Below are 55,946 nucleotides of genomic sequence, written 5' to 3' on the forward strand. Positions count from 1 at the left end.
CAGGACACCCCCACCTACGCGGGGCTCACCGTCGCCGACCACCTGGAGCTGGGGGCCCGGCTCAACCCCGCGTGGGACGCCGCGCTGGCGCGCGAGCGCGTCGAGCGGCTCGGGCTCGACCCGCGGCGCAAGGCGAGCAAGCTGTCCGGAGGCCAGCGGGCGCAGCTCGCGCTGACCCTCGGCATCGCCAAGCGGCCCGAGCTGCTGATCCTGGACGAGCCCGTGGCCGCGCTCGACCCGCTCGCGCGGCGCGAGTTCCTGCAGAGCCTGATGGAGACCGTCGCCGAGCACGGGCTCAGCGTCCTGCTGTCCTCCCACCTGGTGTCCGACCTGGAACGGGCCTGCGACTACCTGATCGTGCTCGTGGACTCCCGGGTCCGGGTGGCGGGCGAGATCGAGACGCTGCTGGCCACCCACCACCGGCTCACCGGGCCGCGCAGGGACGCCGGCAGGCTGCCGTCCGACCAGCACGTCGTGTCCGCCAGCCACACCGACCGGCAGAGCACCTACGTCGTGCGCACCGACGGGCCGATCCACGACCCCGCCTGGACGGTCAGCCAGGTCGGCCTCGAAGACCTCGTGCTGGCGTACATGGACACCACCGCGAGCGACCGCGACCGCCCCGCCCTGGAGGTGCTGTGATGATCTGGCTGACCTGGCGCCAGTTCCGGGTGCAGGCCCTCGCGGGCGGCGGCGCGCTCGCGCTGCTGGCGATCGTCCTGGGCGTGACCGGGCCGGACCTCGCGGACGACTACGCATCCGGCCTGGCCACGTGTGGCGACGCGGAGGACTGCGAGAGGTTCGCCGAGTCCTTCTTCGCCGATCACCAGCCCGCGTTCCTCGGCCTCCTCGCCATCGTGCTGCTCACCCCGGCGCTCGTCGGGCTCTTCTGGGGCGCGCCGCTGATCGCCCGCGAGGTCGAGGCGGGCACGCACCGGCTGGTGTGGAACCAGAGCGTGACCCGGACCCGCTGGCTGGCGGTCAAGCTCGCCGTCACCGGCTCGGTGGCGATGCTCCTCACCGGGCTGGCCGCCTTCGCGGTCGACTGGTGGGCCGAACCGCTCGACGAGGCCGCCGGGCTGGAGGCCGCGCGGATGACCCCGCTGATGTTCGACGGGCGCGGCATCGCGCCGATGGGGTACGCGGCCTTCGCGTTCACCCTCGGCGTGGCCGTCGGGCTGCTGACCCGGCGCACGCTCGCGGCGATGGCCGTCACGCTCGCCGTCTTCGCCGTCGTGCAGATCGCGATGCCGCTGGTGGTGCGGGAGCGGCTGCTGCCGCCCACCAACGTCACCACGGAGATCACCCGCGCCAACCTCGGCGGGTTCATGTCCAGAGGGCCGGGCATGCCGATCAAGCTGACGGTCAAGCCCGACGACCCCGGAGCGTGGATGCTGACCAACGAGACCGTGGACAGGTCGGGCAAGGTCGTCGACACGGTGCCCATGAAGATGGGCGTGGGACCCTGCACGGAGCAAAGGGCGCCGGGGCCGCCCGGGCCCGCGGCGGAGTGCCTGGCCGAGATCAAGCGGCTCGGGTACCGGCAGAAGCTCGTCTACCACGGCTCGGACCGCTTCTGGCCTCTCCAGTGGGCCGAGACCGGCGTCTACGCGGTCCTGAGCCTCGGCCTGGCGGGATTCTGCTTCTACCGGATCCGCCGCAACCTGTCATGACGGCCTGGGGGCCGTCCACGTGAAGGAGGGCGGCCGGCGCTCGTGGAAGGCGGCTATGCCCTCGTGCATGTCGCCGGACGGGCCGCCGGCCTCCCTCATCCACTGGAGGGTGAGCGTGTCCGCGTCGCCGCCCGCGCCGAGCGCGGTGACGATCTCCTTCGTGGCCCGCTGGGTGAGCAGGGAACGGGACGCCAGCGTGGCCGCGAACGCCGCGACCCGCTCGCGCAGGGCCGTCCCGTCCTCCACGACCTCGTCCAGAAGGCCGATGCGCAGGGCGTGGGACGCGGAGACGAGCTCGGCGGAGTAGAGCAGGAACTATCCACCCCGGGTCTCTGACCAGGGGCCGGACGGCCGATAGTCGCTCTGACCTCGCTTCTCTCCTCCGATCAGTTCCGATCGTTTCCCGGCTTTCCCGGACCTCTGGCGGAACTGAGACGGAACTGAGAGCGCGCGGTCCGCCGCGCGGGCACGCCCCGCCGCGCCAGACATGAAGCGGCCCCGACCTAGTGACCTCACCACCGGCCGGGGCCTTGATCCGGACAACGGAGGTCCGAACCCATGAACGAGAAGCCTATCCGTCCCACCCCCGCCCAGTGGCCCGGCGGCGAGCTTGAGGCCGTCCGTGCCGCCGCGGCGGCGGCCGAGCGCGCCGACCGCCGCGCCCAGTTCGAGCGGCTCCAGCCGTGGACGCGCGAGCGCATCGAGTACCTCGCCGAAGCGCTGGAGGTCGAGGTGCCCGACGACAACGCCGAGTACGCCTCCGCGTACCGGCTGGGGTACCTCACCGGCGCCGTCAGGGCACTGCTGTGGGAGTTCGGCCTCATCGAGGACGACGAGCGATGAGCACCGGCATGGACGAGGACGTGGCCCGGTTCCTGCTTGAGACCGCCCGGCAGCTCGCGCTGATCGCCCAGCAGATGATCGTCACGGTCGAACTCGCCGAGGAGGGCGGGGTGCTGCCCAGCACGGGCGGCACGGCCGGTCAGCGCCGGGAGCGCCGTCACCTGCGCCCGGTGAAGGACGAGTAGCCCGGGGAAGGGCACCACGAGAGCCCCGCACGGCCTGCCGGTCGGCGGGGCTCCCGCACGTCACGCAGGGTCCGGCCCGCACGCGCGGGGGCGGTCAAATGCTCAAATTAAAGCAATTAAGCAAGACGAGGTCCGGCCCGCACGCGCGGGGGCGGTCATCAGCATGCGGAAATTTCCGCACCCTCCCAGAAGTCCGGCCCGCACGCGCGGGGGCGGTCAGCTGACCTTCGGAAAATTTTCCGAAGGTCCCAGGTCCGGCCCGCACGCGCGGGGGCGGTCATCAGCATGTCGGAATTTCGACACCCTCCCAGAAGTCCGGCCCGCACGCGCGGGGGCGGGAACTTACAACTAGTTGTAAGTTCGGGATCGCTCAGGTCCGGCCCGCACGCGCGGGGGCGGAAATACCGAACCGGTGTACGTCGCACTGTAGGAGGTTCCCACGTGGTCCAATTCCAGGCCGGGCAACGCCTGACCGCCGAAGCGCTCAACTCCCTGGCCGAGATCCTCGGCAACGTCCAGGGCATCACCGTGGGCATGGTGACGATCACCCCCGTGGCGGGCGTGGTCACCTCGCAGACGGTCACCGGGCTCACCACCCCCGGCACGAACTTCGCCGCGTTCGTCACGGCGAGCACCGGGGTCCCCGGGACCGTGGAAGAGGTGAGTGCGTCCGAGGTCACCGCCACCCAGCTCACCGTCAACCTCATGCGGTCCAACACCACCAACACGGGCGTGTGGTGGGTCCACATCGGATACAGCTAGGGCGGGCTGAGAGATATCAGCTGATATCTCTTCCGCGGCCGGTCCGCCTACTCGGCGCCGTCCTGGTCGTCTCCGGCCGGCGGCTTGACGAACGTCCCACGGCCCTTCACCGCCCGCAGAAGCCCCTCCGCCTTGAGCAGCGCGAGCGCCTTCTCCACCGTCGCGCGTGCCACGCCCAGATCCTCGCTGAGCTTGGGCACGGACGGGATGCGCCGATCCACCTCGTACGAGCCATCGGCGACACGCGACCTGATCAGGTTGGCCACCTGAACATAGATCGGGTCCGGCCCGTCGAAGTCGATCTCACCCACCATGAAACCGTATGTGACCTGCGGTAATGCTATGAAAGCGCAGGAAGCACTAGGAAGGTCTAGGAAGGTTGGCTACGCTGTGCGGCACGCACCCGACAGGAGACGGAGCGATGGACGGCGGACCCCCGGCACGACTCTTCGAGCTGCAGAACGCGCTGCACCGGCACGGCCTGGACGCGACCCTCACCGCCCGCGGACTGGTCGTCCGCAACTACCACGCCCCCGGCTGCTGCATCGACAACCCCTGCGCCGCCGACACCATCACCTGCCGCCCCCGCCACGACGACGGCGACCGGCTCTGGTTCTACACCTCGTGGAACCACCCGTTCGCCGAAGCCGACCCCGCCCGCATCCCCGACGCCGCCCTCGCCGTCCGGTCCTACCTGACCCGCGACTACGGCTGGATATCCGGCCCCATGTAGAGGCCGCGGACGGCGGAACCGGCCGACCTGCGGCGCGCACCCCGGCCCATCACGCTCTCATCTCCCCTACCCCCCTGGGCAGGGCCCCCTCACGAGGTGTGCCCGAACGTCGAGGAAAGCAAATCGCGGTGCGTACGGGTCTGGGACTCCCGGGCCGTGACGTTCCGTACCCGTAACGAACAGGTCACAACGACCTGAAGTTCCGTACCAGATCTCTCGCGCTAACCCCCGACGCTCGAGAACCCCCAGGTAGGGGCCCTGCCCCCACCCCTGGCGGGATCACTTCTCGCCTGGCCTGAGGATGCCTGGATGTGGTTCGGGCTCTCGACGTCGGCGCGGACGCGAGGCGTTGAGCCTTGCCGCGTTCTCCTTGCCGGTCTTGGTGGCGTGGCATGGGGTGCAGACGGCTTGGAGGTTGTTCGGGTCGTGGTTGTCGCCGGGCTGGATGTGGTCGACCTCGGTCGCCCGTCCTTGGCAGCGTGGCCCCTGGATGCGGCAGGTGTGGCCGTCGCGCTCTAGGACGGCCCGGCGTAGGCGGGGCCACTGTGGGGGTAGGGGGGTGCGTCTCCAAGGGCCTGAGGGCTTGCTGGCGTAGGGCATCGGGTCACCTCGGGTGTGGTCTGTCCGTCGTCGCCGCACACCGTGCAGGTCATGCCGCGCGGTGTCCGGGGAGCCGGTCGGGCGGCGTGGTGGAGCACCGTGCGAGCCGCGCCAGGGTGACCCCGGCCGGGGCGCCGTCGACGTCCTCGGCGGCCAGGACGAGCACCTGCCAGTAGTCGTACAGCTCGACCCCGGCCGGGGCCGCCGACCGCAGTTCCTCGTGTGAGGGCGTGCGGTCGGCGGTCTCGGTCCAGGTGTCCAGGACGGTCACGACGCCACCGTGACCTTGTATGCGCGGTCGGCGTCGACCAGGGCGGCGCCGGCGAACGTGCTGACGGCGCAGATCTCGGCGAGCTTGGAGGCGTCGAAGTCGCGGACGACCCGCAGCGTGAACCCGTCCTGAGTGCTGATCGCCGAGTCGACGCTGGCGACCTGGACGGGCGCCCGGTTGCCCATGACGAACGCCGACCGGTGGTAGGCGCACAGAGACCCGGCGGTCAGGGTGTTGGACTTCACCAGGTTGAACCCGGCGTAGCGGCCGATCGTGGCGTCCTGGATGGCGCTGGGGGTGCCCAGCGCTGAGGCGTCCTCGATGGCCGGGTAGTCCAGCAGGGCCCGCGCGGCGGCCGGGGACACCGCACACCACCGGTTCCCGGCCTCGACGTCGACCTCGTCGAGGGCCTGCCCGGCGTCCTTGATCGCGGCCGCGTAGTCGTCGGCGGTGGGGGTCGCCGGTACGGTCGCGTCGGCGACGAGGGCGTTGATCGCGTCGGCGATGTACTGCTCGCTCTTGCGAGCTACGGCCTGGACGGCGGGCTGCAGGACCTGGGCGCCGAAGTCCTCCAGGTTCAGGGCCAGGTCCTCGTCGGTGAGCGTGGCCGCGCTGTAGATGTGGTTGACGACCAGGGGCACGCCGGTCTCGCCGATGGTGTCGAGGGTGATGGTGGCGCCGGGGGTCGACTGGACGTTCGCGGTCCGGTTGGCGCGGACGCGGACGGTGATGGTGTCGCCGGACGAGCCGCCGAACTCGGTTCCGGCCACGCGCTCCACGGTGCGGGGCAGGACGACGGACCGGTGCAGCAGCGGAATCGCCAGGCGGGCAATGATTGAGCTGTTGAGCATGGCCACGACGGGCACTCCTGTTGGTGTTGGTGATGGTCGGTGGTCCCCGTCGCGGGGTGCCGGTGGCCCATCGCGGGCCTAGCGGCGGATGATGCGCTCGGCGAGCTTGTCGACGTCGAGTCCCTCGCCGCGTGAGGCGCCGGGAGTCAGCCGCTCCTTGGGGCGCCCGAACGGGCTGGCGGTGGTGCCGGTAGGCGCACCGAACGCGGCCAGCAGGTCGTCGGCGTCGGCCTCCAGCTCCTCCCGGGTCGTGCCGGTGAGGCGTTTGGCCTGCGCGTCGGTGAGTCCCTTGGCCCGTGCGACGTCGGCGCGCAGCTGCGCGGCTTCGATGTCGGCGAGTCGGCGGTTCGCGTCGGCGAGGGCCTTTTCCGCTTGGCGTCGCGCTTCGCGTTCGGCCTTGAGTGCCTTGATCCCGCTCTCGCCGAGTGTCTCGTCGGCGTCCTGTTCGGTGCCGGTGGTGTTCTGTTCGTCAGCCATCGCAGCTACTCCCGTCATCGCGACGTCACCGGCAATTCTACGCCTGTTGAATTGCCGGTGACGAGCGACTGGCCGCGCCTTATGCGGCGGTGGTGAACTCGTGTTCGCGGGTCATGTGGTCGGCGCACGTCCGGCAGGCTCGGCGCGGCTCGTTGGTGCACTCGGGCACGGCGCACGTGCCAACCCCACCGGGCGGGGGGTGACCGGAACCTCCGGAACCTCTGGAACTTTGCTGGTCAGAGTGGGTGTCACCGGTTCCGGTTCCGTTCGCGTGTCCGGAACCGGAACCGGGGACACCCTCGTTGACCTGCGAGGTTCCGGAGGTTCCGGAAGTTCCACTCCCCTCCTGCCGTGGGGGGAGGTAGCGGCTCCACGCGTCGTGTAGATGCTCTCGGCGGTACCCCTGCAACGCCACGCCGTTGATCTTCACCTTCGTCGACGAGACGCCGTAGGGCTTGAGCATCTTGGCCAGATCACGGGCGTTGAACGCGCGGCCGTACCAGTCCGCCCATGGCGCTTCGTCGAGCTTGTGGAGCGCTTCCAGGATGTCGGTGCCGTGCATCGCTTCGGCGTCTCCGAACACCTCGCGGAGGTCGGCCAGGAGCCGCACACCGGCCGAGGTGTCTTCCTCAGCCTGCCCGGTCAGTGTCTTGCACGCCTTGCGTGCCCGGTCGGGCCAGTCACCGCCGGCCTCGTCGGCGACGGCGATGAGCGGCTCCCAGTTGTCAGCCGCCCGGTCCTCCACGGGCATGGCGGGCTCGGCGTCGGTGAGGGCGTCCAGGCGGCCCCGTATCCACGCGGTGATGCGGTCGCGCAGCTCGTGCAGTGCGGGGGCGTCGCGGCGCGTACGGAACGGCTGGACGCGCTCACGGGGCGCGCGCCGCCGCATGCGGATGATGACGGCCCGGTCCTCGATCGTGTCGGGCAGCGACCCGATACCGGCCAGGGCCGCCATGGCGAACGTGGGGCAGTGCTCGGGCTGCCGCAGCGCGGCGTCCCACCGGACGTACGGGCGGCCGCGCTGATGCCCGGCGTTGATCAGCCCGCGCAAGTCCTCGTGGTTGTCGGCCGCCTTCTTGCCGAACACGGTGTCGGCCTCGTCGAGCAGCAACGTCGGCGGGTCGTCGTCGATCGACCGGACGAGGGCGGCCGGGGAGATGTTCACCGTGATGAGCGGGTTGTGGCACGTCTCGGTGATGACGTCCATCAGCCGGGACTTGCCGCACCGCTTCTCCGGCGCGGTGATGGCGAGGCGGGTGGCGTGCTGCCACGCGGGTTGTGCGTGCGTCGCGGCGGTCCACAGGGTGACCGCGTCGTATGCCTCATCGGATGGGAGGATGACGTACCGGACGAACGCGGCGCGCAGCTCGTCGAGCAGTGCCGCGCCGTGGAGGGGGACGTCGAAGTCGTTCAGGTTCACGTGGCACCACCGATCTTGCGGCGCGCGGACTCCACCGTCCGCCACGCTTGACGCTCGTCGTGTCCCGGTCCCACGGCGGCGGCCACCAGGTCCGCGAGGTCATCGTCGTGACCCTCCCGGATGGCCGTGCACGCGGCCCAGTACAGGCCGCGATTCCGGTTGCCCTCCGGCTGCTGGGCCATCCAGGCGACTAGTCCCTTGATGCCGCTGCCTCGACGGCGCGGCGGCCGGGGCGCGGCCGGGCGCGGCGGGTCGAGTAGCCGTGCGGCGCTCGGCCAGTCGAGGACGCCGGACGCGCGGCGCTGGTCGAGCAGCTCATACGCCCGTCCGTGCACGGTCGAGGGCGGGGCGAGGACGTATCCGCCGGTGGCCTTGAAGTCCAAGAAGTGGCGCTTGAGCGCGCCGCACCTCTGCCCGGTCCCCGCGAAGTAGGTGTGTAGTCCGCCGGAAGGCGTCCGCACGAGTGCCAGCGCGCCGGCGAGCAGCCCGGCGCGCTTGAGCCGGTTGAACGCTGCGTACCCGTTCCCGGCTTCCTTCACGTCGACGTCGAGGACGTCGACGGCCGGGGCACCGGTGGCTATGGCCACGTTCGCCGCGGGCATCCGGCGCCACCACTCGCCGATCACGTCCGGGTCGGTGGTGGCGTCCTTGAAGCCGTGCACGGTCGCCGGTTCCTTGCTCTGCGGCTTGCAGGGGAACACCGGCCATCCTCGTGCGGCGTAGTCGAAGGCGGCGCGCAGTCGTAGACTGGGCGTGACGTAGCCGCCGCCCAGCTGCTCGTCTTCGACCGCCCCGGGATCGCCGTCCTCGGGGCGGTTCTCGTTCGTGGTCATCGGGTGGCGCTCCCGCCCGTCTCGGCGTAGCGCTCGTTCTCCCACGCGATGACGTCGGCCAGCTTGTACCGGGCGTGTCGGCCGATCTTCATGTACCGGGGGCCGGTGCCCTCGCTGTTCCAGGAGTAGACCGTTCTCACCGGCACGCCGAACCGTTCGGCCAGGTCCTCGATGGTCAGGTGCTTCTCTGTCACCACGTCTCCAGATTCGTCGGATCGACAACTAGATTCGTCGATCTTCCAAGCGTCACAGGTAGCTTGCGGTAGTCGCTGGACGCTTGTCAACTCGCCGTGTACGTTCGTTGATATGACGAAACCAGAGCGACCCACACCTAGCGATGTGGTCGGCGCGCGCGTCCGGGAGGTGCGTAAGCGGCGCGGCTGGACGGCGGCCCAGCTCGCCGCGCGCTGCACCGAGGCCGGCGCCCCCGAGATCACGGCATCGGTCGTCACCGACCTGGAGACCGGACGCCGAGACAAGACCACCGGCCGCCGCCGCCGCAACATCACCGTCGACGAACTGCTCGCGCTCGCCCTCGCGCTCGACGTCGCCCCGGTCCACCTGCTCGCACCACTGAAGGAGGGCGCCTACTGGGTGACCCCCGGCCGTGCGGTCAAGGTCGGGCTACTCCGGCACTGGATCCGGGGGCACGAACCGTTGTCCGACAAGACCGACCGGCGGACGTTCTTCGGTGAGGTCCCCGAGCAGGAATGGCAGCCACCGCCCCCACCCGACGCCGAGGCCATGCGGCAGTTCATGGAGTTCGTGCGCTCCCAGCAGGACGGGGCCTGACCGTGGCGCGCGTCAAAGACCTGTGGTGGACGTCCAGCTCGCCGCGGCGCAAGACGGCGCGGCACCCGGACAACGGCGGGAAGAAGGACGCCAAGCGGTATCTCGCATGCTGGATCGGGCCGGACGGTCGGGAGCGGACGAGGGCGTTCCCGGACAATGCGAGGGGGAAGGCGAAGCGGTACGCCGAGGACATGGAGGCGGACGCGCGGCGCGGTACGTACGTCGAGCCGAGAGCGGCCCGGACGACCGTGCGGGAGTGGTGCGCGACGTGGCTTGCGGGCTACCGGACGCGGCGGCCGAAGACCGTGCGATCGGCGCAGGTGCACATCGCCAAGATCCTCGACGAGTTCGGCGATCTGCCGCTGTCGGCCGTCCGGCCGTCCCACGTGCGGGCATGGTGCGCGCGACTCAAGGACGAGGGCGCGGCCCCGTCCTACGTGCACGCCCTGCACGGGCGTCTCTCCCAGATCATGGGCGACGCCGTGCATGACGGCCTACTTGTCCGATCCCCATGCTCCCGGCGGACGTCCCCGGGCGCCGGGAAGCAACGGCCGTACGTCGCGACCACGGCGCAGGTGTGGGCGCTCTATGACGCGATGGGGGAGCGGTACCGGGCGGCCGTCCTGCTGGCCGCGTTCGCCGGCCTGCGCGTCGCCGAGGCGTGCGGCCTGCGCGTCGCCGATGTCGACTTCCTGCGGGGCGTGATCTCCCCGGCCGTCCAGTACCCGGCCGACGAACTCAAGACCGAGGTGTCCCGGACGCCCATCCCCATACCGCGCCTGCTCGCCGAGCATCTGTCGGCGCAGGTGGCCGCGTACCCGGCCGAGACGATCCTGACGAGCACACGCGGCGGTCAGCTCGCGCCCCGGACGCTCGATGACGCGTTCGCTGCGGCGCGCGACAAGGTAGCGGGGCTCCCGGACGGGTTCCGGTACCACGACCTACGGCACTACTTCGCGTCGCTGCTGATCGCGTCCGGCGCGGACGTGAAGACCGTTCAGGCTCGGCTACGGCACGCGTCGGCCAAGACGACGCTCGACACCTACGCGCACTTGTGGCCCGACCGGGACGAGTCGACCCGGGCGGCCGTCGAGGCGGTTCTGGCCGCTCGCGCGGAACAGAGCCGGAACCAGGGTGAGGCGCGGTGATGAAGCGCGAGGTCAGGCGGCCTGCGGGACATGCCGCGCCGAGTAGAGCAGGTACTTGGCGGACGAGGCGCCGACCTGCCGGACGAGCCGCCGCGTCGCCGACAGCGGGTAGACGATGCCGAGCCGGGCCGGGGTGATGCCGAAGCGCGCCCCGGCGGTGGCGAACCGCAGGTCGCAGGCCAGGGCGAGCTGGCAGCCGCCGCCCACGCAGAAGCCCTCGATGGCCGCGATGGTCGGCTTGGGGAACGCGGCCAGGGCCTCCTCGGCGACGGTGGAGGGGTGCGGGTCGCCGCGCCGCCCGATCTCGGCGAGCTCGCCGATGTCGGCGCCGGCCGAGAAGTCGCCGCCCGCGCCGGTCAGCACCACCACCCGGACGGACGGGTCGGCCGCGAAGCCGTCCAGCAGGACGGGCAGCCGCAGCCACATGGCGGTGCTCATGGCGTTGCGCTTGCCCGGCCGGTCGATGGTCAGGGTCGCGACCCCGTCGGCGACCTCGCCCCGCAGCCACTGGTCGGCGGTCATCCGCCCCCTCCTCGTTCACGATGCGCCGCAATCGTAGGGTGCGGCGATCTCGGGGTCCGACTCCGCCCTGGGGACGACCCGTCTCCTCCCGCCGTCCACCCAAGGGTGAGCTGCGATACACCACCTGTGGGTGAGGAATTCGCGCGGGCCACGACGGATTCTTGATAGCGGGCGGCTTCGGATGATCGGAGTCTGTTGTGCCACAAAGCACGCGGGTCTTCTGGCTCGACGACGCCCCGGCCGCGTCCGCCGCGCGTGCGGGCGCCAAGGCCGCGAACCTCGCGACCGCCGCCCTGCACGACCTGCCGGTGCTGCCCGGTTTCGTGATCCCCGTACGGCCGGGTGACGGCGCGCACGATCTGCGCGCCGCCTGGGAACGGCTGTCGGCCGGCGGGCGCCGGACGCTGGTGGTCCGATCCTCCTCGACGCTGGAGGACGGCGCCGTGTCGTCGATGGCGGGCCGGTTCGTCTCGGTGCTGGACGTCGAGGGCTGGCCGGCCTTCCTCACGGCGGTGGACGAGGTGCGGGCGTCCGCGTCCGGGCCGGGCACGATGGCCGTCCTGGTCCAGCCGCAGCTCGACGCCGCCGCCGGCGGGGTGATGTTCGGCGCCGACCCGGTGGACGGCCGCACCGACCGGGTGATCGTGTCGGCCACGCCCGGCGGTCCCGCGGCGCTGGTCGGCGGCGAGGTGAACGGTACGCGGTACGCGCTGACCCGGCGCGGGCGCCTCGTCTCGGTGGAGCACGACAGCGGACCCGCCGAGGGGGAGGGCCCGCTCGGCCGGTCGCAACTGCGCGCCCTCGCCAGGCTGGCGGCGCGGGCGGCGTCGGTGTTCGGCGGGCCGCAGGACGTCGAGTTCGCCTTCGAGGGCGACGGGCGGCTGTGGCTGCTGCAAAGCCGTCCCGTGACGGCGCTGGCCCCGCCGCCGCCCCGCCGCGCGCCGCTGCTGGGCCCCGGCCCGGTGGCGGAGACGCTGCCCGACCCGCTGTCCCCCCTTGAAGAGGACCTGTGGCTGGTACCGCTGGACCGGGGCCTCGGTGAGGCGCTGGCCACCGCGGGCGCCGTGTCGCGCCGCGCGTTGCGCAAAAGCCCCACGGTCGTCTCGGTCGGCGGGCGGGCCGCCGCGGACCTGCGCCGGCTCGGCGCCGCGCCCGGACGGCGGCGCACCTGGGCGCGGCTGGTCAACCCGGTGCCCGCCGTCCGCAGGCTGGCGGTGGCCTGGCAGGTGGGACGGCTGCGCGCGCAGCTTCCCGACCTGGCCGCCGAGACCGCCGCCACCGTCGACGCCGACCTCGCCGCCGTCCCGCCGCTGAAGGACCTGACCGGCGCCGAGCTGACCACGGCCCTGCGCTGGACGCGCGCCACGCTCACGTCCCTGCACGGCCTGGAGGCGCTCGCCGGCTCCCTCCTCGGCGGCACGGGCGACACGACGACGGCGGCGGCCCAAGGACTGGCCGCGCTGAGCCGAGCGCGCGCCGCCGGTCAGGACGACGCGCGGATCCTCGTGGAGAACCCCGCCGTCCTGGCCCTCACACCGCCGTCCATCGGCGACCGGGAGCTGCCGCCCACCGACGGCAACGCGCCAACGTTCGGGGGCACGGGCCCGCTGGGCGCCCGCGAGTCGCTGCGCCTGCGGATCCGCTGGGTGCAGGAGCTGGCCGGGCGGCTCGCGTGGGAGGCCGCCGGGCGGCTCGTCGCGGACGGCGCGCTGGCGCGCCCGGAGGCCGTGCGCGTGCTGCGCTTCGCTGAACTGGTCGCGGCGTTCGAGGGCGGCGCGCTCCCCGCCGACCTCGAACGCCGTGCCGCTCCGCCGCGCACGGCGCCGCTGCCCGCGGCGTTCCGGCTGGCGGGGGAGCGGATCGTGGCCGAGTCCTCGCCGTCCGGGGACGGCGGGCAGCCCGCGGGCGGCGGGCGGGGGTCCGGGTGGGTGCACAGCGCACTCGGGGAGGGCGCGGACGCTCCGCCCGCGGGCTCGGTGCTGGTGGTGCGGACGCTGGCGCCGTCACTCGCCGCCTACCTGCCGTCCCTCGCGGGGATCGTCGCCGAGACCGGCAGCCCGCTGTCGCACCTGGCGATCCTGGCGCGCGAGATGGGCGTGCCGACGGTCGTGGGGATGCGGGGCGCGCTCGACCGGTTCCCGCCCGGCACCCGGGTCCTCGTGGACGGCGACACCGGCACGGTCGAGACCCTGCCGGCCCGCGAGAAGGAGGCGGCATGAGAAGGCTCGTCTATGCCGGGCTGGGGCTGATGGTGCTCGCCACCGGCGGGTACCTGGTCGTCTACCTCGCCCGATGGGAGTGGCAGCGCTCGCTGATGGCCGGTCAGCTGCTGCTGGTGTGCCTGATCGTGCTGGTGGCGGTGGCCGGCGCGCACCGGCTGCGGTCGCTGGAGCGGCGCATCGGCGAGCTGGCCGAGGGCCGTGCCGGCTCCGGCGCCCGTGCCGCCGACCCGTCCGGCCCGCGGCCCGTGGAGCCGGCCGGGGACGAGGCGCCCCGCTTCCGCTGGCTCGAAGCGGAGACGTACTCCTACAAGGTCTTCATCCCGGTCCTCCTCGGCGCCGGGATCATCGTGTCCGGGCTGGCGGCGCTCGTGGAACGCGCGGCCTCGGCCCTGGGACGGGGGCAGGCCACGTCCCGCGCCAGGGTCCCCGAGTCGCTGGCGCTGCCGCCGGGAGGCGTCCTGGCCGGGGCGCCGGAGACGGCGCCGGACGGGCGCGGGCTCAAGGTGCGCCTGCTGGGCGGGGGGATCATGCTCCTGCTGGCGGGTTTCGCCGTCGTCGAGCTGGCCGATCACACCCAGGACCGCCCCGACCCGCCCATGCGCGAGGCGGTCAGCACGCTGATCATCCAGGCTCAGACGCACGGGCGGACGGGCGCCGCCACGACCGACCCCCTCGCGACGAGGCTGTGGGAATACTGCCGGGGCTCCACCCGCCCCTACCTGCAAGGCGGCGGGCTCGTACCGCTCGGCGGGCAGCGGTACGCGCTCGTCGTGCAACCCGCCCTGGGTGAGCATGCGATGCGCCGTTTGCGGGGATGCCTTGAGGACGCGGTCGTCGATCATGGGCGGTTCTCGGTCGTGTCCGTCCGGCACGGCGGCTGATCAGAACCCCGGGCGCGGATTCGGAGTCATACGGGGTGTCCGAGGCACGAAATCCGAGGCTTCACGCGACCGCATGAGGGGGAACGTACTCATGGGCCACCCGGCGCGAAGGATCGCCGGACGGGGGAATGCGGAACGGGTGTTGTGTGCTGTACTGTCGTGATAGCGCCTTTAGGTCGCCGCCTCATATCGGTTGGGCGGTGAGGGCGCCCTTTCCCCGCCCGGGCCATCTGAGAGCCCGGTGAGTGTGTTCCCCCATTCGTCCGAGTCCGGGGGTACGTGCGAACCCGCATCCCGGACCACCGCATCAAGGGAGCCGTCGACAGCCCGGTGAACCGAGCTGCAGCTTTCGCATTCCCTCCGCGTACAGGCGGCGCACAGGCGAACCGTACGCGGAGGCAGACCCCGGGCACAGCGCGCTAGGGCGCGCCGCCCGAGAAGGGATCTTCATGCCCACCACCATCACGACCGGACGCGCGACGGCCGTGCCGAAGCAGGCCACCCGCAGGCGCGCGGCGCGTCCCGCGCGGCAGGCCGGAACGGCACCCGCCGCCCAGCGGCCCAGGCAGGCCCGTGAGGCCCGGCCGGCGGGCCAGGCGCAGGCCGCGCGCCCCGATCGCCAGACCGCCGAAGAGCGGGTCGTCCGATTCCAGGGCGTGCTGTCCGTCCAGGACAAGCACGCGTTCGTGCGGACGGAGGGCTACCTGCCCGGCCCGTCCGACGTCTTCCTCTCGCCGGCCCAGGTGAAGGCGAGCCACCTGCGCCCCGGTGACGTCGTCACCGGCACGGCACGCCCGCCGCGTTCCAACCGGGAGAAGCACCACTCCCTCGTCGAGGTCGAGTCCGTCAACGGGGGCACGCCCGAGGAGGCCGCGGAGCGCCCCGAGTTCGGGAAGCTGACCCCGCTGTTCCCGCAGGAGCGCCTGCGGCTGGACACCGGCGCGCTCGCGCCCCGCGTCATCGACCTGATCGCCCCCATCGGCAAGGGCCAGCGCGGCCTGATCGTCTCCCCGCCCAAGGTCGGCAAGACGATGGTGCTCGCGGCCCTGGCCAACGCCATCGCCACCGGCAACCCCGAGACCCACCTCATGGTCGTGCTCATCGACGAGCGTCCCGAGGAGGTCACCGACATGCAGCGGTCGGTGCGCGGCGAGGTGCTGCACTCCACCTTCGACCGTCCCGCCTCCGACCACACGGCGCTGGCCGAACTGGCCGTCGAGCGCGCCAAGCGGCTCGTCGAGCAGGGCCGCGACGTGGTCATCCTGCTCGACTCGATCACGCGGCTCGGCCGCGCCTACAACCTTGAGGCGCCGTCCAGCAGCCGCATCCTGGCCGGCGGCGTGGCCACCACCGCGCTGTACCCGCCCAAGAAGTTCTTCGGCGCCGCGCGCAACATCGAGAACGGCGGCTCGCTGACCATCCTGGCGACCGCGCTGGTCGACACCGGCTCCCGGATGGACGACGTGTTCTTCGAGGAGTTCAAGGGCACCGGCAACATGGAGCTCAAGCTCGACCGCGGCCTGGCCGAGCGGCGCATCTTCCCCGCCGTCGACATCGAGGCCAGCGGCACCCGGCGCGAGGAACTGCTGATCCCGCGCGAGGAACTGGAGCTGAACTGGCGGCTGCGCCGCGCCCTGCACGGCCTCGACCGTCAGCAGGCCATCGAGATGCTGCTGGAGAAGATGAAGGGGACGAGTTCCAACGCCGAGTTCCTGCTCAAGGTGCAGCAGACCACCTGAGGCCGCTCTCGCCCTTTCCGGCCTCTATTCGGAGCGGAAGCTTTCCAGGACCCGTTCGTAGTGACGGTGTGCCGGCGTCCAGCGGGAGTCGGGGGCGGAGAAGGTGAACTCGTATCCGGCCGCGCGGCTGCGCAGCACGTGCATGCGATCGCCCTTCGTTCCCCAGGTGAACTCCCACTCCGCGGCGGTCTCGTCCGTCCCGTCGGTACGCAGCGCCGCCGGGCGGTCGCCGGGCGGCAGCGCCTCCAGCCGCAGCAGGCGGTAGCCGGGGTAGCCTCCGGATTCCGCGGCCTCGAACTCGGTCGCGCGCAGGCCCGCCAGCGGGTCACCGCCGATCGGCATGATGCGCAGCAGCCTGTCGCCCTGCGGGTCCGTCCATTGGACGCCCGCGCCGTACTCCTCCCGCCGCCAGCCCCTCGGCACGTCCACCGAGTAGTCGGTGTACCCGAGAGACCCGGACGCCTCGCCGGCCTCGCGGTACGTGACCATCGCGGAGTCGCCGCTTTTGGCCACCGAGTCCCAGCGGGCGCTCCACGCCCCGAGGACGACGGCCGCGGCCGCGACGAGTCCCATGCAGGCGACCGCCCGCAGCCGCCCGCGTGTGAGGCGTCCTTTCGGCGCGGCCCTGGGCCTGGGCCGGGCCGTGCCCGCCGCCGTCTCCGGGCCGGTGCCCATCCTGATCTCGCCCAGCATGCGCGCCGCGTCCACGGCCCTGAGCCGGTGCCCCGGGTCCTGCCGCAGCAGGCCCTCGATGACCGGGGTCAGCGCGCCCGCCCTCGTCGGCGGGGCGTAGTCGCCCAGCAGCACCGCCAGCATGGACGCCAGCGCGTGGCCGCGCAGGAACGGCGACACCCCTTCCACGGCCGTGTAGAGGGTGGCGCCGAGCGACCACAGGTCCGAGGCGCGCACGCCGGGTTCGCCGCGGACCCGTTCCGGCGGCAGGTACGCGGGCGAGCCCTCGATCCCGGCGACCAGCGTCTCCTCCGGCTCCTGCGTCCTGTCCATGTGGACGGCGAGCCCGAAGTCGGTGAGCAGGATCCGGCCGTCGTCGCACAGCAGCACGTTGCTGGGCTTGACGTCGCGGTGCAGGATGCCCGCCTCGTGCGCCGCGTTCAGGACCGACAGGACGCTCTGCCCGATGCGGGCGGCGCGTTCGACGCGCAGCGGCCCGTTCTCGGCGATCTCCTGGTGCAGCGAGCGGGCGCGCAGGAACTCCATGACGATCCAGGGGCGCCCGTCCTCGATGACCACGTCGTGGACGTCCACCACGCCGGGGTGGCGCAGCGCGGCGGTCGCGCGGGCCTCCTCGATGAGCCGCCTGCACAGCAGCCTTCGCTCGCTTTGGGTGAACCGTTCGGGGAGGCGCACCTCCTTCACCGCCACGTCCCGGTCCAGCATTTCGTCGTGGGCCCGCCAGACGACGCCCATTCCGCCCCGGCCGGCCACCGAGAGCAGGTGATACCGCCGGGCCAGCGGTATCCACCGATCTCCCCCCATGGGGGTCGTTATGCGCGTGAATCGCCCAAGCAATGTCCTGGAACGTCACATCATTTCTTAACGGAAATCCTGGGCTCCGTGGTGGGGTGGCGGGCGGGCCGCCGTCCCTGTTCCGGCGGCGGGGCCGTGTCTGGCCACATGGCCAGCGGGTGGTCGAGGACGGTCCCGGGCGGCAGGTCCCGCCGTACGAACCATTCCGTGCCCATGACCTGGCGGAACAGGAGGCGGGGGAGGCGGGGCAGCGCCGCGGAGGCGCAGGCGGGGTCGCCGCCCGCCCGGTGGCCGGAGTGCGCGGCCATCGCCGCGCGCTTCATGGAGGAATACGCGCCGACCCGCACCCGATGTGTGATGTCGGCGCGCGAAGAATACGCGGTCCGGGGAGCCGCCCAGGACCGAAGAAAGGGGCCGAGGAATCGCAGGGCGCGCCGGAGGAAATCCCGGTCTAACGTCGCTTCCAAGACGACCGGTGTGCCCGCCAATTCCGCGGCCCTGACCCCGACACGGTGGACATGGACGTGGTCGGGGTGCCCGTACCCGCCGCCCGGGTCGTAGACGGTGAGCAGGTCGGCGTCCTCTTCGCGGAGGACCCCTGCCAGCACGCCGGCGGCGAGGTCGACGTTCGTGCGGGAGAAGCCGCCGAGCGCCTCCCCGTCCGGGCCGGAGTCCTCGTACCCGAGGACGACCACGCGTGCGCAGCCCAGCATGCCCGCCGGCGCGTCCGGCACGTCGGCGCGGACCGGCGCGCGCGGGCGCGGATCCAGGCAGGACGGCTCGCGTCCGGTCGCGGCGAGGACGAGGACCACCCGATGCCCCTCCGCCGCGAGCCGCGCCATGGTGCCCGCGGTCAGCAGCGCCTCGTCGCCTCGGTGGGCGTGGAAGAACACGCAGGTTCTGGGCACGGCACCGTGATGCCCGGCCGCGGTCGACGATCATTCCAGCGGATCGTCAAACCTGTTCCAGGCCCGCGCGGGCCTGGTGGGAAACGCCCCGCGGATGAGGCATGGGTCACATCGGGGCGCCGTTGAAGGCGGCGTGTCGCCGGTGCGCGGGCAGGTCTCCGCAGGCAGGAGGCCGGTTCCGGGGCGGCGGGAGCGCCTGCGGGAAGCCGCTTCCGGCCACGGACGGCCTTCTTACACGGCTCTTATCCGGGTACCGGCATGCTTGGCCGTAACGATTTCGCATCAGACGGGGGTAGTGGTGAGCGCAGGCGCGATGGCGTGGACGCCTCCGACGTGGGAGGAGATCGTCAGCGAGCACTCCACGAAGGTGTTCAGGCTGGCGTACCGCCTCACGGGCAACCGGCATGACGCGGAGGACCTGACACAGGACGTGTTCGTCCGGGTCTTCCGGTCCCTGTCCTCCTACACCCCCGGCACCTTCGAGGGCTGGCTGCACCGCATCACCACCAACCTGTTCCTCGACCGCGCCCGCCGCAAGCAGCGGATCCGGTTCGACGCGCTGGCCGACGACGCGGCCGAGCGGTTGCAGGGCCGGGAGCCGAGCCCCGCCCAGGCGTACGACGACCGTCACCTGGACGCCGACATCCAGCGCGCCCTGGACGCGCTGGCCCCCGAGTACCGGGCCGCCGTGGTGCTGTGCGACATCGAGGGCCTGACGTACGAGGAGATCGCCGCTTCGCTGGGCGTGAAGATGGGCACGGTGCGCAGCCGCATCCATCGCGGTCGCGCCCAGCTCCGCGCCGCCCTGGAGCACCGCCGCCCCGCCGACGTCTGCCTTTAGCCGACCTTCCCGACGTGTGAGAGCCATCACACGTGACCGGCCGGTAACTTCTGTCCTACCCTCGGGCCGTGGACCTCGTCTTCGACCGTCGCGGCGACGGCCCCCCGCTCGTCCTCCTGCACGGCATCGGGCATCGCCGGCAAGCCTGGGACCCCGTCATGGACGCGCTCGCCAAGGAGCGCGACGTCATCGCCGTCGATCTGCCGGGCTTCGGCGGCTCGCCGCCCCTCCCCGCCGGCACCCCGTACACCGTGGGCGCCACCATCGGCATCCTGACCGATCTCTTCGACCGCCTGGACCTGGGGCGTCCGCACATCGCGGGGAACTCGCTCGGTGGCCTGTTCGCCCTTGAGGCCGCCGACCGCGGCCTGGTCAGCTCGGCCACGGCGCTGTCCCCCGCGGGCTTCTACAACGCCAGGGAGCTGGCCTTCGCCGCCGCCGCGTTGCGCGCGTCCCGCCGCGCCGCCGCGCTTCCCGAGGCGCTGATGGCCCGGCTCGCCCGCTCCCCGCGCCGCCGCAGGGCCATGTTCGGGATGATCTACGGTCGCCCGGATCGCATGGACTTCGCCACCCTCGCCGCCGATGCCCGCGCGCTGCGATCGTGCCCCGGTTTCGAGCCCACCCTGCGCGCGGGGCGCCGTGTACGGTTCCGGGGGTCGTGTGCCGACGTCCCGGTGACCATCGCCTGGGGCGTCAACGACCGCTTGCTGCGGATGGGGCAGGCCGTCCGCGCCCAGCGCACGCTGCCGAACGCCCGGTTCATCTGGCTGGAGGGCTGCGGGCACGTCCCGATGTGGGACGACCCGGAGCTGGTGGCCAGGGTCCTTCTGGAGGGCAGCGACCACCCGCTGCGCGACGCCGATCGGGCCGGTCGCGCCCAGGTGTGAATATCTGGGCGAGGCGGGGTGTTCCAGTGACAGCCGAGACCGGTGATCGCTAGGGTTTGACAGGTATTTGAAACCTCAACTAACCTGTCGCGCGCTAGTTGTTGAAACTTCAAGCAAATAGGAGCCTTCCATGAGCATTGCCACCGTGGCCCCCGGACTGACCACCGGCACCTGGAACATCGACCCCGCCCACTCCGAGGTGGCCTTCGTGATCCGGCACCTGATGACCAAGGTGCGGGGCATCTTCACCGAGTTCGAGGGCGCCATCGAGATCGCCGACGACCTGGCCTCCTCCACGGCCAAGGCCGAGATCAAGGTGGAGTCGCTGACCACCCGGCACGCCGAGAGGGACGCGCACGTCCGCTCGTCCGACGTCCTGGACATCGCGAACCACCCGGTCATGACCTTCGAGTCCACCGGCGTACGCGAAGAGGGCGGCCAGTACTACCTGGACGGCGCCCTGACCATCAAGGACGTCACCCGTCCGGTCAGCCTGGCGGTCGAGTTCAACGGCGTCAGCGAGGACCCGTGGGGAGGCACCCGCGCCGGCTTCAGCGCCGAGACCACCATCAACCGCAAGGACTGGGGCATCGAGTTCAACGTCCCGCTGAAGGGCGAGGGCGCCCTGCTCAGCGACAAGGTCGTCCTCCAGCTCGAGATCCAGGCCGTCCGCGCCTGACCCGGCTCCGCGCCGCGTACCGGGAAAGGCCGCCCGCCTCATGGCGGACGGCCTTTCGGTTCGCCCGGTCTCCCGGCCCGTGCCGCCCTAGGATGATCAGGATCGTCCGAGTCTGGGGTGAAGGACGCTGAATGGACCCGCTGCGACCGCGGCCATACCGACGAGGTCACCGATGTGGCCTTCGGTCCCGGGGGCAGGTCCCTGGCCACCGCGAGCCGCGACCGCACCGCGCGCCTGTGGGACCTCACCTGAGCGTCCACGGGCGCGCGGCGCGTTCCCCATTTCCGTCCGCGAATGACCATCGAGAATCGGCCGTCGCAAAATGGTCGCGGCGAATAGGTCACATCGAGGTCAGCGCGGCGGCCATGAGCGCCGCCGCTCCCGACAGCCCGCCGAAGAGAACGACCGCGGAGGCGGCCAGGGCGAGACCCGGCCTGATCATGCGGCGCATCACCAGATAGCCCGCCGCGGTGGCGAGAAAGGCGAGCAGCGGAAGCCAGGGGACGAACAGCGACGTCAGGCCCACGAGGAGGGCGCTGAGCAGAGAGACCCCTACCCTGGCCGAGCCCTGGAGGTCACGGCCGATGAGCGCGAAGGTGAGGGTTCCGGCGAGCACGAGGCTGGCGGCGAGCATGCCGATCACGATCAGGTCGTCGGAATGCATTGAGGACTCTCCGATCCGGTGGATTCGATGGAAGGCGCCGGCTGCCTTATACGATCCGGACCCGGGCCGGAAAGTTCGATCAACGATTCCCCCGTATTCGCGCGCCCGCTCGTGAAAGGCCGCCGCCCTAGTTGGGACGCAGGACGCGGGTGACGCCGGCGATGAGCGCGGTGGCCAGGACCCAGCCCGCGGCCACCAGGGCGTAGGCGATCCACCGGGACCAGCCCTGGGGGTCGTAGGACTGCTGCTGGCCGAAGGTGTCGATCGGGATCAGCAGGTCGAGGGTGTAGACGAAGGCGTGGAAGTCGGGGCGTTCGTCGGCCGGTTTGATCGTGTGGGGGCGGTTGGAGGAGAAGACGGCCGTGCCGAGGCCGACCAGGACGGCGAACCAGGCGAAGGCCAGCCAGGGCCGGTAGCCGTAGCCGACCGTCCAGTCGAGCAGGCCGTTCCACGCCTTGCCGATCGGGTTGAGGTTGCGGCGGCGGGCGCGCAGCTTGGCGAGCTGGACCTTGCGGGCGTAGTCGTCGTGGCCGATGCCGCGGTAGTAGGTGGCGAGCTGCTCGTACGGCTGGGCGTGGAACTCCTTGTCGCGCGAGACCCAGCTCAGCCTGTGCTGGAAAGGCACGTTGCGCAGGGTCTCGTAGGTGAGGCCGTTGAGACGCACCTCGTCCGGCCAGATGGACTGGTCGTCCATGACCACGGCGATCCGGGAGAACGACAGCGAGACCGGCCCCTTGATCTTCTCCGCCGGCAACAGCAGCAGCTCGTCACAGGTCATATGGCTGGCGTGCAGGGCCAGCCGGTTCGGGTCGGCCGAGTCGAGCCTGGCCCGGGAGAACGCCAGGAGCCCGTTGACGCGGGCGTTGCGCAGCCGGACGGTGCCGATCGTGGTGGCGCGGGAGAACTCGGCGGCGTCCTCGACGACCATGTTCTGCGCGTCGATGGCCAGCCGCCCCGGGTTGCGCAGGGTGGCGCCCTCCAGCCAGATGCCCCCGTTCATACGGGCGCCGGTCAGCCGGACACCGCCCTCGATCTCGGCCTCCCGCGCGTACATGCCCGCCTCGACCAGCAGCGCGCCGCCGAACAGCGCCCACTCGGCGGGTTCGGAGGCGGTGATCCGCGTGCCGTTCAGGCGGAGACCGCCCATGATCTGCGCGCGGGGCAGCCGGACCGACCCCTCGATGTGCGAGCCGGACAGGCTGAGGTAGCCGTCGGCGCGCAGCCCGCCGCCGTCGAACCCCGGCATCCGGCAGTCGGACAGGCGCACCTGCCGGGTCTGCGCGTTGGACAGGTCAGGGGTCTCGGTGAGACGGCAGTGGGTGAGCCGCAGCTCGTACTCGACGGAGCCGCCGGACAGGTCGAGGGTGCCGATGATGTACGCGCCGCTCAGCCGGACGGCCGCCACGAAGCCGGTACGCGGCGGGCAGGCGCCGAGCAGCAACTGGGAGATCACCTCGGCGCGGACGATGCGGTCCGGGTCGGGGCCGGCCGGCACCACCTCGCCCAGGACGACCTGGCCGCCGGTGGGGAAGGACGACCACAGCCGCCGTTCCGCGTCGTTCAGTCCGGGGGGTTCCACCACGGGGTCTCTTTCTACGGGACGGGCCCAGAAATGATCAAGGCCCGGGTGCCTCCCCCGGGCCTTGTCAGGCGAGGCTCAGAACAGCCCCCTGCGGCGGCCGGCCTGCTGGAGGAAGCCGTCGAGCTGCTGCTCCCAGTTGGTGTGCTCGACGGTCGCGTAGTCGACGGTGAAGCGGCTGAACGCGTCGTGGCCCTCGGTGAACACGCCGCCCCGCTTGTCCAGCTCCAGGACGACCTCCATGGACTGCGGGTACGACACGAACGTGACCTCAAGCTGCTTGATGCCGCGGGAGTACCGCGCCGGCGGGTAGAACTCGATCTCCTGGTAGAACGGCAGCTCCTGGTGGACGCCCCAGATACGGCCCTTCTCGCAGTCGGCGTTGCGGAACTGGAAGCCGAGGTTGGCGAACGCGCTGAGGATGCGCTCCTGCGCGGGCAGCGGATGCACCGCGATCGGGTCCAGGTCGGTGGCGTCAATGGCGCGCGCCACTTCGAGCTCGGTGGCCAGGCCGACGGTGGTGCCGCGCAGCGGATGGCCGTAGAAGTGGGTGAGCGGCGCCTCCCACGGGATCTGGAACTGGAACGGGACGCTGTAGCGCGCGCCGTCGTCCAGCTTGAACGCCCCGGCGATCGGCAGCTTGGCGTACTCCAGGTTGGACGTGTACTCGCTGTCGCCGGACTCGACCTCCACCCGGGTCTTCAGGGCCAGGTTGACGCCCAGAATGTCCGAGTCGTGCTTGCCACCCAGGATCGTCACCTCACCGGTGACGGTGCCGCCCGGTGTGGTGTTCGGGTTGTGCAGGATCGTCTCGACCTCCGGACCGCCGATCCCCGCCGCCTGCATGAGCTTCTTGAAGACCAAGGCTTCCTCCCGTGTCGTGGGGCGTCTCCCCCGCCGGCGTCAGTCGAATAGACGTCCCTACTGGAGGCTACGTTCCAGCAGGCCGTCGTGCGGGGTGATCGCGTGTCCGGAGTCGGACCCCGGTGGTGAGAGGGTTCGCCGGTCTCACCACCGGGGCGTCCGTTGTCAGCTCCGGCCGAGCGCCCGGTATTCCCATCCGGCGGCGCGCCATTTGGCGGCGTCCAGCGCGTGCCGTCCGTCCACGATGCGCTTGCTCCGGACGACCTCGGCCAGCGCGTCCGGTTCGATCTCGCGGAAGTCGGCCCATTCGGTGAGGAGCACCACCACGTCGGCGTCCCGCGCCACGTCCAGCGCGCTCTCGCCGTACCGCAGCTCGGGGAACGCGCGGCGGGCGTTGTCCAGCGCGGCCGGGTCGAACACGCGGACGTGACCGCCGAGGCCGTGCATCGTGCGGGCCACGTCCAGCGCGGGCGCGTCCCTGATGTCGTCGGAGTTGGGCTTGAACGCTGCGCCCCAGCAGGCGATACGGTACCCGGAGATCTGGCCGCCCAGCAGCTCGCGCACCAGGTCCACGGTGCGGGCCCGGCGGCGGCGGTTGATCGCGTCCACCTCGCGCAGGAACGCCACGGCCTGGCCGACGCCGATCTCCTCGGCGCGGTGCGCGAACGCCCGGATGTCCTTGGGCAGGCAGCCGCCGCCGAAGCCGAGGCCCGGCTTGAGGAACTTGCCGCCGATCCGGTCGTCCAGGGCCAGCGAGTCGGCCAGGTCCTTGATGTCGGCGCCGACCGCCTCGCACACCTCGGCCATCGCGTTGATGTAGGAGATCTTGGTGGCGAGGAAGGAGTTGGCGGCGACCTTGACCAGCTCGGCGGTGGCCAGGTCGGTGCGGATCACCGGCGTGCCCTGCTCCAGGATCGGCTGGAAGGCGGCGGTGAGCCGCTCGTACGCCCAGTCCGACGCGACCCCGAACACCAGCCGGTCGGGATGCATGGTGTCGTCCACCGCGAAGCCCTCGCGCAGGAACTCGGGGTTCCAGGCCAGCTCCACGTCCGTCCCCGCCGGGGCCAGCTCGTGCACCAGCCCGGTCAGCCGGGCCGCGGTGCCGACCGGGACGGTGGACTTGCCGGCGATCAGCGCCCGGCGGTCCAGATGCGGGGCCAGGCCGCGCACGGCCGCGTCCACGTAGGTCAGGTCGGCGGCGTCCGAGCCGGGCGTCTGCGGGGTCCCCACGCACAGGAAGTGGACGTCCCCGAACGCGCCCGCCTCGGCGAAGGACGTGGTGAACCGCAGCCGCCCCGACTCCAGCGCCTTGGTCAGCAGCTCGGGCAGGCCCGGCTCGAAGAACGGCACCTCGCCGCCGGCCAGCCTGGCGATCTTCCGCTCGTCCACGTCCATGGCGAGGACCTCGAAGCCCAGGACGGCCATGCAGATCGCGTGGGTGGCTCCCAGGTAGCCGGTGCCGATGACGGTGAGCCTGGGGGTCTCCGTCTGCTTCATGGATCCTCTCCCTCGCGGGTCGTTGGCGTGGTGGGTCGTCATCGCTGTCACGCGCAGGTGCCCTTTGTGAGCAGCGGCCCGCCGGTGACCTTGTTGTCGCAGGCGACGGTGTTGCCGCCCGCGGTGTCGTTCACGCCGACGCCGTCGCCGCCGGCCAGGTCGATGATGTTGCGGCGGAACACGTTCCCGGTGCCCCAGCCGTTCACGATCTCGTGCGTCTGGAAGCCGTCGGCGAGGGTCCCGGTGCCACGGTTGCCCTCGATCAGGTAGCCGTTGCCCTTGACGTCCACCCAGGAATCGTTGACCTTGCCGCCGCCCATGGCCGAGCCGTCGAACACGTTGCCGACGATCCGGCCGCCCTTCGTGCCCTCCTTGATGTCGATCGCCTCGGCCGTGGCGCGGATGACGTTGCCGCGCACCACGTTGAAGTCGCTGTTGTCGACGCGGCCGCCGGAGACCTGTTTCCAGTTGGACTGTGCGGTGCCGAGGTAGACGCCTTCGCCGAATTTCTCCCGTCGCTTGCCGGTGTTGTAGATCTTGTTGTACTGCACGGTGTTGCGCGTGGAAAAGTTGCGCAGGTGGATGGCCTCGTCACCGATGTCGTGCACGGTGAGTCCCTGCACGATCGAGCCGGTGGTCGTGTCGGCCATCACGCCCTTCTGGCTGTTGCGGACGGTGAAGCCCACCAGCCTCCAGTGCGCGGCCTTGTCCAGGTGGAAGGCGTAGCCCTTCCTGATCCCGCCGCCGTCCAGCACGGCGTCCGGGCCGCCGCACAGGAAGATCGGCTGCCGCGCGGTGCCGGAGGTGGTGGCGACGAACGTGCCCTCGTACGTGCCGGCGTTCATCCGGATCACGTCGCCGGGACGCGCCGACCGTAGCGCGTCCTCCAGTTCCCTGGTGTCGCTCACGGCCTTGGTGGGGGACGGGCAGGTGACCTTGCCCTCGCCGTCCGGCACGGGCAGGTCGAAGCCCGGCCCGGGGGTGAACACGTCGTCGCCGCCCCGGTCGTCGCCGTCCTGCCGCTTGTCGTCCTGTCCCTTGTCGGCAGGGTCCCCGCCGTCGCCGGTCGCGGCCGGGCCGTTCCCGGACGCCCTGGACGAGCCGTCGCCGTCGTCGCCCGGCCCCGCCAGCAGGAACGCGAGCACGGCCGTGACCAGGGCGCCGACCAGCAGTCCCACGAGGAACTTCACATCGATCCTGGCCGTCACGTGCCTCCCGTCCTCTCGGCGAACGCCCCCACGGGCTCGCCGTCGGGCAACGTGTGACCGTTGGGCGATGGCTCGGGCCGGGCGCGCCGCAGGACGCGCACGGGGCGTTCTTCCAGTCTGCGTTGCTTTTCATAGGGATGTGCGCCGTGCCGCCCGATCCGCATCTCCGCGTCCCGCGACCGGTACACCGACACGGCCACGAGCAGGAACACGCTCGCCCAGATCAGGTTCATCGGCTTCAGCGCCCGCCCGACCCACGTCCCGAAGCCGGCGGTCGTGCGCCACGCGTGGACGTTGTTGCCGGTCACGGTGTGGCCGCCGGTCGCCCGGCGCACGTCCAGCGCGCTGGTGCCCGTCCCGCCGATCGTGTTGCCGGTGACCCTCGTCCCGGCGACGGCGCCGGTCAGCGTGACCCCGTGCCGGGACGCCGACTGGACGGTGTTGCCGATGAGCGTCCCGGTGGCGCGGCGCAGGTACAGGGCGGTCTCCGCCCCCGTGACGACGTTGCCGGCGACCGTGGCGCCCGTCACGCCGTCGCGCAGCACGATGCCCTGCCGGTCCGGCCCGCTGACCTGGTTGCCGGAAATCTGCACCCGGGTCGCGCCGCTCCGGACGACGATGCCCATGTCGCCCCCGGTGATCCGGGTGTTCTGCACCGCCGCGTTGTCGCCGCCGACCAGCTCCACCCCGTACCTGCGGTTGCCGCGCGCCGCGCTGCCGCTGATCAGGTTCCCGCCGAACGCGGTGATCGACTCGCCGGACGCGGAGGGCCCGGCGGCCAGCGGCTCCCCGTTCAGCGTGAAGCCGTTGCCGCCGTTGCGCTCGGCCGCGCAACCGGTGATCCGGACGCCCTCGGTGCCGCGCGACAGCACGAACCCGTCGCCGCGGCTGCCCCGCACCGTGGTGTTCTCGATCACGGTGTTCTTGGCGAACCGGTGCAGCAGCACCCCGTGCACCAGGCTGCCGCTGATCGTGTTGTTGGTGAGCTGGGTCTGGTTGGCCGCGGTGACGAACAGGCCGTAGGCGTTGCCCGTCACCGTGGTGTGGTCGATGACGCCGCTCACCAGGTTGGCCTGCGGCACGTAGTACGTCGTCCTGCCGCCGCCGGTGGGCGCGCCGACCTCGATCTCCTCGCGGCCGCCGCTGTTGGTGTCGCGCTCGCCGCTGGGCAGCCGGATGGCGCGCGGCACGGACGGCGCCCCGACCGGCTCGGCGGCCGAACCGGGACGGTCGCTCCCGGTCAGCGCGAGGCCGCCGGTCCGCCCGCTCCAGAAGCCGAGGTCGCTGACCTGCGTGTAGGTCATGCTGAACTCGCCGCCGATCGCCCGGATGTAGGCACGCCCGTCGGACACCTCGGTGTCGGGACGACGGGTGTCCTCGTTCCAGCTCGTGAAGCGCACGGGGTTCTGCGCCGAGCCGTTCACCCGGATGCCGGCGCCGAAGCCGACGATGGAGGTGAACGAGCCGGGGACGCTGCGCAGCCGGATGGTCAGCGGCCCGGACGCGTTCTGCAGCACCAGCTTGGCGCCCTCCACCGCGAGGATGCTGGTGGTCAGCAGGTACGACCCGTCCGCCTGCCGCTCCAGGACCCGCTTGCTTTCCAGTTCGGCGACGTAGTACGGCTCGCGGCGCTGTGGCAGCACGAAGGTGCGGCCGTTGGCGGAGCTGGCGGTGTAGGGCTGCCGCACCTGGGCGGCGAGCGTCCCGCCGTCCGCGAGCCGCGACTCGTGGTTGGCGCGCACCTGCATGATGCGCGTGTCCTCCTGGTCGACCAGTGTCGACTGCTGCCGCGCGGACGCGGGCGTCACCTCGTTCACCGCGGGCAGGTCGCCGCCGTTGAGGGAGCGGACGCGGTAGGTGTACGTTCCGCCGCCCACCAGCCCCAGGACGATGATCGTCGTGACGACCTTGCCGAACGCCCCCTTCTTCGGGGGCGGCCCCGGCGGTTCCTGTGGTCCGGGCGGCGCGGTGGAACGGTCGATCCCATGCTCTGCCATGTCAGATGCCCTCCGCCTCGGGATGTCGGCTCGGCTGTGCGGGTCCGCCGCCTGCGTGCCGGCCTGCGGCGCGGTGCGTCAGTCGCCGCACTCCCCGCTCCTCCAGGGGACGTTGCAGCGCGTACGGGTCGGTCCCGCGACCGCCGTGGCCCCTGTCGCGCCGCCTCCCCGACCGCATCATCGTGAGGACGACCAGGAGGAAGACCCCCGCCCAGATGAGGTTCATCGGCTTGGCGTAGCGCTGCGTCTTCATCCACAGCGACGCGGTGTCGCGCCATGCGTCGGTGTTGTTGCCCTCCTTGAGCACCCTTCCGTGCGACCCGGAGGTGCTGACCGCGCTGGTGCCCGACCCGCTCAGCGTGTTGTTGCGGACGGTGGACCCGCCCGCCGCCCCACGGAACGTGATGCCGTGCAGGGTGGCGCCCTGCACCACGTTCCCGACCAGCGAGGCGTTCGCGTTGCGCAGGTAGATCCCGGTACGGGCGCCGACGACCGTGTTGCCGGCCAGCCGGGCGTTCCGCACGCCTTCCCGCAGCGCGATGCCCTGCCGCACCTGCTTCTCCAGGCGGTTGCCGGAGATCTGCACGTCGGTGGCGCCGTTGCGGACGACGATGCCCATATCGCCGCCGATCACTCGGCTGTTCTGCACCGACAGCCGGTCGCCGCCCAGCAGCTCGATGCCGTAGCGGCCGTTGTCCCTGGCCACGCTGCCGTTCACCGAGCTGTCGCCGAAGCTCTCCAGCGACTCCCCGGCCGCCGACGGGCCCTTGGCCAGCGGCTGCCCGTTCAGCGTGAACCCGTTACGGCCGTTGCGTTCGGCCACGCAGTCGATCACCCGTACCTTCTCCGTGGCCCGGGACAGGATGAACCCGTCGCCGCGGCTGCCCGTCACCGTGGTGCCGGAGATCGTGGCGTTCTTGGCGAACCGGTGCATGAGCACGCCGTGCACCAGGCTGTCCTCGATCCGGTCGGACCTGATCTGCGTCTGGTTGGAGCCGGAGACGAACAGCCCGAAGGCGTTCCGGCTGATCACGCTGTTCTCGATGGCCCCGGTGACCAGGTCGGCGGCGGGTACGTGGGTGGCGGTGCCGCCCGGCTGCTCGATCTGGATGTCGCCGGGCCCGCCGCCCCCGCCGGGGTTGCCCCGCCCGTTCTGCTCCAGCCGCCGCCGCTTGGCCTCGTGCCGCTGCTCCTTGGTGAGCCGCTTGGCGGCGTTGGCCGGACGCTCGGTGCCGGTCAGCGCGATGCCGCCCGTCCGCCCGCTCCAGAACCCCAGGTCCGACACGCGTGCGTGCTTCATTTTGAACTCGCCGCCGACCGCCCGGATGTAGGCGCGGCCGTCGGCGACCTGGACGTCGGGGCCCCGCGTGCCGGGATCCCAGCTGGAGATCTGCACCGGAGCGCGTGCGGTGCCCTCGATCCTGATGCTGCCGCCGAAGCTGACGATCGAGCTGAATCCCGTCGCGGTGCTCCCCATCCGGATGTGCAGCGGCCCGGTGGCGTCGCTCAGCACCAGGCCCGTGCCGTCCGCGACGAACAGGTGCGCGCCCAGCAGGAACGATCCATCGGGAAGCTTCCGGAAGTACTTGCCGCCGATCCGCACGAGGTCGGACACGGTATAGGGGCGGCCGCTCGCGGGCGGTGGCAGGACCAGGGTCTTGCCGTGGCTGGACCCGAAGACCTTCGGCTGCTTCAGCTCCGCCGTGGGCGCGCCTCCGCTGGTCATGATCGCGGTCAGCACGGAGCGGACCTGCATGATCCGCTGGTCCTCCTGGTCGACCAGCGCGGCCTGGCGTACGGCGTCCCCGGCGGGCCCGGCGGCCCGAGGCGCCGCCTGGGGGGCGGGTGCCATCGCGGTCATCGCGGCGAACGGGGCGGCCAGGCCGGTCCCGAGCGCGACGGCGCGCACCATCCCCCCGCGCCGCCGGTGCGGGCGGCGATCATCGGCGCGGCTCATCCGTGGCTCGTCCCGTGGGACGCGCCCGTCCCGTAGGCGGGAGGACCGGGGACGGGCGTGGGACGCGGCGACGGGACGCCCATGTCCCGCAGCGAGCCGGCGGTCTGCCCGGCGCCGCCGATCTGGTCGGCGCTGCGGGTCAGCCAGCCCTGCTTGTTCATCGTGAGGAACGCGTACAGCTTGATCGGCAGCGAGATCGTGATGATCACGAGCGTGGTCAGCGGCAGCAGCAGGATCTCGCCGGGGTGCCGCCTGAGATGCGACCAGCCGCGGATGCCCCGGCCGAGCAGCACCCAGCCGATCGCCAGGCCGATGCCCAGCGGGGTCAGGTTGCCCACGATCCGGCTGAAGACGAGGTAACCGAGGGTGACGCCCATCGTGACCGGGGTGAGCAGGATCTGCAGCACCGTGACCTTGGTGACGAACGGGGTCTTCCAGAGCCAGCCCTTCCACAGGGCCGTCAGGTAGCAGCGGTAGGAGTTGCGGCTCCACCGGATCCGCTGCTTGAAGAACGCGCGGAAGGAGTCGGGGAACATCGACACCGCGCGGGCCGACGACTGATGCACGGTCTTGTACCCCTGGGAGAGCACCAGCCAGGTCAGCCGCCCGTCGTCCCCGGCGATGCAGCGGCGGCCCAGGAAGAACTCGTTCTCCAGGTGCTCCAGCACCGGCAGGATCACCGACCGGCGGTAGGCGGCGGTGCGCCCGGACAGGCAGGCGACCCCTCCCTTGGAGCCCATCGCCGGGACGTAGTCGTAGTAGCGCAGGTTGACCAGCCAGTCCGCGATCCGCCGCCACACGCTGGTGGTGCGCTGGTAGACGTTCTGCTGCGTGCCGACCCCGCCGACCTGGGGGTCCTCGAACGGCATCTGGACGGCGTCCAGCAGGCCCGGCCGCCACCAGGTGTCGGAGTCGGCGACCACCACCAGCTCGGACCTCGCCGCGCGGATGCCCACGCCGAGCGCGGACCGCTTGCCCGCGTGCTCGTAGATCAGCACCTGGAGCCGGGGGTCGGTGACCTCGGCCAGCCTGCGGTGGGCGTCCTCGTCCGCGATGTCCACCACGATGATGACCTCGGTGGGATCCTGCGCCAGCCAGCTTTCCAGGCAGCGCATGAGGATCTCCGGGTCCTCGCGGTAGGACGGCACGACCACCGAGACGGTGGTGCGGAATCCGTTCACCACGGGTCTGTCCAAGCGGGACAGGATCACCCTGTAGAGCCAGAGCGACCAGACGAGCAGGCCGGCGATTCCGAGAGGGATCAATTTGCGCCAGTCGCCCCCCGCGGTAGCCCCCGCTATCGCCTCCCAGACGTCATTCAGCCACCCCGTGACAGACGACAAGACCCCTCCCTCGTCCCGGCCGAAAAGGAACTCACCACTCTGGTGACAACGTCCTTCTACCAGTAATGACCACAGATCGAGTGGAAGGGAATAGCTTGCCGGAAGCGGTCAGAAGCCGTTCCGGATCCGGACAGCGGAATGGATGGCGCGGGCCGTGACGGCCGTTCGTTTGTTCGTCATCCGGTCGTTTCCGAGGGGAAACAACACTGTCCTTTCAGAAATCTTCCGGACTCCCGTCCGACATATTCGTGAAACCTTGCGGTGTCCGCGGGTGACCGGTGTCCCGTTCGTCCGGATCGGACGGACGCCTGAGGCGGGCGATCGGAGCACGGGGCTGTGTGGACTCTCACCACGGAGACAGGGTCCGTGATTCTTATCACATGGGTGAGTAATCACAGATTTACCGCGAGATGTCGGCCCTGCATGGCTTGCCAGTGGTTACCAACGGGTAGCATGATGTCGAGTTACCGGCTAGTACACAGCACGCAGCGGGCCCGTCAGGAGCGCCGCCGAACAGACGGAGTGTTCGATGGGGCATTACAAGAGCAACCTCCGGGACCTGGAGTTCAACCTCTTCGAGGTCTTCGGTCGCCAGGAGCTGCTGGGCACCGGTCCCTACGAGGACCTCGACCTCGACACGGCCCGTAGCATCCTCGAGGAGGTCAACCGGCTGGCGCACGGCCCGCTCGCCGAGTCCTTCGAGGACGCCGACCGCAACCCGCCGGTGTTCGACCCCGCCACCGGCACGGTCACCATGCCCGACAGCTTCAAGAAGTCGTTCAAGGCATGGCTGGACGCCGAGTGGTACCGCCTCGACCTGGCCGCCGAGTTCGGCGGCGTCGGCGCCCCCCGCAGCCTCGCCTGGGCGGTGTCCGAGCAGGTGCTGGGCGCCAACCCGGCCGTCCACATGTTCTCCTCCGGCCCCGGCTTCGCCCAGATCCTGCACGCCATCGGGACTCCCGAGCAGAAGCGTTTCGCCGAGCTCGCCCTGGAACGGCTGTGGGGCGCCACCATGGTGCTGACCGAGCCCGACGCCGGCTCCGACGTCGGCGCCGGACGCGCCAAGGCCGTCGAGCAGCCCGACGGCACCTGGCACATCGAGGGCGTCAAGCGCTTCATCACCTCGGCCGAGCACGACATGGCCGAGAACATCTTCCACCTCGTGCTGGCCCGTCCCGAGGGCGCCGGCCCCGGCACCAAGGGCCTGTCGATGTTCCTGGTGCCCAAGTACCTGGTCGACCTGGAGACCGGTGAACTCGGCGAGCGCAACGGCGTCTACGTCACCAACGTCGAGAAGAAGATGGGGCTCAAGGTCTCCACCACCTGCGAGCTGACCTTCGGCGAGAAGCACCCCGCCATCGGCTACCTGGTCGGCGGCGTGCACGACGGCATCCGCCAGATGTTCCTGGTCATCGAGTACGCCCGGATGATGGTCGGCACCAAGGCCATCGCCACCCTCTCCACCGGCTACCTCAACGCGCTGGAGTACGCCAAGGAACGGGTGCAGGGCGCCGACCTCACCCAGATGACCGACAAGACCGCGCCGCGCGTCACCATCACCCACCACCCCGACGTCCGGCGCAGCCTGATGACCCAGAAGGCGTACGCCGAAGGCATGCGGGCGCTGGTCATCTACACCGCGACCTTCCAGGACGCCGTCCAGATCGCCGCGCACGAGGGCCGCACGGACGAGCGCGCCGAGAAGCTCAACGACCTGCTGCTGCCCGTGGTCAAGGGCTTCGGCTCCGAACGCGCCTACGCGCTGCTCGGCGCGGAGTCGCTGCAGACGCTCGGCGGCTCCGGCTTCCTCCAGGACTACCCGATCGAGCAGTACATCAGGGACTCCAAGATCGACACCCTGTACGAGGGCACCACCGCGATCCAGGGCATGGACCTGTTCTTCCGCAAGATCCTCCGGGACAACGGCGAGGCGTTCGGCCACCTCGCCGCCGAGATCGCGGCGTTCGCCGGCGGCGACGCCGGCAACGGGCGGCTCAAGAACGAGCGGGTCCTGCTCGCCCGCGCGCTGGAGGACGTCCAGGGCATGATCGGGACGATGACCGGCTGGGCGCTGGGCTCCCTGGAGAACCCCAGGGAGATCTACAAGGTCGGGCTCAACACCACCCGGCTGCTGCTCGCCCTCGGCGACCTCATCGTCGGCTGGCTGCTGTGCCGCCAGGCCGAGATCGCCCTGACCAAGCTGGACGGCGAGGTGTCGGCCGCGGACCGCGACTTCTACACCGGCAAGGTCGCCGCGGCCCAGTTCTTCTGCGCCACCGTGCTGCCCCGCCTCACATCGGACCGCGTCGTTCTCGACAACACCACGCTCGACGTCATGGAGCTCCCGGAAGCGTCGTTCTAGTCGTTACCGAACGCGCCTCCACGGCGGGGGTGGGAGAGTCCTATGCTCGCGTCCATGTTCGCGTCCGGGCCGCCACGCAGACTCCTCACCCCCGCCGCCGCTTCCCTGGCCTGCCTGCTGGCCGCGGCCGGGTGCGCGGACAGCGGCTCCCCCCAGTCCGTCGATCCGCCCATCTCGCGCCAAGGACCCGCACAGCCCACCACCCGGCCCGCCGGGCAGTTCACCAAGGAGGGCTGGTTCGGGACGGCGGACGGCCTGCACGCCCGCCTGGAGATCAGGTCGGTCGAACGGCAGAGCGCCAAGACGGTGCTCAGCTACACCGTCACCTCCCTCGACAACGCGACCAAGTCCATCCCGTTCACGCTGGCGCTGCTCGACCCCGTCGGACGCAAGCTCTACCGCCCCCTCGGGACCCAGCCCGGCGCGACACCGCAGAACATCCAGTTCGCCCCCGGAACGTCTCGCGACCTGACCGCCGAGTTCCCGCCGATCCCCGCCACCGTCCAGCGGATCACCGTCCTGAGCCTCGGCACCGCGGGCGAGTACACCGGCGTCCCCGTGACCGGCAGAGGCGACTCCCCGACGCCCACCACCACCTCCACCCCGGCGCAGCCCACCAACCCCCTGGACCTGTACGACATCACCGAGAGCGCCGTGAAGGACGTCGCGGCCAGCGGCAACGACGTGAAGGTGAACCTGCGCGCCGACGTGCTGTTCGAGTCGGGCTCCGCCGAGCTCACCGAACGCGCCAAGCAGGTGCTCGACCAGGCCGCCCAGGAGATCCGCTCGCAGGGCGACCCGTCCCGCGGCCCGATCACCATCAGCGGCCACACCGACAGCCAGGGCTCCGACGCCGACAACCTCACCCTCTCCAAGGAACGCGCCGAGGCCGTCCGCGAGGAACTGGAGAAGCGGCTCGGCGCCACCTACCGGTACACGTCCCAGGGCAAGGGCGAGACCGAGCTGATCGCCAAGGAGGGCGGCTCGGACGACGCCCAGGCCCGCGCCCGCAACCGCCGCGTCGAGATCGCCTACATCGTGCGACAGCAGACCCCGGGCGCCACCACCGCCTCCGGACGCGGCACCACGGCCGCCCCCGCCACGTTCCGCGCCTCCGACGGCAGAACGGTCGCCAGCCGCTACGCGACCTTCGGCGAGGAGAAGAACAAGCGCCGCCTGGACGTCAAGCCGTTCTACCGCGACGGCGCCTACCTGGTCGCGGTGTTCGAGCTGGTCAACGAAGGACCGGGCACCATCCCCCCGGACGCGGTCTACCCCCACAAGGACTACCTGGGCGGCGCGTTCACCTCGTTCTCCGTGAGCGTCCCCGGCAGCACCGACGTGTACCGCGCGGTCCGCATCGGCCCGCCCGCCGCCAACAGCGCCACCTACGTCGACCCGGGCCGGGCCACCTTCCGCACCGCGGCCAACGAGCCCATTCGCGGCTTCGTCTACATCCCGGCCCCGCCCGGCGCCCCCTCCACCGTCGTCTTCGACGCCGGCCCCTTCGGCAAGGTCGACAACGTCCCGGTGTCCTGACACGTGTGGCGACCGATCGCGTTGGATAGTTAAAGGGCACGGCTCCGAAACGTCTGGCGGAGGTCATCGATGGGTGTCGGCGTCAGCATCTTCACGATCACCCTTGGGCTGATCCTCAAGTTCGCCATCGCCGAGGACGCGATGACCGACCCGGTGGACATCCACGTGATCGGCGTCATCCTCATCATCGTCGGCGGCGCCTCGTTCGCGCTCCAGCTCCTGATGATGAACCGCATGCAACGCAGATCCCCCGAACTAGGCGGCCGCCTCATGCGCGACCGCTACCCCGACAACGACACCCCGGACAACCACCCCCCGGCCTGACACCTGTCCCTGAACAGGCAAGCCCAAGGCCACCGTGCGTGCGGCGGGTCCGAAATGCCAGCCTGTGCACTCCCAAGGGGAAAATGTCCCTCGGTCGCGCGCCCATTTTTGAAAAACGCCCGCGTTATAGGGCAATCCCGGAATACTCCCCGGGATGCGCGCCATCCGGGGGTAATTCGACCGATTTGCGAGTGGCGGCGATCACAAGAAACGACGAGCACCAAATTTCGAATTCGCCCGATCTCCCGGCATGATTACGTATAGTGTCCCATCCATGCCAGGGAGTCAGCATGAAGCGCTCGTCGAGTTGTTCCACCGGGATCCTGAGCTGGTCGCCCGGACCTTGAAGGAGGCATTCGGGGTCGACGTTCCTCCGTACACGGACGCCCGCCTGGACAGCGGTGGTCTCACCGAGTGGGCCCCGACCGAGTACCGCGCCGACGCCGTGGTCGTCCTGGAGTCACCGAAACCGGTCCTCGCCGTCGTCGTCGAGGTTCAGCGCACCCGCGACAAGGCGAAGCGCCGCAGTTGGCCCGTCTACCTGACCACGCTCCACGCCCGGCTCGAGTGCCCGACCATGCTGTTGGTGGTCTGCCCCGACAAGGCGATCTCTCGCTGGTGCGCGAAGCCCATCCATACCGGCCATCCCGGCTGGGGCCTGTCGCCGCTGGTCTACGGTCCCGAGCAGATCCCCCTCGTCACCGATCCAGCTCAAGCCGCCCGTGACCCGGACCTGGCGACGCTGTCGGCCATCGCCCACGGCGACAGCCCGGACGGTAAAGGAGTACTGGAGGTGTTCGCCGAGGCACTCCAGGCCATCGATCCCGCACATCGGCACCGTTACACTGACATCGTGTTCGTGGCGCTCAGTGAGGCCGCCCGAACCTACCTGGAGGACCTGATGAACTGGCAGGGGTACGAGTACAAGAGCGAGTTCGCCCTGCGCTACTTCACCGAGGGCGAAGCCAAAGGACTCGCCAAGGGCGAAGCCAAGGGCGAAGCCAAAGGACTGGCTGAGGGCCTGGCCAAGGGCGAGGTCGACTCGCTGTTCCGGGTGTTGAAGGCGCGGGGCATCGCGGTGCCTGCGCGTGAGCGGCAGCGGATTGAGAGCTGCCGGGACCTCGGTCTGCTGAGTGCTTGGATCGAGCGGGCCGCGACGGCGACCTCTCTGGACGAGGTCTTCGCTCACGCGGCTCACTGAGCCAGCCTGGTACACGAACTCAGCCTGAGTCGTCTTTCAGCATGGTTGGTGCTGCTCCAGTGGCGGCTCGGCGTTGCCGTAAGGTCGGCAGAATTCCATCTTTTGACGGCCTGAGGCCGCCGAGCCTGCCTGGAGGACCTGATGAACTGGCAGGGGTACGAGTACAAGAGCGAGTTCGCCCTGCGCTACTTCACCGAGGGCGAAGCCAAAGGACTCGCCAAGGGCGAAGCCAAGGGCGAAGCCAAAGGACTGGCTGAGGGCCTGGCCAAGGGCGAGGTCGACTCGTTGTTCCGGGTGTTGAAGGCGCGGGGCATTGCGGTGCCTGCGCGTGAGCGGCAGCGGATTGAGAGCTGCCGGGATCGTGGTCTGCTTGGTGTTTGGATTGAGAGGGCTGCTACGGCTACCTCTCTTGATGAGGTTTTCGTCCACCCGGCCTGAGCATTGTGGCTCTGGTAGCCGTTGCTGTGGTCAGGCGGTGTGTTCGTCCAGGGATAGGGCGGCGCGTTGTTCTTCGGTGATGTCGTCGCGGTCGGTGGAGCGGGTCAGTTGTTCGTACTCGGTGTCGCGGGCGGCCAGGGCACGGGCGGTGCCTTGGGCTACGGCCAGGGCGTCGGTGCCCAGGAGGAGCCTTGCGGGTGGGGCGTCCATGTCGGCGATATGGAGGATGGCTTGTGCGATCTTCTTTGGGTCGCCGAAGGCGGCGGTCGCCACGGTTGCGTGGGCTTGTGCGGCCGCCTGAATGATCTCGCGGTACGGAGGGGACGGCTCGGGTTTGGCCATTGACGCGCCCGCCCATTCGGTCCGCATGCCGCCCGGCTCGATGGCCGTCACCCTGATGCCGAGGGGCCCGACCTCCTTGGCCAGGATCCCGGAGAGGCCGCTGATCGCCCATTTCGCCGTCTGGTACGCGGAGAGGCCCGGGGAGGAGGAACGGGAGCCCACCGAGGACACCATGATCACGGAGCCTCCGCCCTGCTCGCGCAGGATGGGGAGCGCGGCCTTCGTCACGTGCACGGGACCGAACAGGTTCGTCTCGATCTGCGCGCGGAAGCCCTCGGGGGTGGTGTCCTCGAACGCGGCGAGGTCGGCGTAGCCCGCGTTGTTCACCACGACGTCCAGCCGGCCGAACTCCGCCATCGCCGCGTCCACGGCCGACCGGACCGCGATGGGGTCGGTCACGTCCAGCGGCAGCGCCGCCAGCGCCCCGGGATGGGTCACCACCAGGTCGTCCAGTTGCTCCGGGCGCCGCGCGGTCGCCGCGACCCGGTCGCCTCGCCCCAGCGCCGCGAGGACGATCTCACGCCCGAGCCCCCGCGAGCTCCCCGTGACGAACCACACCTTGCTCATGAGTCACCCCCGATCAGCGCTTCCCCTGTGCGGGGGTTCTAATCGGGGGTGAGCTCACGCCGCGGATCGGCCGTGGGGTCAGTGCCAGGCGAGGATGCGGAGCGGGTCCTCCAGCATGTCGCCGACGTCCTTCAGGACTCGGGAGCCCTGCTCGCCGTCGATGACGCGGTGGTCGAACGACAGCGCCAGCGTGGTGACCTTGCGGACGGCCAGCTCGCCCTCGTGCACCCACGGCATGTCACGGACCTGCCCGAACGCCAGGATCGCCGCCTCCCCCGGGGTGATGATCGGGGTTCCGGTGTCGACGCCGAACACGCCCACGTTGGTGATGGTGATCGTGCCGCCGGTCAGGTCCTCGACCGTGGCCCGTCCCGCGCGGGCGGACGCGGTGAGGTCGGCGAGGGCCCTGGCCAGCTCGGGCAGCGACTTGGCGTGGGCGTCCTTGATGTTCGGTACGAGCAGCCCGCGCGGGGTCGCCGCCGCGATGCCCAGGTTCACGCGGCGGCGCAGCACGATCTCGGCGCCGTCCGGGCCGTCCACCCAGGTCGCGTTGGCCTCCGGGGTGCGCGCCACGGCCGTGAGCAGCGCCTTGGCGACCAGCAGCAGCGGCGACACCTTGACCTCGGCGAACTCGGGCAGCGTGCGCAGCCGCCTGACCGCCTCCATCGTCTCCGTCACGTCCACCTGGAGGAACTCGGTGACGTGCGGGGCGGTGAAGGCCGAGGTCACCATGGCCGTCGCGGTGCTCTTCCGCACGCCCTTGACCGGTACGCGCTCCTCGTCCGGGCCCGGGGTGGTCTGGACGGTCGTGGCGGGCGGTCGTTGGGCGGCCGGGGCGGTCTCCGCCCGGTGCGCCGTGAGGACGTCGTCCCGCGTGATCGAGCCCCCGGGGCCCGAGCCGGCGAGGGAGGTGAGGTCGATGCCCAGTTCCTTGGCCAGCTTCCGCACCGGTGGCTTGGCCGGCGGCAGGCCGTTGCCCGTGACCTGTGGACGGGCGGGCGGGGCCTTCGGGACGGGCGCCTTGCGCGGGCGCCGTCTGGTGGTGCCGGGCTTGACCCCGTAGCCGACGAGGACGGGCTGGCGCTTGGGTTCGTCGGGTGCCACGGTGCCGGGCTCGTCGGCGGTGGGGACCGGCTCCTCGACGGGAGGCTTCGGGGCAGGGGCGCCGCCGCTCACGTCCACCGAGATGATGGGGACGCCGACGTCCACGGTGACGCCCTCCTCGGCCATCAGCTCGGTCACCACACCCTCGAACGGGCAGGGCAGCTCCACGATCGCCTTGGCGGTCTCGATCTCCACGATGGTCTGGTTGACCTCGACCCGGTCGCCCGGCGCCACATGCCACTTGACGATCTCGGCCTCGGTCAGCCCCTCGCCCACATCGGGCAGCTTGAACTGCTTCACATCGCTCATCGGCTCGGCTCCCCCGGTCACCACGAGAACGTCCGGTCGACCGCGTCCAGGATGCGGTCGAGGTCGGGCAGATAGTGCTCCTCCAGCCGTGACGGCGGGTAGGGGGTGGAGAAGCCGCCGACCCGCAGCACGGGGGCCTCCAGGCGGTAGAAGCACTTCTCGGTGATGCGCGCGGCCAGCTCGGCGCCGTACCCGCTGAACACCGGGGCCTCGTGGACGACCACGCAACGGCCGGTGCGGTTCACCGACTCCACGACCGTGCCGACGTCGAGCGGGTTGAGCGAGCGCAGGTCGATGACCTCCAGCGAGCGGCCCTCCTCGGCCGCCGCGGTCGCCGCCTCCAGGCAGGTCTTGACGGACGGCCCGTACGCCAGCACGGTGACGTGCTCGCCCGGGTTGACGACGCGGGCGCTGTGCAGCGGCGTCCACGCGGCCGGGTCGGTCTCCACCGGGCCCTTGTCCCAGTAGCGGCGCTTGGGCTCGAAGAAGATCACCGGGTCGTCGGAGGTGACGGACTGCTGGATCATCGTGTACGCGTCCGCCGGGTTGGAACAGGCCACCACCCGCAGCCCGGCGGTGTGCGTGAAGTAGTTCTCGGGGGACTCGCTGTGGTGCTCGACCGCGCCGATGCCGCCACCGCACGGGATGCGGATCACCACGGGCAGCGACAGCGCGCCCAGCGAGCGCATCCGCATCTTGGCGAGCTGCGTGATGATCTGGTCGGCGGCGGGGAACACGAAGCCGTCGAACTGGATCTCGCAGACGGGACGGTAGCCGCGCAGCGCCAGCCCGATCGCGGTGCCCACGATGCCCGACTCGGCCAGCGGGGTGTCGATCACCCGTTCCTCGCCGAAGTCCTTCTGGAGCCCGTCGGTCACGCGGAACACGCCGCCGAGCTTGCCCACGTCCTCGCCCATGACCAGGACCTTGGGGTCGGCCTCCATCGCCTTGCGCAGACCCTCGTTCAGCGCCTTGCCCAGCGTGAAGGTCGGGGTCGCCGAGCCGGTCTCCATCGTCTCGGTCATGACGACACCTCTTCCTCGAAGGACGCCAGGTAGGCGGCGAACTGCTCCTGCTCCTCGGTCATCAGGGGGTGGTCCTCGGCGTACACGTTCTCGAAGATCTGCAGCGGACCGGGGTCGGGCAGGGCGAGGCACTGCTCACGCAGCTCGGTCGCGTTCTTCTTCGCCTCGGCCTCCACGTCCTCGAAGAAGGACGCGTCGGCCAGGTCGTTGCGGACGAGGTACGCCTTGACCCGCTCGATCGGGTCCTTGAGCTTCCACGACTCCTCCTCCGCCTTGAGGCGGTACCGGGTGGGGTCGTCGGTGGTGGTGTGGGCGCCCATGCGGTACGTGAACGCCTCGATGAGCGTGGGGCCCTGCCCCTCACGGGCGTGCTCCAGGGCCTTCCGAGTGACGGCCAGGCAGGCGAACACGTCGTTGCCGTCCACCCTCAGGCCGGGGAACCCGTACCCCTGCGCGCGTTTGTAGAGGGGGATGCGCGACTGCCGTTCCAGCGGCTCGGAGATGGCCCACTGGTTGTTCTGGCAGAAGAACACGACGGGCGCGTTGAACACGGACGCGAACACGAAGGACTCGTTCACGTCGCCCTGCGAGGTGGCGCCGTCACCGAAGTAGGCGATGGTCGCCCCGGCCGACGGCGTCCCGAGGACCCCGTCGCGCTGGATGCCCATCGCGTACCCGGTCGCGTGCAGCGTCTGGCTGCCGATCACGATCGTGTAGAGGTGGAAGCCGTGCTCGGCCGGGTCCCACCCGCCGTGGTTCACGCCGCGGAACAGGCCCAGCAGCCGCAGCGGCTCGACGTTCCGGCAGTACGCGACGCCGTGCTCGCGGTAGGTCGGGAAGACCATGTCGTGCTCGGTCAGTGCCCGTCCGGAGCCGATCTGCGCCGCCTCCTGGCCCAGCAGCGAGGCCCAGATGCCGAGCTCGCCCTGACGGGTCAGCGCGACGGCCTCAAGGTCGATGCGGCGTACCGTCACCAGGTCCCGGTAGAGGTCGCGGACCTCCTGGGCGGACAGGTCCAGCGGGTAGTCGGGGTGCTCGATCCGCTCGCCCTCGGGGGTGAGCAGTTGGACGAGTGCGGGTTCGGCGTGCTCGGGGGTGGCGGGCGCGCCGCGCACGGAGTCGATCGTCATCGATGCCTACTCCTTGGTCGGGGCCGGACGCGGGGTCGCCGCTCGGCCGGCCGTTCTTCAGTGGCCCCGTCCCCGGTAAGGGACGAACGCCGCTGAAGCCCATCGTGGCAGACCTCACACGTGGAGGCGCAAGCCCCCACGCACCCGGATCCTTACCCGCCCCCGGCGCCGTCCGATCACTCGCGGGACAGGGCACGGGTGGCGCCCGCCGCCACGGTCAGTCCCAGCACGAAGCCCATGATGACGATCAGGTTGGCGATCCACTGGTAGACGCCCTCGGGCGCGAACACCCGCTCCTGCCCCAGGTCGCCGATCGGCAGGATCAGGTCGAGGGTGTAGAAGAACGCGTTGAAGTGCGGGTGGTCGTCCTCGTTGAGGATGGCGGGCCGGTGCAGGGAGAACACGATCGTTCCGAACACCAGCAGAAACATCAGCCAGCTCGCGGCGCGGAACGGGCGGTAGCCGTAGCCGACCAGCACGTCCTGGAACCAGCCGACGATCTTGCGCGGGATGCCCTGCGTCTTGCGCCGGTCGCGGGCCTTGGCCAGCAGCACCGAGCGCCCGTCGGCGTCCAGGCCGAGCGCGCGGTAGGTCTGCGCCAGCCGCTCGTACGGCTGCGGCTGGTAGCCGTCGGTGTCGCGGCGCAGCCAGTTCAGCCGGTCGCGGGCGGTGAGCGGCGGCTCCAGGGTCTCGTACTGCAGCCCGTCCAGTTGCAGCCGCTCCGGCCAGGTCGCCGGGTCGTCGCGCAGCAGGTTGATCTTGGCGAACGACAGGTCGGTCACGCCCTTGACCTGCTCGGCGGGACGCAGCAGCACCTCCTCGGCCTGGAGCCGTTGCAGGCTCAGCGCCGTCCCGGAGTCGTTGTGCAGCCGGGCGCCGCGCAGGCTGAGCTGGCCGCTGACGCGGGCGCCCGCGAACGTGACGCCGCCGTGCGAGGTGAAGCCGTCCGAGCAGTAGACGTCGGTCTCGACGGCCAGGTCGTCGGCGTTGAGCGCGATGCCCTCCGGGCAGGACAGCCGCGCGCCCACGAAGGACAGGTAGCCGCCGACGCGGGCGCCGCGCAATCGGATGGAGCCCTGCGCGGAGAAGCCTCCATCGCAGAACATGTTGGCCGCCACCTCCAGGCGGCTGGCGTACAGCGCGGCGCCGGACGGATTGTGCAGCCGCGCCTTGCGCAGGATCAACTGCCCGCCCACCCGCGCGCCGGGGACCCGCACCTCGCCGTTCGCGGTGAACCCCTGGTCGCAGTAGACGTTGGCGTCCACGCTGAGCCGGTCGGCCAGCAGCGCGTCCCCGCCCGGGTTGAGCAGGTGGACGCCCGACATGTTGAGGATCCCCGCGATGTGCGCGCCGTCCAGCAGCAGGCCGCCGGACACCTGGCTGCCCTCCAGCCACAGATGCCCGTCCACCCGCGTACCGGACGCGACCAGGCCCGGCATCCGGCACCGCATCATGTGGACGCTGTCCATGCTCGCCCAGTAGAAATGCGGCGCCTCGTCGAACACGCAGTTGGTGAGGGCCAGCGGCACGTCCACCTGCGCGTGCCCGAGGTTCAGGGAGCCGAGGATCCGGGCGCCGCTGAGCCGCACCGCCGCCACGTGCCCCGACTCGGGCTCGACGGCCCCGGCCAGCAACGCCACCAGCACCTCGGCGCGGATGTACCGGTCGGGACCCCAGCGGTCGGCCGTCGCCGGGTCGCTCAGCCCGGGATCGGTGCTGGACAGGTCGACGGACTCGCCGCGCGGGAACGCCTCCCAGAGACGGCGCTCGGGGGGTGACAGCTCATCGATGTTCATCGATCGACTCCGGGGTGCTGGTGGGTCATGCAAGGGTCATGGTGCCGTACGCTGCTGACGGTAGAGGAACCGCAGATCAGTAAGGGGGCGGTCGTGGCTCGCGTGGTCGTCGACGTCATGCTCAAGCCGGAGATCCTCGATCCGCAGGGGCAGGCGATCGCTCGCAAGCTGCCGCAGATGGGGTACGAGGGCATCGGCGCGGTGCGCCAGGGCAAGAGGTTCGAGCTGGAACTGGCCGGCGAGGCCGACGAGGAGGCCCTCGGCCGGGTCCGTAAGATCGCCGAGACCCTGCTGGCCAACACGGTGATCGAGACCTTCGAGGTGCGCGTCCTGTAACCGCGGTGGGACGCCCGGGTCGCGCACGGGTGATTAACCTGCCTCGCGAATGGACGAGCCGCCAATTGGAACGTGCTATCCCCTTTGCTCTCATCAACCGATCCAGGCCAATCCCGGCCGTGCGGCTAAAGCCATCCGGTGACAACCGAGTGTTCACGGAAAGAGCCCGCCGTTCAACGATTACGGAAGATACCGCCGGGGAAGCCTTAGCTGCGTCGAGTCGTCGAGCAACGCTCGGGGGACCGGAGTCCCGCCGCGGGATCCCGGGGCATGAGCACGAGGTGACCGGTGGACATGAGGTTCTCGCTCGCACTACCGCGCGAGGCGCTGAGCATCCCGGTGATCCGCCGGGTACTGGGGGAGGCGCTGCGCGGTCTCGGGGTCGCCGAGGACTGCGTCGCCGACATTCTCGTCGCCACCTCCGAGGCGTGCACCAATGTGATCCAGCACGCCCGCGGCACCCGCGAGTTCGAGGTGGCCGGACGGGTGAACGACGGCCTGTGCCTGCTGAAGATCATGGATCTGGGCCGCGGCCCGCGCCGCACGCCCGCCGTCACCGACCCCTCGGACTTGGCCGAGTCCGGCCGCGGTATTAGGATCATGCGGGCATTGGTGGACGAACTCATCATCGACTCCGCGTCCGAACGGGGTACGGTCGTCCACCTCGAGAAGCGCCTGACCTGGCGCGACGAGGCGCTGATCAGGGACCTGGACGAACCTTTGGTGCACAGCGCCGGGTAGATTGAGACGAACGCGGGGGGATCGCGTCGTGCGACGGTGACCGGAGGTCGCCGTGCCGCGGCGCCGTTCGGCGGGCAAGGCCGCCTCACCCCCGGCCGCCTCATTTCGGAGGAACAGTAGAGATGGACGCTGCCCGGGTAGGGATCGTCACCTTCCCAGGTTCCCTCGACGACCGTGACGCCGCGCGCGCCGTGCGGCTCGCGGGCGCCGAGCCGGTCGCCCTCTGGCACGCCGACCACGACCTGCGCGGTGTGGACGCCGTCGTGCTGCCCGGCGGGTTCTCCTACGGCGACTACCTGCGCGCCGGTGCGATCGCCCGGTTCGCGCCGCTGATGACCGAGCTGATCGCCGCCGCCGGGGACGGGCTTCCGGTGCTGGGGATCTGCAACGGCTTCCAGGTGCTGTGCGAGTCGCACCTGCTGCCCGGCGCGCTGCTGCCCAACGCCGGCCTCCACTTCGTCTGCCGGGACCAGCGCCTGCGCGTCGAGAACGCCGAGACCGCCTGGACGGCCGACTACACCGAGGGCCAGGAGCTGGTCGTCCCGATCAAGAACAGGGACGGCCGCTACACCGCCGACGCCGCCACGCTCAGCGAGCTGGCGGAGAGCGGCCGGATCGTGGCCCGCTACGTCGACCTCAACCCCAACGGCTCGCTCGACGACATCGCGGGCATCTGCAACGAGGCCGGCAACGTGGTCGGCCTGATGCCCCACCCCGAGCACGCCGTGGAGACCCTCACCGGCCCCTCGACCGACGGGCTCGGCTTCTTCACCTCGATCGTCAAGAGGCTGGTCACCGTATGACAGAGAGGGAAGCGAGCGACGAGGGAAGGCGGCGCCCAACGGCGCCCTGTACGCGAACGGGAAGCACAGCATGAGCGAGCAGCCGTCCACCCCCGGCGCCCCGGACGTCACCCCGACCGGCGAACCGGAGGAGCCGAGCCTGGAATGGTTCGCCGACCTCAAGTCCGACGCCGACGACCCCGAGCTTCAGCCGGTCGACCCCTCGGTCGTCCAGGCGTTCGAGGCCGTGGCCGAGGAGGGCGAACGCCAGGCCGCCGCCGGCCTGGTCCCCCAGCCCCCAAGGCCCGACACAGGCCCGCAGCCCGCGGTCCCCTCGAACACAGGCCCACAGCCGGTCGTCCCGTCCAACACGGGCCCGCAGCCCGTGATCTCCGGCACCGGCCCGCAACCCGTCGTCCCGTCCAACACGGGCCCGCAGCCTGTCGTCCCGTCCAACACGGGCCCGCAGCCCGTCGTCCCGTCCAGCACGGGCCCGCAGCCCGTCGTGACGGACACCGGGCCGCAGCCGCGGATCCCCAGCGTCGAGGACCAGTCGAACGCGCCCGACTCGGGTCTCCGGCATCCCGCGTCCGGGACCGGGCCGCAGGAGGCGGTCCGGGACGACGCGAGGCCCGGGGACGCGGCGCCTCAGCCCGGTGGGGACGAGACCGCCACCCGTCCCGCGACGGCCGCCGAGATCCTGCAACGGTTCGGGGGACAGCCCCTGGCCGCCCCGGTGGTCACCACCCCCGAGGTGCCCGTGCCGCCGGTGCCGGTGCCCGTGGAGGACGAGCCGGACGCCGCCGTTCCCCAGGGGACGGACACGGTCGCGGTCGCGGCGGCCACCCCGGACCGGCCGCAGCCGTACGCCGAGCTGGGCATGAACGACGAGGAGTACCAGCGGGTCCGGGAGATCCTGGGCCGCCGCCCGACCTCGGCGGAGCTGGCGATCTACTCGGTGATGTGGAGCGAGCACTGCTCGTACAAGAGCTCCAAGGTCCACCTGCGGCAGTTCGGTGAGAAGGCGCCCAAGACCGACGCGCTGCTGGTCGGCATGGGCGAGAACGCCGGCGTGGTGGACGTGGGCCAGGGCTGGGCGGTCACCTTCAAGGTCGAGTCGCACAACCACCCCTCCTACGTGGAGCCGTACCAGGGCGCGGCGACCGGGGTCGGCGGGATCGTGCGCGACATCATGTCGATGGGCGCCCGTCCGGTCGCGGTGATGGACTCGCTGCGCTTCGGCCCGGCCGACGAGCCCGACACGCAACGGGTGCTGCCCGGGGTGGTCGCGGGCATCGGCGGGTACGGCAACTCGCTCGGCCTGCCCAACATCGGCGGCGAGACCGTGTTCGACCCCACCTACGCGCAGAACCCGCTGGTGAACGCGCTGTGCGTGGGCGTGATGAAGCACGAGGACATCAAGCGGGCGATCGCCCCCGGGCCGGGCAACCACGTGATCCTCTTTGGCGCCACCACCGGCCCGGACGGGATCGGCGGCGCGTCCGTGCTGGCCTCGGCGACCTTCGATGAGGAGTCGCAGGCCAAGCGTCCCGCGGTGCAGGTCGGCGACCCGTTCACCGAGAAGCTGCTGATCGAGTGCTGCCTGGAGCTGTTCCGCGAGGACCTGGTGGTCGGCATCCAGGACCTCGGTGCCGCGGGCGTCTCGTGCGCGACCACCGAGCTGGCCGCCGCCGGGACCGGCGGCATGCGCGTCGAACTGGACGCCGTCCCGCTGCGCGACTCGACGCTGCGCCCTGAGGAGATCCTCATGAGCGAGTCGCAGGAGCGCATGATGGCGGTGGTCGAGCCCGACAAGGTCGACCGCTTCATGGAGATCTGCGCCAAGTGGGAGATCCCGGCGACCACGATCGGCACGGTCACCGACACCGGACGCCTCGTGATGACCTGGCGCGGCGAGACCATCGTCGACATCCCCCCAGGCACCGCCGCCGACGAGGGCCCGGTGTACCGGCGCCCGCTGGAGCCCCCGGCCGACCTGGGCTCGCTCCAGGCCGACACCCCGGGACGGCTGACCCGCCCGTCCAGCGCCGAGGAGATCCGCCGCACGGTCCTGTGGCTGGCCGGGTCCCCGAACCTGGCGAGCAAGACCTGGGTGACCTCGCAGTACGACCGGTACGTGATGGGCAACACCGTGCTGGCCATGCCCGAGGACGCCGGGGTGATCCGGATCGACGAGGAGTCCGGGCTGGGCCTGGCGCTGTCCCTGGACGGCAACGGCCGCTACACCCGGCTCGACCCCTACAGCGGCGCCCAACTGGCCCTCTCCGAGGCGTTCCGGAACGTGGCGGCCACCGGCGCCCGCCCGCTGGCGGTCACCAACTGCCTCAACTTCGGCTCTCCGGAGGACCCCGGGGTCATGTGGCAGTTCGCCCGTGCCGTGGAGGGCCTGGCGGACGCGTGCCAGTACCTGGGCGTCCCGGTCACCGGCGGCAACGTCAGCTTCTACAACCAGACCGGCACCACGCCGATCAACCCGACCCCGGTCATCGGGGTGCTGGGCGTTCACGACGACGTCCGCCGCCACGTGAACATGTCGTTCACCTCCGACGGCGCCACCCTCGCCCTCCTGGGCGAGACCCGCGAGGAGTTCGGCGGCTCCGAATGGGCGCACGTGGTCTACGGCCACCTGGGCGGCCTGCCGCCCCTGGTCGACCTGGCCGCCGAACGCGCCCTGGCCTCGGTCCTGGTCGCCGCCGCCCGTGAGGGTCTGCTCACGGCCGCGCACGACCTCTCCGACGGCGGCCTCTCCCAGGCCCTGGTGGAGTCCTGCCTGCGCGGCGGCCTGGGCGCGAAGATCACCCTACGGGGCGACCCGTTCGTCAACCTGTTCAGCGAGTCGGTCGCCCGCGCCGTGGTGGCCATCCGCCCCGGCGGCGAGAACCGCCTGGTACAGCTCTGCGAGACCGCAGGCGTCCCCATTTCCCAACTGGGCATCATCGGCGGCGACTCCCTGGACGTCTCCACCGTAGGCCCGGACGGCGAAGCCCAAGAGCTGTTCACCATCCCCCTGGTGGAACTAAGGGACACCCACGAACGCCTACTCCCGAGCTACGCCAACTAGCCACCACTAGGCCAGACGACCGCTCAACCCGCTGCGCTCGCATCCAAACCAGGAGCGAGCGCAGCGCGCGTCTGCACCAAACACGGTCGTAATCACCTCAACCCCCAGCCCCGAACGGTCGCTCAAGCGTTGCGATCGCGTCCGAAGGCAGGTTCCGAGCTTGCGAGGAACCTGATCGCGGAGCGAGCCTCTAGGCGAGTCGGAGCGATGCAGCGATCGCCGCAGGCGCGACAAGCGACGAGCCGCCAGGCGAGGAGCGCAGCTCGTGCTTGCCAATAAACACGGCCGCACCCACCTCAACCCCCAGCCCCGAACGGTCGCCCAGGCGTTGCGATCGCGTCCGAAGGCAGGTTCCGAGCTTGCGAGGAACCTGATCGCGTAGCGAGCCCCTGGGCGAGTCGGAGCGATGCAGCGATCGCCGCAGGCGCGACAAGCGAGGAGCGCCAGCGACGAGTGCAGCTCGCGTCTGCCTTAGAACACAGATATATGCACGTGGTCGTAGTGGTTGGCGGTGATGCCGCCGCGGTTGGCCATCATGCGCCAGCCTGGGCTGCGCATGTCGTAGATGCGCTGGCGCCAGATGACGTATTTGACGCCGAGCCTGCTGGCGTTGTTGATGGCGTATTGGGCGGTGCCGTCGCCTTGGGCGCGGCCGTTGGCGGACGGCATGCTGCCGCCGGTGCTGACCATGAAGTCGCAGGCGGTGCCGGTGGCGTGGTCTTGGGCGTCGACGCCGCCGCGGAAGCAGCCGATGGTGGGGAACGGGCCGAATTCGATGTCGACCGCGTTCTTCACCCTGAGCATGCGCGCGGTGACGCCGCCCATGCCGACGCTGGGGGATTCGGGCTTGTACTTCTTGATCAGTGCCCGGATCCTGGCCCGCTGCTTGACCAGGTCGGCGATCTCCTTCTCCAGGTCCTTGATCTTCTGTTCGGCCTCGCGCTTGGCGCGCTGCTGGTCGTTGACCAGCTTCTGGATCTGCTGGACCCGGGCCGACTGGTTGGAGGCCACGTGGCTGGCGAGGCTGAGGCCGCTGAGCGCGCTGGACGGGTCGTCGGAGCCGAGGACCGACACGGACGGGTCGGCGCCGCCGGTCATGTACTGGGAGGCCGCTAGCTGGGCGACCAGGTTGCGGGTGGCCTCCAGGTCGGTGTTGAGCTCTCTGGCCTTGGCGATGGCCTTCTTGGCGTCGTACTCGGCGTCCTTGAGCTTGGCGAGGTCGCCGCCGTACGCCTTGTCGAGCTTTTCGATCTGGGCGTTGAGCTTCCGCATCTTGGCCGTGTCGCCGGGGGCCGCGGCCTGCGCGTTCACCGTGGTGCCGGCGGTGAGCGGCACGGCACCGGCGGCGAGTGCCACGAGTGCCAGGGCGGGACGCCGTAGCCGGGTGCGCCAGCGGCGGGTGGAGTTCGGGGTCTCCTCCACGTCCTCTCCTCTCCTCGATCGCCTACCGGGTTAGCTGACGGGTTCGGGCCGGGAGACGGCCCTGCCACCGCCGGTGGTGACCGGTGGTGGGTTCACCCCGGCCGGTCGGGCCCGGGGGCTGGCCCCGGACTCACCGGCGATGGGTCCCCGGCTCCCGTGGCGCGGGTGCCACGGGACTCGGCCGATCCGGCCGTTCCGTCCCCGGGGGGGCGGGACGGTGCGCGGGCCGAATGCCGTCGGACTGCAATGCGGTCGAACTGGAATGAGCCATACGAACCTTAGCGGAGATCAAACCGCCGGGCGCCGTGGAATGGTTCATTGCTCGGTGGGCGCGGCCATTTCGTGGGAGCGGAGCCATGTCAGGTGACCCGGCTCACAGCGTGGACCCGCAGGGCATGCCGCCGCGCGTTCCCTAGGGAAGCGGCCCGTTCCGTGCCTTTGCTCGGGTGGCGCTTGACCATTTCCGCGCCCGGGAGAAAGGGCGCGGGGGCGCGGCGGGGCGGTTCGCCGGCGCGGCCCGGTGGCGCGCATGCGAGGGCCGGCCTTCGGTGGGCAGTCCGCAAGAGCACTCCTTCTCTCCGGCGGGGACCGGGCACCCGCGGCCAAGCCGATGATCTCGGCCGCGGATACCTTAATGGATCCGAGGCGAAAGAAACTCTTAAATGACCCTTAAATCCTCGGGTCCGGGCGGCTCCCCGATCGGCCGGGCGCGGTCAGCTACGGCTGAGTTTGCCCTGGTAGCCGAGCCGCCGGTTGCCCGGCAGCCTCCACACGTACTGGAGCGTCCCGTCGACCTGGCGGGTGACCTCGACGGCACCGCTGGAGCACGGCTTGGAGATGTTCAGGGCCATTTTGAGCGTCCGGTTCGTCCCCTCGGTGAAGGTCAGCGTCCCGGTGCAGCGGGTCTGCGGGTACACCGCGCGCGCCTTCGTCTGGCCCGGCTCGAACGTGACCTCGACCGGGAACGAGGCGCCGCGCGAGGGGTTGACGACCGTGCCCTTCCATGTCCCGGCGAAGCCCTCGGGGACGGCCGTCACGGGCTGGTCGTTGATGGCGTTGGCGGGCCCGGCCTGCTGCGGGGACGGCTCCTCGTTCCCGCGCATCTGCGGCCACAGCACCAGAGCGATGATCGCGACACCGACCAGCACGCCGATCGTGAGGGAGAGCGCCACGCCCAGCATGCTGTTGCCGGGACGCAGGCGCAGCAGGTTCTCTAAGATCCCCGGCAGCCCGCGTGAGGACGGCTCGGACACCACGGCGGGCAGGACGGCCGTGGAGCCGCGCTCTTCCGGAACCTCGTCCCTGAAACGGTCCATGCCGGGGATCAGGTGCGGGACCGGGTCCGTCCTGTCGGTCGGCCCGGCGAACCTCCCCTCGGGCACGGCGGGCACATGCTGCGTCGCCATGTCGTCGTACACCCGGTCGCGGGACGGGGGCGGGCCGGACGGGTCGATGCGCGGCGTGTCGATCCGCGTGAGCTCGGCCGCCTCGGCCGGCTCCGGCGGGGCGGACCGGGAGCCGGGCTTGGAGGACGAGCGGGGCTCGAACCACCCCTCGGAGCCCAGCCGGGCCGTGGCCTCCCCCGGCGGCTCGTACAGGTTGGACGGCTCGTACGAACCCGGCGCCGACGGTTCCCGGGGCGGGTCCGGGACGGGGGCCCTCAGCGGCACGGATTCAGGCGTGGGGCCGGTGAACGCGGTCGGTGAGAGGGCCGGCGACTCCAGGATGATCCGGGGCTCGGCGGGAGGCGGGGTGAGCGAGGCGCCGACGGCGAGCGCGCGGCCCTCGTCGAGGAGCGTGCCGGGCATCTTCTCGGCCAGCGGCCCGGACTCGTCCAGCATCCGTTCGAGCAGCGCCGCCGCGGTGGGACGCCGCGCGGGGTCCTTGGCGAGGGCGTCGGCGACGACCTCGCGCAGCGAGTCCGGCAGTTCGTCCATCTCGGGCTCGTCGTAGACCACCCGTTGCATGATCTCGGAGGTGGAGTCGTCCCCGAACGGGGCCCGCCCGTAGGTCGCGTACAGCAGGCACGAGGCCCAGGCGAACACGTCGGCGGCCGGGCCGTTGTCGCTGCCGCTGAGCTGTTCGGGTGCCTTGTAGGAGGGGTCGTCGCTGACCCGTCCCGTCGGGGTTGCGTCGACGGTCTCCAGAGCGGCGGCGACGCCGATGTCGGTCAGCCTGGGCCCGTCCCGGCCGAGGAGGATGTTGGCGGGCCTGAGGTCGTGGTGGACGGCCCCGGCCCGGTGGATCGCGGCGAGCGCGACCGCGGCGCCGACCGCCAGCCGCTCGATCACCGCGTTCCCGCGCGGGCCCTCCTCGGAGACCAGCCGCAGCAGGGACGGCCCGGCGACGTACTCGCTGACCACGTACGGGCGGTCGCCCTCCACGTCGGCGTCGAGGATCGCGGCGGTGCAGAAGCCCTGGACCTTGCGGGCGGCGGCGAAGGCCCCGGCGAACCGGGCGCGCGCCGCCGGCTCCCCGGTCAGCCGCAGGTGCAGCAGCTTGATCGCGACCTGCCCGCCGGACGGGGTCCGGCCGAGAAAGACGGCGCCGTGCTCGCCGACGCCGAGCCGTCCGGTGACCTCGTAAACGCCGAGTCTTCGCGGGTCACCGGGCTGCAGGGGCAGCGCATCGGCCATCTACACAACCTCCGTGTTCTCCCCGCCGGGGACCGGCCCCCCGGCCGGCCCCCCAACCTTCCGTCCCCCGCGCCTTCCGTGCCCCGTCCGGGTCCGCGCGCCGGTCCCTACGCCGGTCCGGGGCCGCGCGCCGTGGTCGCATGGTGCCCCGGCCAGGGCCGGGACGGGGCCTCGCCTGGTCTCTGCGCTCGTGTGCGGTTCCGTGCCTTCCATGCCTTCCGGGCCACCTGTGCCGTTCGGCCCCCTGCCGCCGTGCCGCCGTGGCCGGTCCCTTTCTACCGGGTGCACCGCCCCGCCGCGCCGGGGACGGACACGATGGGAGGAACGGTAGCGTCGGTGGGGATGTCGCGAACACCACTCACCCGTGCCGTGCTGGACGAGCAGCGGCACGCGCTGGGCCTGCCGCCGCATGGTGGTACCGATGAGCCCGCGGAGCTCCGCCGGTCCGCCCTGGAGGCCGTGCTGGCCGCCTACGACGCGGGCGCCGAGCCTAACCGGCCCGTTCTCAAGGGAGCCGTGCGCCACCTGCTCGACCGGCTCGCCGCGCTCGCACCCGGGCGGTCGGTGGAGGTCCGGGTCCCTCCGTACGCCGCCGTCCAATGCATTGCCGGGCCGCACCATACCCGTGGAACCCCGCCGAACGTGGTGGAGATGGACCCACCGACCTGGATCGCCCTGGCGACAGGGCGGCTGGCCTGGGACGACGCCGTGAAAAAGGGGCGGGTCCGCGCCAGCGGCCCGCGCGCCGACCTGTCCGGTCACCTGCCGCTTCCGCCCGCTGACTGAGCGTTCGCCGGGCGGCCTCGCCGCGCCCGGCGGCGTCCTGCCCCGCGAGGGGCTTGTAACGGGGGGCAGGACGCTGCCAGCGTGGGTGGTGCCATGCTGATCGCGCACTGGACCTTCGACAACGGCACCATCGACGGCCGCAGCGCCGCCGAGGCCAGGGGTGCCGGACCGGCCATGGCGCTGGACGAGTCGGTGACCGTCGTGCCGGGCAGGGACGGCGAGGCGCTGTCGTTCGACGGGATGGGCGGGGCCGTGGTGCCCTCCTCCCCGCAGCTCGTCCTGAACCAGATGTTCGGGTACGCGATCGCCTTCCACGCCCGTGTGGCCCAGGAACCGGACGGCGAGTGGCGTGGCCTGTTCTACAAGCCCGTGGGGGAGAACGACGCGCGGAGCATCGGGATCTGGCTCTACCCGGACACGACCCAGCTCCGGGTGCAGCTCTTCACGGTCGAGGGCCCCGAGTACATCGACAGCCGGGCGTCCCTGCCGGTCGGTGCGTGGACCCACGTGACCTTTGCCGTCGACCGGAACGGCATGCATCTTTACATCGACGGGCGGCTCGACACGGGCATCCCCTTGGAACACGAGGTGGTCCCTGCCTACGGGCCGATCTACTTGGGAAGCGAGCCGGGGAAGCCCGGATTCGTGGGCCTGATGGACGATGTCCAGGTGTACGCCTCGGCCCTGAGCCCCGGAGAGGTCCGCGACCTGGCGGGCCCCGATCTCCCCATCGAGTAGGGCAATTCGGACGATCCGGGGATCGGAGCAGGTGAAGGAGGGATCTAGACTGGCGGACGTGCCTCTCGGTGATGGACGTCTGAGCCATGACATCGACCCTTCCGACCGCTCCCCACAGGACGCCTGCGGGGTCTTCGGCGTCTGGGTCCCGCCCTCGGAGGCGGATCATGCCGAAGTGAGCAAGCTCACATACTATGGGCTGTACGCGCTACAGCACCGCGGGCAGGAATCCGCCGGCATCGCCGTCAGCGACGGAACCCGCATCGTCGTCTTCAAGGACATGGGCCTGGTCGCCCAGGTCTTCGACGAGTCGGTGCTGAACACGCTGCGCGGCCACCTGGCCGTCGGCCACTGCCGCTACTCCACGACCGGCTCACCGACCTGGGAGAACGCCCAGCCCACCTTCCGTCCCACCGAGGGCGGCGGGCTGGCCCTCACCCACAACGGCAACCTGATCAACACCCTGGAGCTGGCCGCCAGGCTCGACCCCGGCGTGCTGACCGCCACCTCCGACACCGAGGTGCTGACCGCGTTGCTGAGCACCCACACCGGCGGCGACCCGCTGGCCGCCGCGCGGGAGATCCTCCCGTTCGTCCGCGGAGCCTTCTCCCTGGTCTTCATGGACGAGGAAACGTTGTACGCCGCCCGCGACCCCGAGGGCGTCCGTCCCCTGGTGCTGGGACGCCTCGGAGCGGACGGCGGCGACGGCTGGGTGGTGGCCTCCGAGACCGCGGCCCTCGACATCGTCGGCGCCCGCTTCGTCCGGGAGATCGAGCCCGGCGAGCTGGTCGCGATCGACGCCCGCGGGCTCCGGTCAGAACGGTTCGCCGAGGCACGCCCCAAGGGGTGCCTGTTCGAGTACGTCTACCTGGCCCGTCCCGACACCACCATCGCGGGCCGCAGCGTCCAGGCCACCCGGGTCGAGGTGGGACGGCGGCTGGCCCGCGAGCACCCGGTCGAGGCCGACCTGGTCATCCCGACGCCCGAGTCCGGCACCCCCGCCGCCATCGGGTACGCGGAGGCGTCCGGGATCCCCTACGGCCAGGGCCTGGTGAAGAACTCCTATGTCGGCCGCACGTTCATCCAGCCGTCCCAGACGATCCGCAAGCTCGGCATCCGGCTCAAGCTGAACCCGCTGCGCGAGGCGATCGAGGGCAAACGGCTGATCGTGGTGGACGACTCGATCGTCCGCGGCAACACCCAGCGCGCCATCGTGGCGATGCTGCGGGACGCGGGCGCCGCCGAGGTCCATGTCCGGATCTCCAGCCCGCCGGTGGCCTGGCCCTGCTTCTACGGCATCGACTTCGCCAGCCGTTCCGAGCTGATCGCGGGCAACCTCTCCGTCGAGGAGATCCGCGACTCGCTGGGCGCCGACTCGCTCGGCTACATCTCGCTGGACGAGCTGATCGCCGCCTCCCGGAT

Annotated in this window: 53 protein-coding genes, 1 pseudogene and 1 riboswitch (2 of these 55 only partly in view); of the genes and pseudogenes, 27 read left to right on the forward strand and 27 right to left on the reverse strand. The window is 71.1% G+C overall.

Annotated features, from left to right (window positions below):
• Together ACGWYJ_RS09215 and ACGWYJ_RS09220 are read left to right on the forward strand one after the other, a co-directional pair.
• Positions 1–642 carry the 3' portion of an ABC transporter ATP-binding protein gene (locus ACGWYJ_RS09215; RefSeq protein WP_395105257.1) on the forward strand. Its footprint begins 252 nt before the window's first position, so the window shows 642 of its 894 coding nt (coding positions 253–894); the start codon falls outside the window, past its left edge; its stop codon occupies positions 640–642.
• A complete protein-coding gene (locus ACGWYJ_RS09220) occupies positions 642–1,673 on the forward strand; it encodes an ABC transporter permease subunit (protein ID WP_395105258.1) in 1,032 nt (343 codons plus the stop codon). Before ACGWYJ_RS09215 ends, ACGWYJ_RS09220 begins: the two co-directional genes overlap by 1 nt.
• Here ACGWYJ_RS09220 and ACGWYJ_RS09225 read toward each other — a convergent pair.
• Positions 1,668–1,919 carry a hypothetical protein gene (locus ACGWYJ_RS09225; RefSeq protein ID WP_395105259.1) on the reverse strand — a complete coding sequence of 84 codons (252 nt, stop codon included), beginning with the start codon at positions 1,917–1,919 and terminating at the stop codon, positions 1,668–1,670. The genes ACGWYJ_RS09220 and ACGWYJ_RS09225 overlap by 6 nt on opposite strands.
• A gap of 312 nt (positions 1,920–2,231) precedes the next feature.
• On the opposite strand from ACGWYJ_RS09225, the gene ACGWYJ_RS09230 reads away from it, so the two are divergent.
• From ACGWYJ_RS09230 to ACGWYJ_RS09240, 3 genes are all read left to right on the forward strand, one after another.
• Entirely contained in the window at positions 2,232–2,516 is a 285-nt protein-coding gene (locus ACGWYJ_RS09230; protein ID WP_395105260.1) for a hypothetical protein, read from the forward strand.
• A complete protein-coding gene (locus ACGWYJ_RS09235) occupies positions 2,513–2,701 on the forward strand; it encodes a hypothetical protein (RefSeq protein WP_395105261.1) in 189 nt (62 codons plus the stop codon). The genes ACGWYJ_RS09230 and ACGWYJ_RS09235 overlap by 4 nt, the downstream gene beginning before the upstream one ends.
• Positions 2,702–3,142: 441 nt before the next feature.
• Positions 3,143–3,463, forward strand: coding sequence for a hypothetical protein (locus tag ACGWYJ_RS09240; protein ID WP_395105262.1), 321 nt, complete (start codon positions 3,143–3,145; stop codon positions 3,461–3,463).
• A 47-nt stretch (positions 3,464–3,510) separates the two neighbouring features.
• On the opposite strand, the gene ACGWYJ_RS09245 is transcribed toward ACGWYJ_RS09240, so the two are convergent.
• Positions 3,511–3,777 (reverse strand): GntR family transcriptional regulator, encoded by a 267-nt coding sequence (locus ACGWYJ_RS09245; RefSeq protein ID WP_395105263.1) that lies wholly within the window; start codon positions 3,775–3,777, stop codon positions 3,511–3,513.
• Positions 3,778–3,884: 107 nt separating this feature from the next.
• Here ACGWYJ_RS09245 and ACGWYJ_RS09250 point away from each other — a divergent pair, with 107 nt between their 5' ends.
• A complete protein-coding gene (locus ACGWYJ_RS09250) occupies positions 3,885–4,196 on the forward strand; it encodes a hypothetical protein (protein WP_395105264.1) in 312 nt (103 codons plus the stop codon).
• A 279-nt stretch (positions 4,197–4,475) separates the two neighbouring features.
• Here the strand turns inward: ACGWYJ_RS09250 and ACGWYJ_RS09255 are convergent, their stop codons facing one another.
• The 7 genes from ACGWYJ_RS09255 to ACGWYJ_RS09285 all read right to left on the reverse strand — a co-directional run bounded on the left by ACGWYJ_RS09255 (position 4,476) and on the right by ACGWYJ_RS09285 (position 8,842).
• Positions 4,476–4,796, reverse strand: a complete 321-nt coding sequence (locus tag ACGWYJ_RS09255; RefSeq protein WP_395105265.1) for an HNH endonuclease — start codon at positions 4,794–4,796, stop codon at positions 4,476–4,478.
• A gap of 49 nt (positions 4,797–4,845) precedes the next feature.
• Positions 4,846–5,067 carry a hypothetical protein gene (locus ACGWYJ_RS09260; RefSeq protein ID WP_395105266.1) on the reverse strand — a complete coding sequence of 74 codons (222 nt, stop codon included), beginning with the start codon at positions 5,065–5,067 and terminating at the stop codon, positions 4,846–4,848.
• On the reverse strand, positions 5,064–5,918 hold the full coding sequence (locus tag ACGWYJ_RS09265; protein WP_395105313.1) for a P22 phage major capsid protein family protein: 855 nt from the start codon (positions 5,916–5,918) through the stop codon (positions 5,064–5,066). Before ACGWYJ_RS09265 ends, ACGWYJ_RS09260 begins: the two co-directional genes overlap by 4 nt.
• Before the next feature lie 78 nt (positions 5,919–5,996).
• Positions 5,997–6,395: a hypothetical protein gene (locus ACGWYJ_RS09270; protein ID WP_395105267.1), complete on the reverse strand. Its 399-nt coding sequence runs from the start codon at positions 6,393–6,395 to the stop codon at positions 5,997–5,999.
• Between the two features lie 79 nt (positions 6,396–6,474).
• The gene (locus tag ACGWYJ_RS09275; protein ID WP_395105268.1) at positions 6,475–7,815 is read right to left on the reverse strand and encodes a DUF3631 domain-containing protein; all 1,341 of its coding nucleotides are present in this window, start codon (positions 7,813–7,815) and stop codon (positions 6,475–6,477) included.
• Positions 7,812–8,648 carry a bifunctional DNA primase/polymerase gene (locus ACGWYJ_RS09280; protein ID WP_395105269.1) on the reverse strand — a complete coding sequence of 279 codons (837 nt, stop codon included), beginning with the start codon at positions 8,646–8,648 and terminating at the stop codon, positions 7,812–7,814. Before ACGWYJ_RS09280 ends, ACGWYJ_RS09275 begins: the two co-directional genes overlap by 4 nt.
• The gene (locus tag ACGWYJ_RS09285) at positions 8,645–8,842 is read right to left on the reverse strand and encodes a helix-turn-helix transcriptional regulator (protein ID WP_395105270.1); all 198 of its coding nucleotides are present in this window, start codon (positions 8,840–8,842) and stop codon (positions 8,645–8,647) included. Before ACGWYJ_RS09285 ends, ACGWYJ_RS09280 begins: the two co-directional genes overlap by 4 nt.
• A 112-nt stretch (positions 8,843–8,954) precedes the next feature.
• Here ACGWYJ_RS09285 and ACGWYJ_RS09290 point away from each other — a divergent pair, with 112 nt between their 5' ends.
• Together ACGWYJ_RS09290 and xerC are read left to right on the forward strand one after the other, a co-directional pair.
• On the forward strand, positions 8,955–9,440 hold the full coding sequence (locus ACGWYJ_RS09290; RefSeq protein WP_395105271.1) for a multiprotein-bridging factor 1 family protein: 486 nt from the start codon (positions 8,955–8,957) through the stop codon (positions 9,438–9,440).
• Between the two features lie 2 nt (positions 9,441–9,442).
• A complete protein-coding gene (gene xerC, locus ACGWYJ_RS09295) occupies positions 9,443–10,588 on the forward strand; it encodes a tyrosine recombinase XerC (RefSeq protein WP_395105272.1) in 1,146 nt (381 codons plus the stop codon).
• Positions 10,589–10,600: 12 nt separating this feature from the next.
• Here xerC and ACGWYJ_RS09300 read toward each other — a convergent pair whose 3' ends face one another.
• Complete coding sequence (locus tag ACGWYJ_RS09300; RefSeq protein ID WP_395105273.1) at positions 10,601–11,110, reverse strand: enoyl-CoA hydratase/isomerase family protein; 510 nt, start codon at positions 11,108–11,110, stop codon at positions 10,601–10,603.
• A gap of 197 nt (positions 11,111–11,307) precedes the next feature.
• Here ACGWYJ_RS09300 and ACGWYJ_RS09305 point away from each other — a divergent pair, with 197 nt between their 5' ends.
• The 3 genes and pseudogenes from ACGWYJ_RS09305 to rho form a co-directional block, all read left to right on the forward strand.
• On the forward strand, positions 11,308–13,329 hold the full coding sequence (locus tag ACGWYJ_RS09305) for a PEP/pyruvate-binding domain-containing protein (protein ID WP_395105274.1): 2,022 nt from the start codon (positions 11,308–11,310) through the stop codon (positions 13,327–13,329).
• Complete coding sequence (locus ACGWYJ_RS09310; protein WP_395105275.1) at positions 13,326–14,213, forward strand: hypothetical protein; 888 nt, start codon at positions 13,326–13,328, stop codon at positions 14,211–14,213. Before ACGWYJ_RS09305 ends, ACGWYJ_RS09310 begins: the two co-directional genes overlap by 4 nt.
• 671 nt (positions 14,214–14,884) lie before the next feature.
• A pseudogene (gene rho, locus ACGWYJ_RS09315) lies at positions 14,885–15,952 on the forward strand (transcription termination factor Rho); the annotation flags it as partial.
• A 24-nt stretch (positions 15,953–15,976) separates the two neighbouring features.
• Here the strand turns inward: rho and ACGWYJ_RS09320 are convergent.
• Both ACGWYJ_RS09320 and ACGWYJ_RS09325 read right to left on the reverse strand, forming a co-directional pair.
• The gene (locus ACGWYJ_RS09320) at positions 15,977–17,449 is read right to left on the reverse strand and encodes a serine/threonine-protein kinase (RefSeq protein ID WP_395105276.1); all 1,473 of its coding nucleotides are present in this window, start codon (positions 17,447–17,449) and stop codon (positions 15,977–15,979) included.
• A 50-nt stretch (positions 17,450–17,499) separates the two neighbouring features.
• Positions 17,500–18,348: a PIG-L family deacetylase gene (locus tag ACGWYJ_RS09325; RefSeq protein WP_395105277.1), complete on the reverse strand. Its 849-nt coding sequence runs from the start codon at positions 18,346–18,348 to the stop codon at positions 17,500–17,502.
• A gap of 313 nt (positions 18,349–18,661) precedes the next feature.
• Between ACGWYJ_RS09325 and sigE the strand changes: the two genes are divergently transcribed.
• The 4 genes from sigE (at position 18,662) to ACGWYJ_RS09345 (ending at position 21,007) form a co-directional block, all read left to right on the forward strand.
• Entirely contained in the window at positions 18,662–19,189 is a 528-nt protein-coding gene (gene sigE / locus ACGWYJ_RS09330; RefSeq protein WP_395105314.1) for an RNA polymerase sigma factor SigE, read from the forward strand.
• Between the two features lie 68 nt (positions 19,190–19,257).
• Positions 19,258–20,076 (forward strand): alpha/beta fold hydrolase, encoded by an 819-nt coding sequence (locus tag ACGWYJ_RS09335; RefSeq protein ID WP_395105278.1) that lies wholly within the window; start codon positions 19,258–19,260, stop codon positions 20,074–20,076.
• A 130-nt stretch (positions 20,077–20,206) separates the two neighbouring features.
• Entirely contained in the window at positions 20,207–20,755 is a 549-nt protein-coding gene (locus ACGWYJ_RS09340; RefSeq protein ID WP_395105279.1) for a YceI family protein, read from the forward strand.
• A gap of 117 nt (positions 20,756–20,872) precedes the next feature.
• A complete protein-coding gene (locus ACGWYJ_RS09345) occupies positions 20,873–21,007 on the forward strand; it encodes a WD40 repeat domain-containing protein (protein ID WP_395105280.1) in 135 nt (44 codons plus the stop codon).
• Positions 21,008–21,095: 88 nt separating this feature from the next.
• Here ACGWYJ_RS09345 and ACGWYJ_RS09350 read toward each other — a convergent pair whose 3' ends face one another.
• From ACGWYJ_RS09350 to ACGWYJ_RS09385, 8 genes are all read right to left on the reverse strand, one after another.
• Entirely contained in the window at positions 21,096–21,419 is a 324-nt protein-coding gene (locus ACGWYJ_RS09350) for a hypothetical protein (RefSeq protein WP_395105281.1), read from the reverse strand.
• 127 nt (positions 21,420–21,546) lie between these two features.
• Positions 21,547–23,001 carry a hypothetical protein gene (locus tag ACGWYJ_RS09355; protein ID WP_395105282.1) on the reverse strand — a complete coding sequence of 485 codons (1,455 nt, stop codon included), beginning with the start codon at positions 22,999–23,001 and terminating at the stop codon, positions 21,547–21,549.
• Between the two features lie 75 nt (positions 23,002–23,076).
• On the reverse strand, positions 23,077–23,862 hold the full coding sequence (locus ACGWYJ_RS09360) for a sporulation protein (RefSeq protein WP_395105283.1): 786 nt from the start codon (positions 23,860–23,862) through the stop codon (positions 23,077–23,079).
• Between the two features lie 165 nt (positions 23,863–24,027).
• Positions 24,028–25,359 (reverse strand): UDP-glucose dehydrogenase family protein, encoded by a 1,332-nt coding sequence (locus ACGWYJ_RS09365; protein WP_395105284.1) that lies wholly within the window; start codon positions 25,357–25,359, stop codon positions 24,028–24,030.
• Positions 25,360–25,406: 47 nt separating this feature from the next.
• Positions 25,407–26,567 (reverse strand): nitrous oxide reductase family maturation protein NosD, encoded by a 1,161-nt coding sequence (locus ACGWYJ_RS09370; RefSeq protein ID WP_395105285.1) that lies wholly within the window; start codon positions 26,565–26,567, stop codon positions 25,407–25,409.
• On the reverse strand, positions 26,564–28,564 hold the full coding sequence (locus ACGWYJ_RS09375; protein WP_395105286.1) for a right-handed parallel beta-helix repeat-containing protein: 2,001 nt from the start codon (positions 28,562–28,564) through the stop codon (positions 26,564–26,566). The genes ACGWYJ_RS09370 and ACGWYJ_RS09375 overlap by 4 nt, the downstream gene beginning before the upstream one ends.
• Position 28,565: 1 nt before the next feature.
• Positions 28,566–30,521, reverse strand: coding sequence for a nitrous oxide reductase family maturation protein NosD (locus ACGWYJ_RS09380; RefSeq protein ID WP_395105287.1), 1,956 nt, complete (start codon positions 30,519–30,521; stop codon positions 28,566–28,568).
• Positions 30,518–31,717, reverse strand: coding sequence for a glycosyltransferase family 2 protein (locus tag ACGWYJ_RS09385; protein WP_395105288.1), 1,200 nt, complete (start codon positions 31,715–31,717; stop codon positions 30,518–30,520). Before ACGWYJ_RS09385 ends, ACGWYJ_RS09380 begins: the two co-directional genes overlap by 4 nt.
• 676 nt (positions 31,718–32,393) lie before the next feature.
• On the opposite strand from ACGWYJ_RS09385, the gene ACGWYJ_RS09390 reads away from it, so the two are divergent.
• The 5 genes from ACGWYJ_RS09390 to ACGWYJ_RS09410 all read left to right on the forward strand — a co-directional run bounded on the left by ACGWYJ_RS09390 (position 32,394) and on the right by ACGWYJ_RS09410 (position 37,728).
• A complete protein-coding gene (locus ACGWYJ_RS09390; RefSeq protein ID WP_395105289.1) occupies positions 32,394–34,226 on the forward strand; it encodes an acyl-CoA dehydrogenase in 1,833 nt (610 codons plus the stop codon).
• A 42-nt stretch (positions 34,227–34,268) separates the two neighbouring features.
• Complete coding sequence (locus ACGWYJ_RS09395) at positions 34,269–35,765, forward strand: OmpA family protein (RefSeq protein WP_395105290.1); 1,497 nt, start codon at positions 34,269–34,271, stop codon at positions 35,763–35,765.
• A 69-nt stretch (positions 35,766–35,834) separates the two neighbouring features.
• The gene (locus ACGWYJ_RS09400) at positions 35,835–36,089 is read left to right on the forward strand and encodes a DUF6458 family protein (RefSeq protein ID WP_395105291.1); all 255 of its coding nucleotides are present in this window, start codon (positions 35,835–35,837) and stop codon (positions 36,087–36,089) included.
• A 274-nt stretch (positions 36,090–36,363) separates the two neighbouring features.
• Positions 36,364–37,290, forward strand: coding sequence for a hypothetical protein (locus tag ACGWYJ_RS09405; RefSeq protein WP_395105292.1), 927 nt, complete (start codon positions 36,364–36,366; stop codon positions 37,288–37,290).
• Positions 37,291–37,431: 141 nt separating this feature from the next.
• Positions 37,432–37,728, forward strand: coding sequence for a hypothetical protein (locus ACGWYJ_RS09410; protein WP_395105293.1), 297 nt, complete (start codon positions 37,432–37,434; stop codon positions 37,726–37,728).
• Between the two features lie 30 nt (positions 37,729–37,758).
• Here the strand turns inward: ACGWYJ_RS09410 and ACGWYJ_RS09415 are convergent, their stop codons facing one another.
• The 5 genes from ACGWYJ_RS09415 to ACGWYJ_RS09435 all read right to left on the reverse strand — a co-directional run bounded on the left by ACGWYJ_RS09415 (position 37,759) and on the right by ACGWYJ_RS09435 (position 44,001).
• Positions 37,759–38,637: an SDR family NAD(P)-dependent oxidoreductase gene (locus ACGWYJ_RS09415; protein WP_395105294.1), complete on the reverse strand. Its 879-nt coding sequence runs from the start codon at positions 38,635–38,637 to the stop codon at positions 37,759–37,761.
• Between the two features lie 78 nt (positions 38,638–38,715).
• Positions 38,716–40,050 (reverse strand): dihydrolipoamide acetyltransferase family protein, encoded by a 1,335-nt coding sequence (locus ACGWYJ_RS09420; RefSeq protein ID WP_395105295.1) that lies wholly within the window; start codon positions 40,048–40,050, stop codon positions 38,716–38,718.
• A gap of 17 nt (positions 40,051–40,067) precedes the next feature.
• Entirely contained in the window at positions 40,068–41,075 is a 1,008-nt protein-coding gene (locus ACGWYJ_RS09425) for an alpha-ketoacid dehydrogenase subunit beta (RefSeq protein ID WP_395105296.1), read from the reverse strand.
• On the reverse strand, positions 41,072–42,205 hold the full coding sequence (pdhA, locus tag ACGWYJ_RS09430; RefSeq protein WP_395105297.1) for a pyruvate dehydrogenase (acetyl-transferring) E1 component subunit alpha: 1,134 nt from the start codon (positions 42,203–42,205) through the stop codon (positions 41,072–41,074). Before pdhA ends, ACGWYJ_RS09425 begins: the two co-directional genes overlap by 4 nt.
• Positions 42,206–42,381: 176 nt before the next feature.
• Positions 42,382–44,001, reverse strand: coding sequence for a hypothetical protein (locus ACGWYJ_RS09435; protein WP_395105298.1), 1,620 nt, complete (start codon positions 43,999–44,001; stop codon positions 42,382–42,384).
• A gap of 93 nt (positions 44,002–44,094) precedes the next feature.
• On the opposite strand from ACGWYJ_RS09435, the gene purS reads away from it, so the two are divergent.
• The 4 genes from purS to purL all read left to right on the forward strand — a co-directional run bounded on the left by purS (position 44,095) and on the right by purL (position 48,942).
• Positions 44,095–44,337, forward strand: coding sequence for a phosphoribosylformylglycinamidine synthase subunit PurS (gene purS, locus ACGWYJ_RS09440; protein WP_395105299.1), 243 nt, complete (start codon positions 44,095–44,097; stop codon positions 44,335–44,337).
• 294 nt (positions 44,338–44,631) lie between these two features.
• Complete coding sequence (locus ACGWYJ_RS09445; protein ID WP_395105300.1) at positions 44,632–45,078, forward strand: ATP-binding protein; 447 nt, start codon at positions 44,632–44,634, stop codon at positions 45,076–45,078.
• A 122-nt stretch (positions 45,079–45,200) separates the two neighbouring features.
• Complete coding sequence (gene purQ, locus ACGWYJ_RS09450; RefSeq protein ID WP_395105301.1) at positions 45,201–45,881, forward strand: phosphoribosylformylglycinamidine synthase subunit PurQ; 681 nt, start codon at positions 45,201–45,203, stop codon at positions 45,879–45,881.
• 859 nt (positions 45,882–46,740) lie between these two features.
• Positions 46,741–48,942 carry a phosphoribosylformylglycinamidine synthase subunit PurL gene (gene purL / locus ACGWYJ_RS09455; protein ID WP_395105315.1) on the forward strand — a complete coding sequence of 734 codons (2,202 nt, stop codon included), beginning with the start codon at positions 46,741–46,743 and terminating at the stop codon, positions 48,940–48,942.
• 471 nt (positions 48,943–49,413) lie between these two features.
• Here purL and ACGWYJ_RS09460 read toward each other — a convergent pair whose 3' ends face one another.
• Positions 49,414–50,364, reverse strand: a complete 951-nt coding sequence (locus tag ACGWYJ_RS09460) for a coiled-coil domain-containing protein (protein WP_395105302.1) — start codon at positions 50,362–50,364, stop codon at positions 49,414–49,416.
• 3 nt (positions 50,365–50,367) lie between these two features.
• A riboswitch (cyclic di-AMP (ydaO/yuaA leader) is annotated at positions 50,368–50,557 on the reverse strand.
• A 520-nt stretch (positions 50,558–51,077) separates the two neighbouring features.
• Positions 51,078–53,000, reverse strand: a complete 1,923-nt coding sequence (locus tag ACGWYJ_RS09465; RefSeq protein ID WP_395105303.1) for a serine/threonine protein kinase — start codon at positions 52,998–53,000, stop codon at positions 51,078–51,080.
• A gap of 342 nt (positions 53,001–53,342) precedes the next feature.
• Here ACGWYJ_RS09465 and ACGWYJ_RS09470 point away from each other — a divergent pair, with 342 nt between their 5' ends.
• The 3 genes from ACGWYJ_RS09470 to purF form a co-directional block, all read left to right on the forward strand.
• The gene (locus ACGWYJ_RS09470; RefSeq protein WP_395105304.1) at positions 53,343–53,786 is read left to right on the forward strand and encodes a sterol carrier family protein; all 444 of its coding nucleotides are present in this window, start codon (positions 53,343–53,345) and stop codon (positions 53,784–53,786) included.
• A gap of 81 nt (positions 53,787–53,867) precedes the next feature.
• Positions 53,868–54,524 carry a LamG domain-containing protein gene (locus ACGWYJ_RS09475; RefSeq protein ID WP_395105305.1) on the forward strand — a complete coding sequence of 219 codons (657 nt, stop codon included), beginning with the start codon at positions 53,868–53,870 and terminating at the stop codon, positions 54,522–54,524.
• A gap of 58 nt (positions 54,525–54,582) precedes the next feature.
• Positions 54,583–55,946: the 5' portion of an amidophosphoribosyltransferase gene (gene purF, locus ACGWYJ_RS09480; protein ID WP_395105306.1), read on the forward strand. Its footprint extends 103 nt past the window's final position; the window shows 1,364 of its 1,467 coding nt (coding positions 1–1,364); its start codon is at positions 54,583–54,585; its stop codon lies beyond the right edge, outside the window.

Source organism: Actinomadura sp. SCN-SB (assembly GCF_043906805.1).
Classification (GTDB): Bacteria; Actinomycetota; Actinomycetes; order Streptosporangiales; family Streptosporangiaceae; genus Spirillospora.

Bases quoted from the DNA above. Each gene is read 5' to 3' on its own strand.
- ACGWYJ_RS09375 (WP_395105286.1), bottom strand. From the start codon at position 28,564: ATGGCAGAGCATGGGATCGACCGTTCCACCGCGCCGCCCGGACCACAG.
- ACGWYJ_RS09280 (WP_395105269.1), bottom strand. From the start codon at position 8,648: ATGACCACGAACGAGAACCGCCCCGAGGACGGCGATCCCGGGGCGGTC.
- ACGWYJ_RS09350 (WP_395105281.1), bottom strand. From the start codon at position 21,419: ATGCATTCCGACGACCTGATCGTGATCGGCATGCTCGCCGCCAGCCTC.
- ACGWYJ_RS09290 (WP_395105271.1), top strand. From the start codon at position 8,955: ATGACGAAACCAGAGCGACCCACACCTAGCGATGTGGTCGGCGCGCGC.
- ACGWYJ_RS09300 (WP_395105273.1), bottom strand. From the start codon at position 11,110: ATGACCGCCGACCAGTGGCTGCGGGGCGAGGTCGCCGACGGGGTCGCG.
- ACGWYJ_RS09265 (WP_395105313.1), bottom strand. From the start codon at position 5,918: ATGCTCAACAGCTCAATCATTGCCCGCCTGGCGATTCCGCTGCTGCAC.
- ACGWYJ_RS09415 (WP_395105294.1), bottom strand. From the start codon at position 38,637: ATGAGCAAGGTGTGGTTCGTCACGGGGAGCTCGCGGGGGCTCGGGCGT.
- ACGWYJ_RS09410 (WP_395105293.1), top strand. From the start codon at position 37,432: ATGAACTGGCAGGGGTACGAGTACAAGAGCGAGTTCGCCCTGCGCTAC.
- ACGWYJ_RS09405 (WP_395105292.1), top strand. From the start codon at position 36,364: ATGCCAGGGAGTCAGCATGAAGCGCTCGTCGAGTTGTTCCACCGGGAT.
- ACGWYJ_RS09340 (WP_395105279.1), top strand. From the start codon at position 20,207: ATGAGCATTGCCACCGTGGCCCCCGGACTGACCACCGGCACCTGGAAC.
- ACGWYJ_RS09245 (WP_395105263.1), bottom strand. From the start codon at position 3,777: ATGGTGGGTGAGATCGACTTCGACGGGCCGGACCCGATCTATGTTCAG.
- ACGWYJ_RS09365 (WP_395105284.1), bottom strand. From the start codon at position 25,359: ATGAAGCAGACGGAGACCCCCAGGCTCACCGTCATCGGCACCGGCTAC.
- ACGWYJ_RS09320 (WP_395105276.1), bottom strand. From the start codon at position 17,449: ATGGGGGGAGATCGGTGGATACCGCTGGCCCGGCGGTATCACCTGCTC.
- ACGWYJ_RS09390 (WP_395105289.1), top strand. From the start codon at position 32,394: ATGGGGCATTACAAGAGCAACCTCCGGGACCTGGAGTTCAACCTCTTC.
- ACGWYJ_RS09465 (WP_395105303.1), bottom strand. From the start codon at position 53,000: ATGGCCGATGCGCTGCCCCTGCAGCCCGGTGACCCGCGAAGACTCGGC.
- ACGWYJ_RS09435 (WP_395105298.1), bottom strand. From the start codon at position 44,001: ATGAACATCGATGAGCTGTCACCCCCCGAGCGCCGTCTCTGGGAGGCG.
- ACGWYJ_RS09470 (WP_395105304.1), top strand. From the start codon at position 53,343: ATGTCGCGAACACCACTCACCCGTGCCGTGCTGGACGAGCAGCGGCAC.
- ACGWYJ_RS09400 (WP_395105291.1), top strand. From the start codon at position 35,835: ATGGGTGTCGGCGTCAGCATCTTCACGATCACCCTTGGGCTGATCCTC.
- ACGWYJ_RS09250 (WP_395105264.1), top strand. From the start codon at position 3,885: ATGGACGGCGGACCCCCGGCACGACTCTTCGAGCTGCAGAACGCGCTG.
- ACGWYJ_RS09445 (WP_395105300.1), top strand. From the start codon at position 44,632: ATGAGGTTCTCGCTCGCACTACCGCGCGAGGCGCTGAGCATCCCGGTG.
- ACGWYJ_RS09310 (WP_395105275.1), top strand. From the start codon at position 13,326: ATGAGAAGGCTCGTCTATGCCGGGCTGGGGCTGATGGTGCTCGCCACC.
- ACGWYJ_RS09395 (WP_395105290.1), top strand. From the start codon at position 34,269: ATGCTCGCGTCCATGTTCGCGTCCGGGCCGCCACGCAGACTCCTCACC.
- ACGWYJ_RS09235 (WP_395105261.1), top strand. From the start codon at position 2,513: ATGAGCACCGGCATGGACGAGGACGTGGCCCGGTTCCTGCTTGAGACC.
- ACGWYJ_RS09220 (WP_395105258.1), top strand. From the start codon at position 642: ATGATCTGGCTGACCTGGCGCCAGTTCCGGGTGCAGGCCCTCGCGGGC.
- purL (WP_395105315.1), top strand. From the start codon at position 46,741: ATGAACGACGAGGAGTACCAGCGGGTCCGGGAGATCCTGGGCCGCCGC.
- ACGWYJ_RS09380 (WP_395105287.1), bottom strand. From the start codon at position 30,521: ATGAGCCGCGCCGATGATCGCCGCCCGCACCGGCGGCGCGGGGGGATG.
- ACGWYJ_RS09425 (WP_395105296.1), bottom strand. From the start codon at position 41,075: ATGACCGAGACGATGGAGACCGGCTCGGCGACCCCGACCTTCACGCTG.
- pdhA (WP_395105297.1), bottom strand. From the start codon at position 42,205: ATGACGATCGACTCCGTGCGCGGCGCGCCCGCCACCCCCGAGCACGCC.
- ACGWYJ_RS09270 (WP_395105267.1), bottom strand. From the start codon at position 6,395: ATGGCTGACGAACAGAACACCACCGGCACCGAACAGGACGCCGACGAG.
- purQ (WP_395105301.1), top strand. From the start codon at position 45,201: ATGGACGCTGCCCGGGTAGGGATCGTCACCTTCCCAGGTTCCCTCGAC.
- ACGWYJ_RS09230 (WP_395105260.1), top strand. From the start codon at position 2,232: ATGAACGAGAAGCCTATCCGTCCCACCCCCGCCCAGTGGCCCGGCGGC.
- sigE (WP_395105314.1), top strand. From the start codon at position 18,662: ATGGCGTGGACGCCTCCGACGTGGGAGGAGATCGTCAGCGAGCACTCC.
- ACGWYJ_RS09420 (WP_395105295.1), bottom strand. From the start codon at position 40,050: ATGAGCGATGTGAAGCAGTTCAAGCTGCCCGATGTGGGCGAGGGGCTG.
- ACGWYJ_RS09255 (WP_395105265.1), bottom strand. From the start codon at position 4,796: ATGCCCTACGCCAGCAAGCCCTCAGGCCCTTGGAGACGCACCCCCCTA.